Here is a 57,671-nt window from a genome sequence, read left to right as displayed (position 1 = left end):
GGCACACGAGTGAAATGTAAACGGACGAGCCGGCTTTGCTGAAAAGCCTGGCCAGCACCGCTGCCGACTTTCCGCCTGGCGCCGATACGCCGTCGTAAGCCAGCACCTCAACCGCTGGCCCGGGTTTGCCCGGTTCACCGCCCCAGCGCAGGGTGTCGGTCTTCAGGTAACCGGGAACCAGGGTGGGATCCAGGTACCGAAACAGTTCAACGGTGGAGGCCTTGTCGTCGCCGGTAACAGCCAGTGCGCCCTGATTCACGCGGACCCGGGCCGACACAACGCATCCGTCGGCTTTGACGTAGCGGTTCTCCCCTGCCACGTTCTCGCTGACCGGTTTCCAGCCCGGCGCCTCACGGAGCCCGTCCGAAAGGGCGACGCTGACACCTGGGGCCAGTGAGTCACCGGCGGTAAACGGAAGGTCCTTCGCGGCCACCGCCGCCGCATCGTGGCCCGGCGTAATGGTGGGCGTTGCCGGCGCGGGCGTGGTCTTGGCAACGCTCGGGGCCGCGGGATCCGGGACGCCCACACTGCAGCCGCCCGCGCCGGCCAGCACCACTGCCAAAGTCAGCGGCCGCGCAAGCCGCCGGATCACGCCGGTCAGCGTGTACGAGCGGTCCGCCGCGCGCCCCCTGCCCATCGTTTGCACACGGCCCCCATATCCGCTCTGCCGGCGGCGCTGTTCCGGCCGGTCCTCCGCAAGAGTTTAGACGCACCGGCCGGTACACCGTTACGGCACGGCAAGTACCCGGACGGCGCCGGGCACCACCTCGATGGTCAGTGGCAACGGGCCAAGCCGCTCGCCGTCGGCGTACGCAACAACGTTCGCGGCGGAGAGCTCAACCCGGCGCACTTGCCTGATGTGCACTGCCCGGTGGCCGGTATGGCGGCCGGAAAAGACTTTCGGGAAGACTGCCAGGAAGCGCACCCTGGACAGCGGCTTCACGATGAACAGATCGAGGAATCCGTCGTCGAGCACGGCGTCGGGGGTCACCTTCATGCCGCCCCCGATGGACTGGCCGTTCGCCACCGAAATGAGCATGGCCCCCTGCCGCCAGGTTTCACCGTCGGCTGTCACCGTGTAGTCCACGGCTTTGAATGTGGCGAGTTCACGGAGCATTGCCAGGTTGTACCTGCTCCTGCCGCGGGGCCAGCGCCACGCATTGGCGCGTTCGTTCACGGCGGCGTCGAAGCCGGCGGAAACCACTCCGGCAAACCAGCTGGTCGCACCATTCCCCGTGACGCGCCCAGCGTCAATCAGGCGCCCGCCATCGTGCAGTGCCGCCAGGATCCGTTCACAGGCGGCCGTTGCATCGTTCAACGGGAGGCCCAGGGCCCGGGCCATGTCGTTGCCCGTGCCGCTGGGAACGATACCCAGCGGCACCGTTCCGTAGGGCACGCCGAGTCCGGCGAGGGCGTTGATTCCCAGATGGACCATGCCGTCGCCGCCTACCACAACCAGCGCGTCACAGCCCGAGTCCAGCGCCTCACCCACCGCAGCGGCGAGCCGGTCATAGCTGGCCTTCCTCAGCACGATGACACGTGCCCCGGCGGCGCGGAAGAAAGCCACCACGGCGTCGCCCGTGTGCCGGGCACCGCCGAACGAAGCGCGCGGGTTAATGGCAACGGCGATGATCATGCGCTGAATTATGCCAGCGGCCGGGAACCAGAGCCTCGGGCGCGGACGTTGAGCCTGTACACGGTTAAACTGGGCGGACCGGACTGCCTGAGTGGACTGGAACCGACAAGATAAGGATCAGTGCTTGACCCAGGGCAGCAGCTCCCATTACCAGGTCCTTCGCCTTCCCGTGACGGCGACGGACAAAGAGATCAAGGTGGCTTACCGCAAGGCCGCCAGGCGGGCGCATCCCGACCACGGCGGCGATGCCGCCGTTTTCCGGCAGGTGACGCTTGCCTACGAGACGCTGATTGATCCGAAGCGGCGCGCCGCCTACGACCGCTCGTACGCACATGGAACGGGCGCGACGACGACGGACGGCGCCCATTTCGACGCCCCCGCAGCCGGGAGCCGGGCCTCCGCAACCGTGCACCGGCCCAACACGCCGCGCAACACGGCAGGCGACCCTCCGGTGTACGTCCCGCCGTTCGAGGACCCGGAGTCAGGCAGCGTTCCGCTGATCCCGGCGGAGCTTGCCGCCCGGCAGGTCCATGGCATGCCGCGGAAACGTGGCATCTTCGGCGCGGAAGCCCGCATCCAGCGCGAAATGCGGACCGTTCAGCTGATCAGCAGGCAGATCCTCCCGGCGATTCCCGCTGCGCGGCTGATCAACGGGCTGCAGTCACCGGCGGACAACAGCCACATTGACCATGCCGTGCTCTCCGGCTACCGGCTCGCGCTGATCGGATCCATGCTGTTGCCCAAGGGTGCGTATGCCTGGAACGGAAGCACGCTGACGCACGGCGGCCGGGCCATCGCTCCGCCTCAGCTGGCGCACATCGTCCGGCGCATGCAGGACATCTTCCCGGAGCTCAACGTGACGGGATGGACCGTCATCCACAGTCCCGACGGCAACCTCCATGAACCTGTGATCGACCACCACCGGCGGTCACCCCGCGGGCATGAAGCGGTACAGGTGGTCAACGGGGCCGGACTGGTCCGGGGACTCAAGGAGTTCCTGAGCTCCGGGCCCGCCCCGAACACCGTCAACGTTCCCGCCCTCGCCAGGCTGCTCCGCGGAATGCACTGACGGCCGGCCTGCAGGCAGCGGGCGGCCCGGGCGGTCGCTAGGATGGGACGGTGTTTCGCATCCTCTTCCACTCCCCCGAAATTCCCGGCAACACCGGAAATGCCATCCGGCTGGCCGCTATCACCGGCGCCGAGCTGCATTTGGTGGAGCCCCTGGGCTTCGATTTTTCCGACGCCAAGCTCCGCCGGGCCGGCTTGGATTACCACGACCTCGCCGTCGTGACGGTGCATAAGAGCCTCGACGCGGCGTGGGAGGCTTTGCAGCCCGAGCGCGTCTACGCGTTCACGTCCGACGGCGAAACCTCCTACACGGACATCAGCTACCTGCCCGGTGACGTGCTCCTCTTCGGTCAGGAATCCGTGGGGCTGCCGGAGGATGTCAAGCATGACCCGCATGTGACGTCCCGGGTGCGGCTGCCGATGCTTCCCTCCCTGCGGTCCCTGAACCTCGCCAACGCGGCGTCGATTGCGGTATTTGAAGCCTGGCGCCAGAACGGCTTCGCCGGCGCCAAGCTCTAGCCCGGCGCCCCGGGCACTGCCGCGGCGTTTGCCCGGCGGGCCTGCAACTAGTGGAGTTCCCCGGCCCATCCATCCGCCACTGCACTCCGAATAACCTGTGAAGGCCAACCCGGGCCCCCAACAGGATCGAGGAGCGGCAGGTGACTACAGTGCAGGTCCGCAGGTCCCCGGCCCGGAACAGTCGCACCGCCCACAGCGACGTTCCGAGCGCTCCCGGTGCCAAGCGTTCGCCCGAAACCGACTTATGCTTGGGGGTAATGGAAACTCCCAACGCCCCAAACCCCGAAGCCACTGCTTCCCCGGGCACTCCCGCCGAAGTGAACCGGCGGCTCGGTGATCTGCTGGCACTGATCGCCAACGGTGACCAGGGGGCCTTCGCGGAATTCTACGAACTGACTTCCCGGCGCGTCTTCGGCATGGCACGCCGGGTCCTGATTGATCCCGAGCTCAGCGAGGACACCACGCAGGAAGTTTTCCTGCAGGTCTGGCAGAACGCGGCGAAATTCAACCCGGAGGCGGGCAGTCCGCTGGCATGGCTGATGACGATCTCGCACCGGCGCGCCGTGGACAAGGTCCGTTCCTCCCAGTCGTCAACTGACAGGGAAGCCAAATATGGCGCGAGCAGCCAGGACATCGACCACGACTCCGTGTCCGATGAGGTCGGCAGCAGGCTGGAAGCCGAAGCCGTTGTCAGATGTCTGGATACCCTCACCGAGACACAGCAGCAATCCGTCCGGCTGGCCTACTACGGCGGGCTAACGTATCGCGAAGTCGCGGAGAAACTGAATGCCGCCGTACCCACCATCAAGTCCCGCATCCGCGATGGACTGATCCGCTTGAAGACCTGTCTGGGGGTGAGTTGAGATGTCCGACATGAACCAGCCGAACAGCAGCCGTCCGTCCGGGATGTTTGCCCACGACATCGCCACGGACCTGGCTTCCGGCCGTGCCGTGGAGCTCGCCGAAGTGTATGCCCTGGACGCTGTGACTCCCGCCGAGCGGGCTGCCATCGAGGAATATATCTCCGCCGCGCCGAGGCCGGAACGGGAGGCCTTCGACGAGCGCGTCCGGCAATCGCGCGAAACGCTGGCCTTCACCTTCACTGCGGAGGAGGAACCGCCCGCAGGACTGTTCGATCGCATTGTGGCCCAGCTTCCGGCCCAACCCGGCGCCGTTCCGGTTTCCACCCCTGTAATCCACGGGCATGCGCAGGAACCCGGCCAGGCGCCGGGCACTGACGAACTCGGCGCAGCCCGCCAGCGCCGTGAAGAACGACGCCGCGCGCCGGGGCTCCGTAACTGGTTCATCGGGGTGGCCGCTGCCGCGGTCATCGCGTTGGGCGGCGTGGGTGTGGGCGCCTATGTGGCCAACCAGAACGATCCGCTGAACCAGGTGCTCCAGGCACAGGATGTCCGGCAGGCCACCGTGGACGTCAGTGGCGGAGGAACGGCCACGGTCTCCATCTCGTCGTCCCGGGACGCAGTGGTGGTCAAGATGAACGGCGTGCCTGCTCCTCCGGCCGGGAAGGTCTACCAGATGTGGCTGATCCCCAAGGACGGCTCTGCTCCGGTTTCCCAGGGGCTCATGGACGCAGAGGCACTGTCGAAGCCCGCCGTGGTAAAGGGCATTCATTCGGCCGCCGCGCTGGGCATCACCGTTGAACCGGTGGGCGGCTCCGCTTCGCCCACGCTGCCGACAGTCGCCGCGGCCCCTCTCGGCGCTTAGCCGGCCACCGCCGTCGTCCTCACCGGCCTGCCGGTGCCCGCCTTCCAGCGTGCACCGGCAGGCCGCGGCACTTTAACGACAAGGCCCTTAAATGCAAGAACCGCGCAGGCCCTGCTCCCTTTCATGTCGAAGGGAGCAGGGCCTGCGCGGCGGCGCGGCTCACCTGAGCCGGGGGCCGATCAATAGCGCCGCTAAATTATCAGCGACAGCAGCATCACGAAGCCGAAGCCGACCACGGAGATCAGCGTTTCCATCACGGACCACGTCTTGAACGTCTGCCCGACGGTCAGTCCGAAGAGCTCCTTGACCAGCCAGAAGCCGGCGTCGTTGACGTGGGAGAGGAAAAGCGATCCCGCGCCGATGGCCAGTGCCAGCAATGCGGCATGGGTCGGGGTCAGTGAGCTGGCCAGCGGAGCCACGATGCCTGCTGCCGTCACCGTCGCTACCGTGGCGGAGCCGGTGGCCAGCCGCAGCGCGACGGCCACGATGAAGCCCAGCACCAGGACCGACATGTTGGTTCCTTCGGCCCACTTCTTCACGGCGTCACCGACGCCGGCCCCGATCAGGGTCTGCTTGAAGCCGCCGCCGGCACCCACGATCAGCAGAATGGCCGCGATGGGGCCCAGGCTGGCGCCGACCTTGGACGTGATGCGGCTGCCGGTGAATCCCACGGCGTAACCGAAGGTGATGATCGCCAGCAGCACGGCCAGGGTCATGGCAACCAGGGGCTGGCCAACGAAGTCAAAGAAGATCCGGACCGGCGGTGCGGTTTTGGGATCCGGCCAGATGATGTCCACCACGGCTTTGAGCAGCATCAGCACCACCGGGAAGATGATGGTCAGCAGGGTGACAAGGAACGTGGGCTGGCGCTTGACGCCTTCCATGTCCGCGCCATGCTGGGTATCGATGCCTCCGGCCACGGCGGGCGCACCCACCGGAACCCATTTTGCGGCGAGGCGCGAGAACAGCGGTCCGCAGATGATGACCGTGGGGATGGCGACGAGGATGCCCAGTGCCAGGGTGGTGCCGAGCTCTGCCTTGACCGCGCTGATCGCAATCAGGGGTCCGGGGTGCGGCGGCACCAGTCCGTGCAGCACCGAGAGCCCGGCCAGCGCGGGAATGGCGATGCGCATCAGCGGCATCCTGGAACGCTGCGTGACCAGGACGATCACCGGGAGCAGCAGCACAAGTCCGATTTCGAAGAACATCGGCAGGCCGATGATGACTGCCACCAGGGTGACGGACCAGACAACCTTGTTGCCGCTTGCCTTGTCCAGCAGGGTGTCCACCACCCGGTTGGCACCGCCGGAATCGGCCAGGAGCTTGCCCAGCATCGCGCCAAGGGCGATCAGCAGGCCCACCTCCTTCAGGACGCCGCCCACGCCGTCTTCGAAGTTGGAGATGACCTTGGCAAGTTCAACGCCGGAGGCCAGGCCCACGAATGCGGAACCGAGGACGAGCGCCAGGAAGGGGTGCAGCTTGAGTTTGGCGATCAGCACCACAATGAGCGCGATGCCGATTGCAGCGACCACCAGAAGCTGCGTGTCGTGGCCGGTCCAGCCCTCGACGGCAGCAGGCAGCTGCATTGCTATTTGAGAATTCAAAATATGGTTCCTAAGTGCGTAACGCTGGTTTATGGGGTCGCGGCGTCTGCCGCGCCCAGGTTGAGCCGCTCGATGATTTCCTGGGCTTCTTCCGACGGCGTGGCCGATACGCACAGGGAAATGTGCTCTTCGTCCGCCGTCGGCTCTTCCAGCGCATCAAACTGCGATTCGAGCAGCGCGGGGGGCATGAAGTGCCCGTGGCGCGATGCCAGGCGGTCGGAGATCTTTTCCTTGCTTCCCTGCAGGAAGACGAACACCACGCCTTCACCGCGCAGGGCGTCCCGGTAGCGCTTCTTCAGCGCGGAACAGGTGACGACGCCGGGGGTTCCGTCCTGCGTGTGCGCGCGGATCCATTCGGCGATGGATTCCAGCCACGGCCATCTGTCCTCGTCGGTCAGCGGCTCACCGGCCTGCATTTTTGCGACGTTCGACGCCGGGTGCAGGTCGTCGCCTTCCGCCAGGTCCCATCCGAGCCTGCCGGCCAAGAGGCCGGCCACAGTTGATTTACCGGATCCTGAGACACCCATGATCACCAGTACCGGTTGCTGCGCAGTCTTCGCCATCAAAGTCTGCCTTCCTGAATAAATATGATTTAAACAGAGGCCAGCATATGACACGGGTTACACCCGGGCAACCCTAGAACCCGGCGATGGTTCCGGAACCGTTGATTGTGACGACATGAAACGCCTCGGCACTGCGCCCGTCGGCCAGACCGGCCCGCGAGCCGGTATCCAGCATGAGCGCTCGGACTGTGCGGTCCATGGCCTCCAGGTCCGGGTGCTGGCTGGCATGGACATGGATCGCCGCCAGCTTCTCCTCGACGTGGGCCGTGACGTCCACAAAGTGGTTGTCCCGTTCCTCGGGCCCGGCAAACAGCCAGAGCCACGGAAGCTTGTAGGCTTCAAGGCCCGCCTCGGCCAGGTCCGGGTATGCGAAGGGGTTTTCCAGGGCCGGATAGACAGCGCGCGTTACGGCCTCCCCCACGGCGAGGTGGTCCGGGTGGCTCTTCTGAATACGGTTCCAGTTGCGTTCGGGATGCATGGAAAGCACGACGTCGGGCCGGATCTCCCGGATCAGCTTCACCACTCCCCTCATCACCTCGTGCGTCGGTTCCAGGTAGCCGTCCCGCTCGTGGAGATAGTGGATGTCGGTCACCCCGACCAGCGCAGCGGCCCGGCGTTGTTCCTCCGCCCGCATGGCCACGATCTCGTCGCGCTGCGCCGGGTCGAAGCCGCCGGCGTCGCCGTCGGTCATGATGCAGTAACTGACCTCGACTCCTGCCGCGGTCCAGGCCGCGATCGTCCCGGCGGCGCCGAAGTCGATGTCGTCCGGGTGGGCGGTAAAACAAAGGACCCGCTCAACCCGGTGGTGCTCCGGGTTGAACGGGCTCTGCGCCGTAGCGTTGATGCTCAATTCATCAGCCTTTGCGCTTCTTGATTTCTTCGGTGGCCTGCGGAAGGACCTGGAAGAGGTCGCCGATGATGCCGAAATCGGCGATCTCGAACACCGGTGATTCGGCGTCCTTGTTGACGGCAACAATGACCTTGGCGGTCTGCATGCCGGCTTTCTGCTGGATGGCGCCGGAAATGCCGGCGGAAATGTACAGCTGCGGGGACACCGTCTTGCCGGTCTGGCCCACCTGCGCGTCGTGGCCGATCCAGCCGGCATCGGTTGCCGCGCGGGACGCACCAACGGCGGCACCGAGGGCATCGGCAAGTTCCTCAACGGGACCAAAATCGCCGTCGACGCCGCGTCCGCCTGCCACCACGATCCGCGCCTCGGTGAGGTCCGGACGGCCGCTGGCCGGCTTGTCCGTGCGGCCGGTGATCCGGGCAGCGCCGGCCGAGGCGGATTCCGGGACGTCGACGGTGCGTACCTCGGGGCTTGCCGCCGCTCCCGCGGGTTCCGGCGTGACGCTGTTCGGCTTGACCGTCAGCACGGACACGGCCGTGGTTGCCCTGGCCGTGGTGGTGTAGGAGCCAGCCAGCACCGACTTGTGGGCCGTGCCGTCCGTGTCCACTCCCACGACGTCGGTGATGACGCCGGCGCCAAGCTTGATGCCAAGCCGGGCTGCGATCTCCTTGCCGTCAAACGAGTTCTCCAAGAGCACCGTCGTGGCACCCGAGGCCGCCACGGCCCCGGCCAGGAATGCGGCCTTTGGGCCGACCAGGTATGCGTCAAGGTCGTCGGACGATGGCCGGAAGATGGCGGCGGCGCCGTGGGCACCCAAGGCGGCGGCGACGTCGTCGTTCAGCGGTCCGTTGACGGCTACGGCTGTGTCACCGAGCGCACGGGCGATCGTCAGCAGTTCGAGGCCGCTCTTCTTGAGGGCCTGCCCGGGGTTGTCAATGAATACAAGTACTTTTGCCATGTCTGGAATCCTCTTAGAGCAGCTTCTGGGCGGCCAGGAACTCGACCAGCTTGATGCCGGCGTCGCCTTCGTCGGTGATGATGGTGCCGGCGGTGCGCGGCGGGCGGGGGGCTGCCGTCTGCACGGCGGTCCAGGAACCGGCTTTGCCCACCTGTGCGGGGTCGACGCCGATCTCCGCGAGCGAGAGCGTGGTGATGGTCTTGCGCTTGGCAGCGATGATTCCCTTGAAGTTCGGGAAGCGCGGCTCGTTGATCTGGTCGGTTACGGACACCACGGCAGGCAGCGGCGCCTCGATGGTGTCGTAGTGCGTGTCACTGTCGCGGCGGGCGATGACGCGGCCGCCGTCAACTTCCAGTTCGGAGGCGAACGTGACCTGCGGGAGCCCGAGCCGTTCGGCCAGTTGCGCAGGAACGAGGGAGGTCTCGCCGTCGGTGGATGCCATGCCGGTCAGGACCAGGTCAACGGGGCTGTCTGATCCCAGGTGTCGGACGGCTGCAGCCAGCGCCAGGGACGTCGCGGCGGCATCGGATCCGGCCAGCGCGTCGTCGCGGAGGTGGACGCCTTCGGTGGCGCCGATCTGGAGGGACTTCTTGATGGCATTGACGGCACCGGCGGGACCCATGCTCAGAGCGATGACCTGGTTGCCGGCCTTTGCTCCGCCGCGGGCTTCTACCAGCTGCAGCGCGGCTTCCAGAGCGTATTCGTCCAGCTCGGACAGGATGCTATCGGCGCGGTCCGTGGTGTTGTCCTCGGCGCTGAGGTGACGGTCCAATTGCGCGTCTGGTACATGCTTGACCAGAACGATGATCTTCAATGTCTCTTCCACTTTCTGTACAGCAGCCTTCCATGCTTGTGGATAGCCAGCCGGGTGAGGTTATGGCCGCGGATCTCCCCCGGGGTGCGGGTAGAACCAAGCTAACCATATAGCGGGGTGCCCGCGCCGTCCCGTTAAGGCCTGTGTCAGGCAGGCGGCGCTTACACCCGGCCGGCGCCGGACTACGGCAGCGAAGCAGCGGAGGCGGGGCCACCATGCCGGCGGCCCCGCCTCCGCTGACGGGTAGATTCGTGCTAGCCGCGCCGCCGGAGGCGGCTCCGGCAGTTACTGCTCCGCTGCCGCTCCGAGTGTCACGTCCACCTGCTGTTGCTGGCCGCCGCGCTGGAATGTGACCTTCACGGTCGCACCGGCCGGCTGCTCTCGAACCGCTGCGGTCAACTGGTTGGGATCGCTGATGACGAGGTCGTTGAATTTCGTCACGACATCGCCCACCTTCAGGCCTGCCTTGGCGGCGGCGGAGCCTGACTCCACGGTGGCCACTTCCGCGCCCACCGAGAAGGACGAGCTTGAGGACGTGGACGACTTCGGCTTCACGCTGACGCCGAACTGGCCGTGCGTGGCCTTGCCGTTATCGATGATCTCCTGCGCCACACGCTTGGCGTTGTTGATGGGAACGCTGAAGCCCACGCCGATGTTGCCGCTGGTGCTTGAGCTTGACTCGCCGCCGGCCGAGGCAATGGCCACGTTCACACCGATCACTTCACCCTTGCTGTTGACCAGGGCACCGCCGGAGTTGCCGGGGTTGATGGCGGCATCCGTCTGGATCACGTTAAGGGAGATGGATCCCTGGTTCGCGGAGTTCTGGGTCTGGCCGCCGTCCGGCGGAGCAAACTGGAAGCCGCCTTCGCCGTCGCTTTGGGAATCATCCGCGCCTTCCTTGGGCGCTGCCGATGAGGCCACGCTGATGGTCCGGTTGAGCGTGGAGACGATACCGTCGGTGACCGTTCCCGTCAGGCCAAGGGGCGAGCCGATGGCGATGGCGGTGTCACCAACGTTCAGCTTGCCGGAGTCCCCAAGGGTCGCCGGCGTCAACCCGGACGGGTTGTCCACCTTGATCACGGCAAGGTCGCTCAGGGGGTCGGTGCCAACGATTTTCGCGGTGAGCACCCGGCCGTCACTCGTCCGGATTTCGATGGTGGCGTTGGCCGTCTTGCCGTCAAGGGTCACAACGTGGGTATTGGTCAGGATGTGGCCGTCCTCGTCGAGGATGATTCCTGAACCGGTGCCGCCGTCGCTGCCGCTCGTCGCTTTGATGGTCACCACACTCGGGGACGCCTTCAACGAAGCGGCGGTAATGACGTTCACGTCATCTTTGTTGTTGACGATCACGGTGCTGGGCTGTCCGCCGGCGCTACTCACGGCTGACGTGGAGCCATTGCTGATGAAGGCGTCGCTGGCCGCCACCACTCCGCCGCCCACCAGGCCGGCGGCAAGAATGCTTGCGACCAGGGTTCCCACGCCAAAGGCCGCTTTCCGCTTCGGGGTGCTGGCCGGATCGGAGGCGTACATGCTGCCCGGGTGCTGGTGGCCGGCCTGATAGGGGCCGCTGCCCTGCGGGGCGCCGGCACCGGAGTAGTTGCTGTGACCCTGGTGGGCGTCAGGCTGGCCGGAATGCTGGGCGGACGGGCCGGCCTGCTGGCCGTAGAAGGGCTGGTGCTGCGGATAGACGGGCTGCGGTGCACCGTCTCCGTGAGGATGTGGCTGACCGTTGCGGAAGGGCGCACTTCCATCGTCGGACGGTGCACGGTCGAGCCGGACGGTCGGGTTGTCCTGGGCGCCTGGGTTCCCTTGGGCGCCTGGGGTTCCCTGGGTTCCTTGGGTATCGGGGTTTCCTTGGACTGAGTCTCCGGCCGGTTGCGCCGGATCCTGCGGCTGCAGCGCGGGCTGCTGCTGGTGCCCTGCATCCAGCGGTTGCGTGTCCGCGTGAGCAGGCTGCGCCGGCCAGCCCTCGCGGGGCTTTTCCGGACCCCTGTTCTCAGGCGATCCACCCTGTGCTGGGTTCTCAGTCATTAGACTTCCTTTCATCCTTGTCTGCTTTTAACTATGGACCCTCAGACTGGAGCTAAGGCGGACGTTGGCTGGGAGGTTGCTGAACGCCGTCGGAGTCCGTTTTTTGCGGGTCCGGCAAGTGCTTGCAGCGCTTTTCGCTGGTGGCATATTCCCCGTTGTGGACGGGCATTTTGGTGCACCATAGAATCAAATGGAATTGCCACAGCGACCTGCGGCTTTACACATGCGTGGGGGCGCTGCTGCATTCTGTGACGACTGGCTCGGCCCGAATCAGTCGCAGAAGTGCTGAAGGGTTGCACATGCGGTCTAATTTCAAACGTCTCCTCGCCGTGATCGGCCTTGCCGGGTTGCTGGCGGTTCCCGCCACCTCAGCCTGGGCCAACGACCCGGTGACCATTCCGTCCGGCACGAACATCGTGGACAACGCCAATGTTCTCGGAGGACGCAAGGCCGAAGTCCAGGAAGCAATCCAGAAGCTCCTGAAGGACCACAAGTACAACCTCTATGTGGTGACCGTGGACTCCTTCACGAACCCCGCCGACCCCGCGGCATGGGCCCAGGACGTGGCCACCAAAAAGAGCATGGGCCGGGCGGACGCCGTTCTGGCGATAGCGACGGAAGGCAAATTCAGCTTCACCCTGAACTCAGCCAGCCCAATCAAGTCCAAGCAGTCCAACATCAGCCAGAACGCCGTCACTGCAAACCTTGCCGGGGGTAAGAAGGATTACGCCCAGGCGGCCATCGACACCGCGGGGGCAATTGGCGACGCCGCCGGCGGGGGCAGCGGCAACGTCCCGTCCGGTGACGGCGCCGGCGCAGCCGTCCTGGTTGGCACTGGCGTGGTCGTGGCCGGCGGCGCGGGTGCCTACCTGTACCTCCGGAACAGGCGGAAGAAGGCTGCTGTCGCTTCGAGTGCCAGCTACGGACCGCAAGGCGCAGAGCTCGACCCATTGGCCTCCCTGAGCGTGGACGAGCTGCGCAAAAAGAGCGGTTCGCTGCTCATTGAAGCCGATAACGCCATCAACTCCAGCGAGCAGGAACTGGGCTTCGCCCAGGCACAGTACGGCGATGCCGCCGTCGGGAATTTCACGAAGGCCCTGCAGGAAGCCAAGGGTCACATGTCCGAATCGTTCAAACTGCAGCAGCAGCTGGACGACCACATCCCGGACACCGAGGAACAGCAGCGGAGCTGGCTTGGCGAAATTATTCGCCGTTCCGAGGCGGCCCTGGCCTCACTCCAGGAACAAAAGGCCGACTTTGACTCGCTCCGTGAACTTGAGAAGAACGCCCCGCAGGCCCTTGCCGCGGTGAACGCCGGGGCCCAGGAAGCTGACGCCAGGATCGCCACGGCTGAACAGACCCTGACCACCCTGCGGGCCAAGTACGCGGACAGTGCCCTTGTCCAGGTCTCGGACAACATCGGCCAGGCCAAGGAGCGGCTCGCGTTCGTGCAGAACGCGTCGTCAACGGCCCGGGACAAGCTGGCAGCCGGAGAAGGCAGCCTGGCTGCCGTGGCCGTCCGTGCCGCGGAGGAAAGCCTGCACCAGACCAAGGTACTGCTCGAAGCCATCACGAAGGTCTCCGGGAACCTGGACGAGGCCCGTAACAGCCTTGAGGCCGCTGTGGTGGACACGTCCCAGGACCTCGCTCAGGCCAAAGCGATGATCCAGTCCGGAGCCCATCCGGAACTTGCCGGGCCGGTGGCCGGAGTGGAAGCCGCCCTGGCCCAGGTCAAGGCGGAAATCCAGGGCGGCAAGATCGATCCGATCGCCACCCTGGAGCGGGTGGAAACGGCCCATCAGTCGCTGGACCAGTCCCTGACGGGCATCCGGGACCAGCAGGAACAGGCCCGCCGCGCGCAGGCGTCGCTGCAGCAGACCATCATGTCTGCCCAGGCGCAGATCAGCGCCACCTCGGACTACATCACGGCGCGCCGCGGCGGAGTGGGGACCGAAGCACGTACTCGCCTGGCAGAAGCCCAGCGGAACCTGGACTATGCCTTGTCCATCTCCCGCAATGACCCGGTCACGGCGCTTACGTACGCCCAGCAGGCCCACGCACTGGCCGCACAGGCCGCGCAGCTCGCCCAGGGCGACGTGGACAGCTTCGGCTACGCAAACCAGGGCTACGGCCGCGGAGGCATGTTCGGCGGCGGAGGCGGTGGCGGCCTTGGCGGCGCCATCCTCGGTGGCATCCTCATCAATTCCATCCTCAACGGCGGCAGCGGCGGCGGCTGGGGCGGCGGCCACAGTGACGGCGGCGGCTGGGGCGGCGGCGATTTCGGCGGCGGAGGCGGGGACTTTGGCGGCGGCGATTTCGGCGGCGGAGACTCCGGCAGCTTCTAGCCGATCCACAGACTAGGCGGCGGCCGGTTTCCCCCGGCCGCCGGATAGAAGCGGTATATCAACTGTTCACTGAAATCAGTGGCGACCACTGAGCAGGATGAAAGGCAACACCATGGTTAAGCAGTCCATTTTCGGCCGTATGGCGCAGCTGGCAAAGGCGAACATCAACTCCTTGCTGGACCAGGCCGAAGATCCGCAGAAGATGCTGGACCAGATGGTCCGGGATTACACGAACAACATTGCCGAAGCTGAATCTGCTGTGGCGCAGACCATCGGCAATCTGCGGATGCTCCAGGACGACTACAACGAGGACGTCAAGAATGCCCAGGACTGGGGCAACAAGGCCCTGGCAGCGTCCCGCAAGGCCGACGAGTACCGGAGCAGCGGCGACGCCGTGGACGCCCAGAAGTTCGACAACCTGGCCAAGGTTGCCATCCAGCGCCAGATGGCAGCCGAGAACGAGGCCAAGGCCGCAGAACCCAGCATCGCCTCGCAGACCGAGGTTGTGGACAAGCTCAAGACCGGCCTTGACCAGATGAAGAGCAAGTTGAACGAGCTGACCAGCAAGCGCAATGAGCTGGTGGCCCGCTCCAAGACCGCCGCAGCACAGTCCCAGGTCCACGACGCCCTCAAGAGCATCGATTTCATGGATCCCACCAGCGAGGTGGGCCGCTTCGAAGAGAAGATCCGCCGCGAAGAGGCGAAGGTCCGCGGACAGCAGGAGCTCGCCGCGTCCAGCCTCGACGCACAGTTCAACCAGCTCGAAGACCTTGGCGAGCAGACTGAGATCGAAGCTCGACTCGCGGCCCTGAAGTCCGGCGGCGCGAAGCCTGCCATTGGGTCGTCGGCCAATTCGTCGGCTGCCGATTCCACGGTTGAAGAGGCTGATTTCGACAAGCTCTAGTAGCTGATCCGGTTCCGGACCGGACACCGGAAAGGCCGGGGTTCCCTGACGGGAACCCCGGCCTTTCGGTTTTCGTCGACAGCGCCCGCAGCTAGCTCAAGGTCACCGCCGGTTCGCCTCCCGACGTCAGCCCGGTACCCGCCGTACAGCTCCCGGAACGGACATCGCCGCCGTTGTAGGCCTGGCGCAGGCAATTGCGCAGGGCCAACTGGCCCCAGTAGTTCGGATGCAGTGATTCCTGGATGTAGTAGTCGCTGAAGGCAGTGCTCGCCGTCCGGATCTCGTTGATCCACTCGCTGAGGTCCGCTGCGCCCGCGCTCCGCCAGTCGGCCAGCGCGGTGTTGTTCAGCTTCTTCGTCGTATCGGCGCACAGTTCATGGCCGCTGAAGAGCGCGGACACGTTGAGCGTGCGAACACCTGACACACCGGAAGCAGCGATTCCGGCTGAAATGGTGGAGTTGATGGCAGGCACGGCGGTCCCCGCCGCCCAGTCCAGGTCCGCGTTCCAGAATCCGCAGCCGTAGGTACTCTGCCGGCTGAAACCTGATTCTGAATAGGCGATGCGGGAACTCCGCGGCAGGGGCGAGACGTAGTTCTGCACCACCAGGCTGTACTCACCGGGCGCGTAGCCCGCGTTGCCCATTGCCTTGGCAACGTTGGCCAGCGACGTGCCGATCCGGGCCGCCACAGCCGCCCTGTTGGCGGCCGAGAAGTTCGTGGCCACCGTGGTGGAGTCCTTGCAGTAACTCGGCGCCCACCACGGGCTGGTCATGAACTTGGAGACACACGTGGCGATGATGCCGGCAAAACCCAGGTCATTGCCGCCGATCGAGACCACTACCATCCTGACCCGGTGGGATGATGCGAAGCGCTGAAGTTCCAGGGCCTGGCCGGTGTTCCCGGCTGCGTCGTTGTAGAAGTCGAGGCCCGGTTTGAACTCCCCTGACGAGTTCCAGGACGTGGCCGTTTTGGCGCCGGAACAGGCCAGGTTGAGCGCCTGCGCCTGGCCGATGCTGATTTCCGCTGACGAGGAGCGGTGGCAGCCGCCCGTGCGCTCGGACTGGCCGGCATCAAGGTAGGCGGCGTCGCCCAGGGCGTCCGCCTGGGCCGGGTCGCTCGAGTTGCCCGCCCAGCGGCCTGCCTCCCCCGAAATATAGGAGTCTCCGACACTCACCACCCACGCATCGCCGCCCGGGGGCGCAGCATGGGCGACGGGGGCAATCAACCCGGAAACCGAGACGGCGGCGGCCAGCCCTGCCAGGAGTGTCCGGGCGGCGGGCAGACGGCGGCTTGCTGTCCGGGCCGCTCTGGCCTCTCTTGAATCTTTGGCCGCTGCAAGGAATAGCTTCATTGGTCATCCTTTTTCCTGCGCGCGGCATCTTTGCGGCGAACAGGTGGCCGGCATCCGGCCGCCTCCAGCCGTATGCCGTTGTCAACAGGAAAAGGCCCGATCCGAACGGAACCGTCCCTGCGGAGAATGAACGCAACGGACGGCAGGAGCGAGTCTACGGCCAAGTTACCGGCCAGTAAATAGCACCGAGCGGCGTGTACCGTGGAAGCATGCCTTCCACCATTGTCTGGCTTCGTGATGACCTTCGCCTGGATGACAATCCGGCGCTGGCCGACGCGGCAGCCCTGGGCCACCCCGTAACCGTCGTCTACGTCCTGGATGAAGAATCGCCCGGGGTGCGCGCGCTCGGCGGTGCAGCCAAGTGGTGGCTGCACCATTCGCTGGCGTCCCTGGCTGCCGGGCTGGAGGCCGCCGGCTCCCGGCTTGTCCTTCGGCGAGGGAAGGCGGCGGGAACCATCCAGGAGCTGGCTGCAGAGACCGGAGCCACCCATCTGAGGTGGAACCGCAGGTACGGCGGGCCCGAACGCAGCATCGATGCCGGTGTTAAGGCCTGGGCCGGCGAGGAAGGCCTTGATGCCGCGAGCTTCCAGGCCAGCCTCATGTTCGAGCCCTGGACCATCCGCACAGGCGCCGGCGGGCCCTACAAGGTTTTCACGCCCTTCTGGCGTGCCTGCCTCGACAGCGGTGAGCCGCGGATGCCGCCCGGCGCTCCCGGCAAGCTTCCTCACCCGGCGCAGAACGACGACGGGGAGCTCCCCCACAGCGACGACCTGGACAGCTGGGGGCTGCTCCCCCGGTCACCGGACTGGAGCGCCGGACTTGCGGAGTCTTGGACGCCCGGTGAAGCGGGCGCGCACAGCCGCCTGCACGATTTCCTTGACGGCCCTGTCGAGGATTACGGAACCGGCCGCGACCGGCCGGGACTCGAGGGCACCAGCCGCCTCTCCCCCCACCTTCGTTTTGGTGAAATCAGTCCCTTCCGCGTCTGGCACGCGCTCCGTGAGCGCTTCCCGCACCAGGCACCCGCCGACGTCGGGATCTTCCGGTCCGAACTGGGCTGGCGCGAGTTCTGCTGGCAGCTGCTCTATGAGAACCCGGAGCTGGCCACCCGGAACTACCGCCCCGATTTCGACCGTTTCGAGTGGCAGACGCCGTCGGACGCTGAGCTGGAAGCGTGGCAGCAGGGCCGGACGGGCTATCCGTTGGTGGACGCCGGAATGCGGCAACTGTGGCAGACGGGCTGGATGCACAACCGCGTCCGCATGGCCGCCGCATCGTTCCTGGTGAAGAACCTGCTCGCTGACTGGCGGCTGGGCGAGGCCTGGTTCTGGGACACCCTGGTGGACGCCGACTCAGCCAGCAATCCGGCCAACTGGCAATGGGTGGCCGGATCAGGAGCGGATGCTTCCCCGTATTTCCGGATCTTCAACCCGGTGACGCAAAGCAAGAAGTTCGACGCGGCGGGCCGCTACCTGCGGGAGTTCATTCCGGAAATCGCCGGGATGGATGACAAAGCGATCCACGAACCCTGGAAGTCTCCGGAACAGGCCGCCGGGTATCCGGAGCCGGTGGTGGGCCTGCCGGAGTCACGCGAGCGGGCCCTGGAGACCTACCAGAAGCTCAAGGACAGCTGAGCCGGGCCGCCTACAGCGACCCCGGCCAGCGGCCAGCCCCGGCAGGCCGGTCAGCGGCTGCTGACCTTGCCCATCAGGGACGCAATGGGACTCAGGAAGAGCGGCCTGGCCAGGAACCACGCAGCGACCATCACGGCGACTGACGCGGCAAAGATGCCGAAGCCCACCCAGCTGACGTCATCGCTGCCGCCGTACATGTGGTTGAGGTTCCGGAGCGCACCGGTGGCGAGCACCAGGAACACGTGAACCACGATGAAAGCGGCAAAGTAAATCATCACCGGGAAGTGCACGGCCCGGGCTGCCTCGATCGGGTAGGCCTTGTTCAGCGCCTTGGCGTTCTTGGGCCAGGCCGAGGACATCCTGAGGCCCGTGATGAACGCCAGGGGCGCCGCGATAAAGACCGTGATGAAGTACGTGAGCAGCTGCAGGGCGTTGTAGTTGACCCAGCCGTTCTCCGTGGGCCAGTTCAGGGATGCGTACTGCAGCGCCGCCGAGAGCGCGTTGGGGAAAACATCCCAGCTGGTGGGCACGATGCGCGCCCACTGTCCGGTGGCGAAAATCAGGACGGCGAACACGATGCCGTTGAGGATCCACAGCGCGTCCAGGACGAGGTGGAACCACAGCGCGAGGCTGATCTTCGTCGGGGCATTCCTGGTGCGGATCATGCCCTTGTTGTTCCGGGTCCAGTAGGCCGCCGGACGTGTCTGCGTGCGCACCTGCCAGCCGGAGCGGATGATCAGCAGCAGGAAGAAGCCGTTGAGGAAGTGTTGCCACGCCAGCCAGGCCGGGAAGCCCTCAGGAGTTCCCGCAGGGAGCTCTGAGTGGCCCGGGTAGGCCGCCAGGAAGTCCTTGACACCGGCAAGTCCGGTGATCCACTTCGCGAGAAGCACCACGAGAAGAAGGGCAACGAGCGCGGCCGGCACTGCCCAGTACAGCTTGGCCCATTTGCTCTTCGCAGTTCCGGACTTCTTCTTGGTCGGTAGTGACATCGAACAGCATTCCTCTCGAGAATGATCGACTAGTGACGTAGGCGGATCCACCCCTCCCGGGTGCACCAGCGGGAGCGCCGGCCGGGTTAAGTGCGCCTTAATAGCTTGAATCATGAACAGCGGAAGAGCGAACCCTGACGGGCCGGTGGTCATCCCCCGCAACATAGGATCCGTTTCCTGGCGGCGCCGGCCTGCCAATGCGGTGATCGTCGTTGAACAGCCACTGGCACCGTAGGACGTAGCCCCCGCGAACGAGAATACTAGGAAATGCTAGTAGTTGGTGACCCGGGGACAAAGAAAAAAGGCCCTGACCGGCATATCTGCCGGTCAGGACCTCTTCCATGGTTGCGGGGACAGGATTTGAACCTGTGACCTCTGGGTTATGAGCCCAGCGAGCTACCGAACTGCTCCACCCCGCGTCGCTAGATCAACACTACCCTACTTTTACGGCCGCTCCGACCACTCCCCCGGCGCCGCCCCCGGGATCCGGGGCAAAGCAAAATGAGCCGGGCAAAGCAAAAGGCCCGGATTCCCTCTCGGGAATTCCGGGCCTTTCCTTCAGTTGCGGGGACAGGATTTGAACCTGTGACCTCTGGGTTATGAGCCCAGCGAGCTACCGAACTGCTCCACCCCGCGTCGCAAGAACAACATTACCCGCCGGTGAACTTCAGACCAAATTGAGGCGACGTGATCTGCGTCTCGGGAGCGGTCGGCCGCTGCGAACCTGCCAAAACCGGCCTCTACGGCACAGGGTGGATACGGCACAGGGTGAATACGCCACAGGGCCTGACACGGCAGAGGCCGGCTTCCCCGTCCTCGCGGAAGGGAAGCCGGCCTCTGCCGTGCCTGCAGGCTATCGGGAGCCTGCGCGGCGCCTGATCAGTTACTTGCCGAGGGCGACGGCGTCGCCGCGGCCGAGGGGGTTGCCGTGGGTGACGGGGTGGGTGAAGCACTTTCGGCACCGAGCTTCGCTTCGGCGTCGATCGCCTTCTGCAGTGCCGCGGACAGCTTCTTCTGCTGCTCTCCGTAGGCGGCGAAGTCACCCTTCGCGAGGGCTTCCTGGCCCGCCTTGATGGCAGCGTTGGCCTCGTCCAATGCAGCCTTCAGTTCCGCCTTGGCGTCGGTTCCGCCGGTGGCGGGCGGGGTGCCGCCTCCGGTGGCGGGAGGGGTCTGGCCGTTGTTGGCTGAATCACCGGCCGAGGCGCCGGAGTCTCCGCCGAACAACTGGTTCAATGCCTGGTCAAGGGTGGGGGCAAAGCCGATCTTGTCGCCGAACGCCACCAGCACGCGCTGCAGCGTTGGATAGGACGTTTCGCCCGTGGACCGCAGGTAGACAGGCTGCACGTACAGCAAGCCGCCGCCCACCGGGAGGGTGAGGAGGTTGCCGTTGAGGACGTCAGACGCGCCCTGACGGAGCAGGTTCAAGGCCTGGGACACCGTGGGATCCGAGTTGAACTTGTTCTGCGCCTGGCCGGGGCCGGGAACCTGGGCTTCCGGCGGGATCTGCAGGAGCCTGAGCTGGCCGTAGCTTTCCGCTTTCACACCCTTCTGGTTGCCGGCATCGGAGTCCGCGGCCAGGAAGCCATAGAGCACGTTTCGCGCTGTGCCGTTGACTACCTGGGGAATGAACGACGACGTGAGCTGGAAAGCGGGCTTGTCCTGGTCCGGCATCTGGAGCGACATGTAGAACGGCGGCTGCTTGACCGCATCACTGACGGTGGGATCGTTAGGGACGGACCACGCGTCGTTGTTCGTGTAGAAGTTGTCCGCCTGGGTGACGTGGTAGCGGCCCAGCAGTTCGCGCTGCACCTTGAACAGGTCCTCCGGGTAGCGGACGTGGCTCATGAGTGCCCCGGACATCTCGGAGAAGGGCTTCAGGGACGTCGGGAAGACGTTCTGCCAGGCCTTCAGCACCGGGTCCTGGTCGTCCCAGGCGTACAGCGTCACGGAGCCGTCATAGGCATCAACAGTTGCCTTGACGGAGTTCCGGATGTAGTTCACCGAACTGTTGGGCAGGGCGACGGTGCGTCCCGCCGTCGTCTGGGAATCGGCGGTGGCCGACGACAGCTGTTCCTGCTGGGAATAGGGGAAGTACTGGCTGGTGGTGTAGCCGTCCACGATCCACTTCACCCGGCCGTCCACAACAGCCGGATACGCGTTGCCGTCGACCGTGAGGTACGGGGCGACCTTTTCCACGCGGTCCCGCGGGTTGCGGTCGTAGAGGATCTGCGACTCGGCGTTCACGCCGTCGGACAGCAGGAGATCTGAGGACTGGAACTTGATGGCGTACAGGACCTTGTTGAAGAAGCTGCCGACGTTCGGGCCGCCGTTGCCGGTGAAGGTGTACTGCGTTTCGCCGTCGCCTTCCTTGCCCGCCGGACGGTCCTGCTCGCGGTTCGGCGAGCCCTTCGGGGCTCCGACGATCGAGTATTCCGGCGAGTTCTCGCCGAAGTAGATCCGGGGCTGGTAGGTCGTGTCGTTGCCGAGGACACCGGTGGACGGAATGCCGGCCTGAAGGAACTCGGGTTTGCCGTCCGCGGTGAACTTGTTGCCCTTGGCCGCGACCACGCCATAGCCGTGCGTGTAGACCACGTGCCGGTTCAGCCAGGACTGCTGGTTGGCGCTGAGCCCGTCCGGGTTGAGTTCACGGACTGCGATCACCGTGTCCTGGACCTTGCCGTCGACTTCGTACCGGTCCACGTTGAGTGCGCTCGGGAACTGGTAGTAGGGACGGTACTGCTCCAGCTGGGAAAACGCGTCCGAAATCAGGTTCGGGTCCAGGAGCCGGATATTCGCAGTCGTTTGTGCATCCGGCGCCAGGGCGCCCGTGGTGGCGGTGGTGGTGGCGTTGTACCGTTCCGCTTGGATTTTATCCAGGCCGTAGGCTGCACGGGTCATGCTGATGTTCCGTTCGATGAACGGCTTCTCAAGGGTCTGCTCGGACGGGCGCACCTGGAACTGCTGGATGACCCACGGGTAGACACCGCCGGCAAGGATGGACGTAATGACCAGCATGGCCGTGCCGATGACGGGCAGGCGCCATTTGCCGATGACGGCAGCGACGATGAACAGGATGGCCACCAGCGCGGCGGCGACAGCCAGGATGGACTTGGTGGGGATGACGGCGTTGACATCCGTATAGAGGGCGCCGGACCAGCGACCGTTGCTGTTCTGCACCGCGGAGTAGCGGTCCAGCCAGAAGTTCACTCCGAGGAGCAGCAGGAAGGCCGCGCCCGTCACGGCAAGGTGGATCTGGGCCGCGCGGCTGGTGAAGATGCCGCGTTCCATGATCCGGATGCTGCCGTAGAGATAATGCGTCAGGATTCCCGCGATGCCGGCTACCACCACCACGCTGATGAGGAAGCCCGTGACGAAGCCGAAGAACGGCAGGGTCATCAGGTAGAAGCTGATGTCGAGGTTGAACTGCGGGTCGTTCTGCCCGAACGGTTCCTGGTTCAGGAAGAGCAGCACTTTCTGCCACTGGCTGGCGGCGGCGCTTCCGGCGAACAGGCCGAAGAGTATCGGCAGGCCGACCATGACCACCCGGCGAACCGGTTCGAGCTGCGCCTGGTAGCGGTTCAGGTTGTCCCTGATCTCCGAATCCGGGGCATAGACGGGACGGGCGTGGTAGGCGATCCGGATGGCATAGAACATCGCAGCGAACATGAGCGCGAAGGCGACCAGGAAGATGATGATGCGTGCCAGGTTCTCCGTGAGGAAGACTTCAAAGAACCCAAGCTGCTGGTACCAGAGGACATCGGTCCAAACATTGGCGAAGAAGATGAATCCGACCACAACCAGTGCTACGACGATCAACGTCGGCGTCAAGGCACCTCGCCTTGGCTGGGGTCTTCCGGGCGGAGTGGAGCTGGCGGGACGGGACAAACTCGGTACCTCATAGCTGGTCGTCAGTTACTGGTTTTGTCAAAACTCAGGGTGCGTGATGCTCGGACCGCCGTCACACCCCGGACTTGGGATGAACGGCAGTCATTAGTGCCACGAGTGGCGGTGGTGCTTAGTTCCTGCAATTAGTCTAGTTGCTGGTGCACGAGGGAAGCCCGGATGTGTCGCCGCCAGAACCGATCACGGCAACGGCTTCCCTGGCCTCGGCCAGGTTCTCGACTTTGACCACCTGCAACCCGTCCGGAATGTGTCCCACCACTTCCCCGCAGTTGGCAGCCGGAGCAAGGAACACCTCCGCACCGTCCGCCCTGGCCCCGTACATCTTCTGCCCGATCCCGCCGATGGATCCCACGACGCCGTCGGGCGTGATGGTGCCCGTCCCGGCGATGTGTTTACCGCCGGTCAGGTCCCCCGGGGTGACGGTGTCGATGATGCCCAGGGCGAACATCATGCCCGCGCTGGGGCCGCCCACTTTTTCGAGGGAAATCTTGACGTCAAAAGGGAACTTGAATTCGTACTGCAGCAGCACGCCGAGGATGAATTTTCCGGCGGCGTTCTCCTTCGGGGTGATGGACTCCGTGACCTGCGACCCGTCACGGGTGACGACGACGGTGGCAGGCTTTCCCTTTCCGGCGGCGAGTTCCTCCTGCACGACGCTGAGCGACGTCACGGGTTTGCCGTTCACGGTGGAGAAGACATCGCCGGCCTGCAGCTTGCCGGCGGACGCCGACTGATCCGCAAGGTCTGCCACCCGCAGTTTCTGTTCGAACGGAATATCGAGTTCCTTCAGGGCGGAAGCCGTGGCGTTCTCCTGGGACGTGGTCATGGCCACTGCGCTCTCCTGCTGGGACTCCTCCTTCGTCACCCCGGTGGGGAAGATGAGCTCCTCCGGATAGACCGCCTTGGATTTGTCCAGCCACGCCGAAAACGCTTCGAAGACGCTGACCGGGCCGTTGGGGCCGCCGTCGACGTAGACAGTGGTGAGGTCCAGGTTCCCCTTGGCCGGAAACGTTTCGCGGCCGGTCACGCTGATGACCGGCTTGCCGTTGTCATTGGCCAGGGTGTTGAAGGTGGGCCCCGGTGATTCAACGACGTACGGCACGGGAAGGCTGGCTGCGGTGATGCCCAGCGCAAGAGCGAGCAAACCGGAAGCCACCATTGCGGGGTAGCGGTTGTCGCCTGCTTTGGCACGGCGGGACGTCGGCCGGCGGGACAGCCTGCCGCGGGTCGTCCCGCTGCCGCTTCCCGGTTCCGCAGGATCCCCTGGAACCTGGTCGCCCTGAGTGATTGTCAATGAAGGACCTCTCCGTACCTGCGCCCGCTGACGCGGCCCCGTGGCTGAACCGGCTCGCACTGACGGCAGCCTGCAAATATTCCGATGACTAACACTACGCGTTGAGCGGGCGGCGCCGCTCTTTGCCGACAGCGAACGGGGCCGGATTCGGCAGACAGCCGCCAAGGCCGCGGGGTACCGTGAAGGTGATCAACAGTCACACCGACGATCGGCGGGATCATGACCTCCAACCCACTCAATCCGTCCAATGGGGACGACGACACCCCTAAGGATCCGCTTGCGGAAATGCTACAAAACCTCATGGGTGGCAAGGGCATGGGTGACATAGACCCCGCTGAACTGGCCAAGGCTGCCGGGCTTCCGGACGATCCGAACCTCCTGGCCCAGATGTTCTCGCAGGTGCAGGCCATGATGAGCGCGCCCTCCGAAGGGCCCGTGAACTGGCAGCTCGCCCACGACAACGCGCGGCGGGTTGCCGCAAGCGGATCCGACCCTTCGGTGACGGCGCAGCAGTCCCGCGAGATCGATGAGGCACTGCGCCTGGCCGAGCTGTGGCTTGACCAGGTCACTGAGCTCCCCGCGACCGGCCTGATCGGCCGGGCATGGTCCCGCGCCGAGTGGGTCGAGGAGACGCTCGGCACCTGGAAGCGGCTCACTGAGCCGGTGGCGAACAGCATTGCGAATGCGCTGTCCACAGCCATGTCCGAGCAGATGCCCGAGGAAATGAAGTCCATGATGGGCGGAGCTTCCTCCATGCTGCAGAACATGGGCGGGGCCATCTTCGGCATGCAGCTCGGCCAGGCCATCGGTGCCCTGTCCGCGGAAGTGGTCAGTTCAACGGACATCGGGGTTCCGCTGGCCGACCTCGAAATGGCACTGCTCCCGGCCAACGTGGCAAAGTTCGGCGAAGGCCTGAGCCTGCCCGAGAACGACATCCGGCTTTTCCTTGCGGTGCGGGAAGCGGCGCATGCCCGGCTCTTCGTCCAGGTGCCCTGGCTACGCGGCCACCTCCTCGGAGCCATCGAGGCCTACGCCCGGGGCATCCACATTGACACGTCCAAGATTGAGGAACTGGCCCGGGAGATCGACCCCAGCAACCCCGAAGGCATCCAGGAGGCGCTGTCGCAGGGCGTGTTTATGCCCCAGCGGACCCCCGCCCAGGAACAGGCACTGGAGAAACTCGAAACGGCACTGGCCCTGGTCGAAGGCTGGGTGGACGAGCTGACCGCAGCAGCCACAGAGAAGTTCCTGCCCTCGGCATCGGCGCTGCGCGAGACGGTGCGCCGCCGCCGTGCCACGGGCGGCCCGGCCGAGCACGCCTTCTCGTCCCTGGTGGGACTGGAGCTGCGTCCCCGCCGTTTGCGCGAGGCTGCCGCACTCTGGGCCTCCCTCAAGGAAGAACGCGGCACCGAGGGCAGGGACGCCATCTGGCACCACCCCGACCTCCTGCCCACGGGCGAGGACCTGGATGATCCCCAGGGGTTCAGTGCACGGCGCAAGCTCGCCGAAGCGAGCGACACCGAGGTGGACGACGCGCTGCAGAAGCTGTTGAACGGCGGATTCGACGAACCAGCCGAGGACGAAAAGGCGTCCGGCGGCGAAGGCTCCGGCTCCGACTCCGACTCCGACGACGGTAGCCCCGGCCCAGGCAAGGACGACGACGGCGGGACGCCGAAGGCCTGACCCCGCCGGCTTTGGGGCAGCTAGCCGAGCACTGACGGACCGTGGGATTCGTCGGTGCTCGAGCTTTGTCCTTCGACGTCCGGCGACATTCCCCGCGACGTGGCGAACGCTACGCCTTCAAGGAACGCCTTGGCCCGCCGGGTTTCGGGGTAAGCCTCCAGGAGTCGCCAGAACGCGGCATTGTGTCCGGCGACGAGCAGATGCGCCAGTTCGTGCAGCAGCACATAGTCGATGACCCACTGCGGCATGGTCCGCAGTTTGTCCGAGAGCCTGATGGTCCCGTCGGCGGGAGTGGCGGAACCCCAGCGGGAGTTCTGGTTGCTCACCCACCGCACGGACGACGGCACGGAGCGTCCGCCAAGGTACTTCGCCGACAGTTCGGCTGCATGCGCGGCCAGGGCGGCATCCGTGGCCGGCCTGCGCCGCCCCTCACCGCGCGACCGCCGGACACCCTGCAACCGGAGCTTCTCCAGCATCCGGTGGACCCATTCGCTTTCCTGGCCTTTGGTGAAGTGCGCCGGGATGGCCACCACGGCCGTTCCGTTTTCCCAGAACGCAGCCACGGTCCGGCGACGGCGGGCGGAGCGGCGGACGACCACCGGCGCACCATCGGGGGTGGTCAGCGGAATCGCCCGGGGCGGGGCTCCGCCGGCCATCAGGCGCTGCTGCTTTCCGTGAGGACTTCGAGCACGGCTTCGCCGTACTTTTCCAGTTTCGAGGGCCCGATTCCGGCCAGCTGGGCCAATTCTTCGAGGGAGGCCGGCCGCGCCTCGGCGATGGCGGTCAGCGTCGCATCAGTGAACACCACGAAGGCTGGAACCTCGGCGGCCAGGGCCACGTCCTTCCGCCACTGGCGCAGCGCGTCGAAGGTCTGTTCCTCGTAGCTCGGCGGGCATTGGCTGCAACGGCCCACCTTGCGTTCAGCGCCGCTGGACAGCATGCTTCCGCAGACCCGGCACATCGCAGGAGCTGCCGCCTTCCGCCGCGGGGCGGGCCCCTTGCCGCGCGCCGTCGAAGTGGCCACCGAGTCCGGCCGCAGGCCGTCCAGGAAGCGGGACGGCTTCCGGTTGGCCCTTCCGCCGGGGGTCCGTGCCAGCGACCAGGAAAGGGACAGGTGCTCCCGTGCCCTGGTGATGCCCACGTAGAGCAGCCGGCGTTCCTCATCCACGTCTTCCGGGGAGTCGGCGAACGAAATCGGCATGAGGCCTTCGCAGAGACCCACAAGGAAGACCGCGTCCCACTCGAGGCCTTTGGCGGCGTGCAGCGACGCCAGGGTCACTCCTTGCACGGTCGGGGCATGCTGGGCGAGCGATCGTTCCTGCAGTTCGTTGACAAAATCCGAGAGCGTGAACTGCGGACCCCGGCTGAGCACCAGCTCATCGGCCAGCGCAACCAGCGCGGCCAGCGATTCCCAGCGTTCCCGCAGCGCTCCGCCGTTGTGCGGGGCGGACTCCGTGTATCCAAGGGATGCGACGATGTCCCGGACCAGTTGGCCCAATGGCCCGGGCTCCGCGGTTTCGGCAGCAGCACGGGTGGCGGCCCTGAGCTGGAGGATCGCGTCCCGGACTTCCTTGCGGGCGAAGAACCGCTCTCCGCCGCGCAGCTGATACCCGATTCCGGCCGATGCCAGAGCCTGTTCGTATGCCTCGGATTGCCCGTTCGTGCGGAACAGGACGGCTATCTCACTGGCCGGTGTACCGGCGTCGAGCAATTCACGGATCTTGATCGCAACGGTGGCGGCCTCGGCTTCGTCGTCCGCGCATTCGGTGAACTGCGGCGCCGGCCCGGGCTGCCGTTGAGCCACCAGTTTGAGCGGTGCCGCCCATGCGGCGTCCGCCACGGAGCCTCCGCTGCGCCGGCCCGCGAGGAGGTCGTTCGCCAGTTTGACCACCTGCGGCGTGGAGCGGTAATCTCTGATCAGCTTGACGACGTTGGCGCCCGGATACATGGCCTTGAAACCGAGCAGGTGCTTGGGAGAGGCGCCGGTGAACGAATAGATGGTCTGACTGGCGTCGCCCACAACGCACAGTTCGTCGCGTCCGCCCAGCCAGAGTTCCAGGAGCCGCTGCTGCAACGGCGAAACGTCCTGGTATTCGTCCACTACGAAGTGCCGGTACTGTTCGCGGACCGTGGCTGCCACCTTCGGGTCCTCCTGCAGTATCCCGGCAGTGATCAGCAGGACGTCCTCGAAATCGATGACGTTGCGGTCCGTCTTGATGTCCTCGTAGGACTGGAACACCCGGGCCACGGCCGTGAGGTCGAATCCGCCCGGGTTGCCGCGGCCCTGTGCGTTCTCGAGGTAGTTCGCCGGCGTCAGCATGGACACCTTGGCCCACTCGATCTCCGAAGCCAAATCCCGGATGGACGCCCGGTCCGTGCTGAGCCTCAGGCGGCGGGCGGCTTCGGCGATCATCTGCGCCTTGTGGTCCAGGAGGTTTGGCAGCGCACCGCCCACAGCCTGCGGCCAGAAGAACTGCAGCTGCCTCAGCGCGGCGGCGTGGAAAGTCCGTGCCTGGACGTTGCCGACCCCGAGGTCCCGCAGCCGGCTCCGCATCTCCGCTGCAGCGCGCGCGGTGAAGGTCACGGCCAGCAGCCTCTGCGGGCTGTAAACGCCTGAGTGCACGCCGTAGGCAATCCGGTGCGTGATGGCACGCGTCTTGCCGGTGCCGGCACCCGCGAGCACGCACAGGGGACCGTTCAGCGTGCTCGCGACTTCCCGCTGCTCGTCGTCCAGTCCGCCGAGGATACGGTCCTCCAGGGAACGGTTGTCCTGCGCTGCGGGCTCGGGGAAAGCGGTGTCGCCCTGGGCGGTGCGTTCAAAATTCTCAGTTGTCACTTGCTGCTCATGTCATTTGGTGCTGGGTCGATCGGTGATGTCTTGTGAAGGTCCGCTGTGGCCGGAGGTCATTCGTCGGCGGGACGGTCCTGGATGACGCCGCCGTACCAGTGCTCAATCAAGGACCGGGCAATGGACAGCCTGCTGGAAATGACGATTTCCCCGCTCAGCAAGGCCGCCTGAAGTTCCGCACGGCTGAACCAGCGCGCCCGGGTGACCTCCACGCCGTCGGGCATTGCCTCGGTGTCCTCCGTCCGGGCGGTGAACCCCAGCATCAGCGATGCGGGGAAGGGCCAGGACTGGGACCCCAGATACTGGGTGGCGGTGATCCGCACCCCCACTTCTTCCTGGATTTCCCGGACAACCGCCTGCTCCAGGGACTCGCCCGGCTCCACGAACCCGGCCAGGGTGGAATAGTTCTTCGCGTCGAGGGGGCCGCCGCCACCGAGCAGGAGCCGGTCATCCGGGCCGACCACCGTCACGATGATGGCCGGATCCGTCCGGGGGTAGTGCTCGGAGTTGTCGGCAGGACACCTGCGGACCCATCCCCCGGCCTCAACGAGCGTCGCGGCGCCGCACCGCGGACAGTGAACGTGCGTGGCATGCCAGTTGGCGATTGCGCTGGCTTCGATGAAGAGGGCGGTGTCGGTGGCATTCAGGCGGGCAGCCACGTCCCGGAATCCCGTCCACACGGCATCCGAGGGTATTCCGGCGATGCCGCGTTCAAACTGCTCCGCCCGGACCTCAAAAGGCTCCTCCAGGACAAAAAGGACGATTTCCGTCCCTTCGTCCAGGTGCGAGCCGGCGAGGGCGGAGCCGAGGTAGATGGTCATGGCCGGGGGCGATCCGGCCTCGCCCAGGCTCGCCGCGAGTCCGGCGGCGTCCGTCAGCAGGAGGCTGTCGCCGCAGACCAGAGCCTGGCGGTGTGAGAGGACCATGGCCAGCGCCCGGCCGGAATTGACCACCGAGTCCACCATGCCCGGCTTCATCCTGGCGCCGGATCCCCTGTCAATGAGGGCAGGACGGACCGGCAGGACAGTGTCCATAAGGTGGTTCGCCGGCAGCCGCTTCAGCGGAGGCGTACCGCCGGGGGCCGCACCCTGCGCTCCCCTTGTTGGTTCCGCCTTATTTTGGGATGCCGGTGACTCCGCAAGACTCATGTACCCACCGTACTGACTCCGGCTGACAATTGACATTTTGCTCCGGCCGCAGAGGGCCCCCGCTGCAGTGTTCCGGACACTGCTTTGGCAAGTGGATTAGTCACGATCTGAAGACTCGCCGTAGTACATCGCCATCTTGGGCGCCAGTCAATCTACCGTGGATGGGTGAGAAGAAAACCGATCGAACTGGCAGCTGTAGCAACTGCGGCAGTCCCCGGACTGACGCCCACCGCCGTGAGTTCCGCGCCCGACGATCCGGCGGACTTCGATTCGGCCCTTCTGCTGGACTCCGAGGGAAAGCAGTGGCGGGTGCGTTCACCCCGGCACGCCGAGGCCAGCACCCGCCTGGAAACCGAGTTCATGGTGCTCCGCGCCTTTGCTCCCGGAATCAGGGCCGAACTGCCCTTTCTGATGCCCACGGTGGCGGGCACCGTCCGTCAGGGTGCACTCAGCACCTTTGTGTACTCGCACCTGGCGGGCACCACCCGCAGCGTCGAAGAACTGACGGCCGGACCGGAAGCCCTGGCGAAGGAAATAGGCGCGGCACTGGCCGCCATTCACGACCTTCCGCGGACTTTGGTCAGTAATGCCGACCTGCCCAGCTATACACCCAATGAGTTCCGGCAGCGCAGGCTCAACGAACTCGACCAGGCGGCCACCACAGGGAAGATCCCTCCCGTGCTCCTGCGACGTTGGGAACATGCACTGGAAGACGTCTCGCTCTGGCGTTTCAATCCCTGCGTTGTCCATGGCGACCTGCATGAGGACAACATCCTGGTTGAGGGGAACCGGGTGACGGCTGTAACGGGCTGGACCGATTTGCGTATCGGCGACCCCGCGGACGACATGGCCTGGCTGGTGGCCTCCAACGAACAGGGCTTCGTGGACGCCGTGCTGAGCCACTATACGTCCGGCCGCCGGGATGCGCCGGATGCCCACCTGCTGCGCCGCGCCGCGCTTTCCGCCGAGTTCGCGCTGGCCCAGTACCTGGTCAAGGGCCTGGCCGCCGGAAACGAGTCCATGATCGGCGAAGCTGAAGAAATGCTGGCCTCGCTTGCCGAGGACATCGCCGAGCACGGCGGCCAGCCCATCAGCGTGGAGCCCTTGCCGCAGGCCGTCCCTGCCGTGCACGTGGAACCCGTTCCGCAGGCCGCCCCTGCCGGTGCCGGGGCTGTGCCTTCGGTCCATGTGACACCGATCCCGGCCGAACAGCCCGCCACCGCCGACGCCTCCGGTCCAGCCAAGAACGGCGAAGCCGGACAGGCTGCCAACGCCGGAGGGGAAACCACGCCCCATGACCCGCCGGCCGCGGACGACACGTCCACCGCCGCTATTACGATTGTGGACGCAAAGTCCCATTAGCCGATCCGGATGCTTTCGCCAGGGCGGTGGTTCCGCCCAGGGCAGCCGTCACGATATCCTCCAACTGCTCCGCCGTGCCGAGGTCGTGGGGGCGGACCACCTGGTTTTCCCCCACGTAGTAGAACGCGGCCCGGACATTGTCGAGCGGCACTCCCTTGAGCCGGGCCCAGGCAAGCCGGTAGACGGCCAGCTGGACGGCTTTAACCTTCAGCTGCCCGGCAGCGGGACGGCGGCCCGTCTTCCAGTCCACCAGGTCCCAGCGCCCGTCGGCGTCCCGGAACACGGCATCGATCCGGCCGCGCACCACAACGTCTCCGATGCGCGTTTCCACCGGAACCTCCACATGGGCCGGGGCGCGGTGTGCCCACTCCGAATTCCGGAACGTCTCCACCATGGAGTCCAGCCCGTACGCCTCGTCAATATGGTTGTCCGAGCCCGGCGCCTCCTCCAGTTCCAGCATGCCTGCTTTGCCGAAGTACTCTTCCACCCAGGCGTGGAAAGCCGTGCCCTTGCGGGCGGACATGCCTGGCTCCCTGGGAACGGGACGCCGCAGCCGTGCAAGGACCGATCCGGGATCATCGCCCAGGTCCACGAACGTTGACGCAGAGATGTGGCCGGGCAAGTGGACATCCTGCACTGCAGCCCTGCGGTAGCGGCGTTCCAGCAACAGGGCCGCCTCCTGCGCCCAGTTGGCCGCAACGCTCCGGAGCTGACGTGGCCCCTCCCCTGCTGCGGGTCCTTCAGCGTCCCACGCCGGGCCAACTGCCATGGCCTCGCGGACCCTTCCGGCGGCCGTTTCCATCGCCGCCCGCCGTCCCGGCACCAGCCTCAGCCGGGCCCCCGTGCGCGGATCAGCAGGCCCTTCCAGCGGGTCGTACGGCCACAGTGCCAGTTCCAGGTCCTGGGTCAGCGGGCTTTCCACCGGCAGTGACGATTCCTCCACCGACGCGGAATGCACGACGGCGGCATGTTCCGCCGCATCGTCCGCCGGACCTGCGGCGGGCTCCCGGGCCGCCCCGGCCGGGCCGCCGCTGCCTGTCACGACACCCGCCAGGGGCCCCAGCTCGGAAAGGAACGGCGACATCTCCGCCATACCGGCCCGGGAGCCCACCCAGGCCGCGCTGGATACCCACAGCACGTATTTCGCCCGGGTGTAAGCCACGTAGGCCAGCCTGCGCTCCTCGGCTTCACCGTGCGCCTGGACGTCCGCTTTGAAGTCTTTTTCTGCATCCAGCCAGCCTTTTTGATCCGGTTGGTCCAGGTCCCATTGCGGCAGGTCGGCACGGTCACCCCGCAGGGGCCAGGGCAGGGCGGCACTGCCGCTGCTCCAGCGCGAATCGCGGCTGCTGGGAAACGCTCCCGCGTTCAGTCCGGGAACGAACACGACGTCCCACTCCAGGCCCTTGGACGCATGCACCGTCAGCAGCTGGACGGCTTCATGGTTAACTTCCGGAGCGGCGACGTCCAGCCCGCCCTCCTCCGTGGCCGCGGCCTCCAGCCAGGCCAGGAACGCCAGGACATCCACCCGGTGGGAAGTGTGGAGGAATCCTGCCGCGGCATCATGGAATGCATCCAGGTTTCTCCGGGCCTGATGGATGCTGATGCCGGGACGGGCCGCTACTTCGATATCCAGGAGCATGGCCCGTTCCACCTCGCCCAGCAGGGTAGTGAGGTCGTCACCCATGAATCCCCGGAGCTGCCGGAGCTCGGCCGAGAGGGCGTGCAGCCGGTTGAGTGCCTCCGGGCTCAGCGTCCGGCCGTGGGCCGACGTCCAGCCTTCCCGCGGAAGCCAGTCCAAGGCTTCCACCAGGCTTGCCGAATCGGTGATGTCGCTTTCGATGACGGCGGCATCGGCATCATCACCTTCATCGGCACCCTGCCCCGGGTGTACCCTGCGGCGGGCAAGGAATGAAGACCAGTCCCGGAAGGCCATGAGGTCGGCCGGTCCTATCCGCCAGCGCGCTCCGGCCAGGAGGCGCATGAGCGAGTCCGAACGGCCGGGATCGGCGAGCACCCGCAGCGTGGCGACCAGGTCAACAATTTCCGGGGTGTCCAGGAGTCCGCCGAGGCCCACGATTTCGTAGGGTATGCCGCGCACTTCGAATTCACGCCGGATGCATTCCATCTGGGCGCGACGGCGGCAGAGAACGGCCATCGCCGGAGGTATCCGGTCTGTTCCATCGTTGTCTTCGAAATCCGTGACGCGATACCGCAGGACGTCCGCCGCGATGGCCTTGGCCTCGTCCTCGTCCGTTGCAAAGCGACCGATGACCACCTTTCCCTGAGCCGCCGCGGGACTGGGCTGCAGCGGCGGAACCTCCACGGAGTCCGCCGCGTCCCGCTCCCCCGCAGGCCCGGCTTGAATGGCCGCAGCGCTAAGTGGTGCCGAAATGACATTGGCGGCGGACAGGATGTTGCGTCCGTTGCGCCACGCGGTTGTCAGGTAGGAGGTGGGTGCCACCGCGAAAGATTCCCCGACCCGGACGGGGAATTCACGAACAAAATGGAACAGCTGGCCGGCAGACGCTCCCCGGAAGCCGTAGATGGACTGGTTCGGGTCACCTACCGCTGTCACGGCATGGCCGCCGCCGAAGAGCCTGGAGAACAGCACGAGCTGGGCGTGCGAGGTGTCCTGGAATTCGTCTAGCAGCACCACTTTGAACCGCTGGCGTTCCACTTCGGCGGCCAGCGGGATCTCGCTGGCCACCCGCGCGGCAAGCGCCACGAGGTCGCCGAAGTCCAGCGCGCCCCGGACCCGCTTCGCGTCCGCGTACCGTCCCACCATCTCGGCGACGCTGGCCCTGGTGCGCAGCATGGCGCCGAGTTCCCCGGCGGCCTGGGTGGGGTTTTTCTTGGCTCCGGCCACATAGGGCAGGGCTTCAAATTCGGCGACGCGCCCCATCAGCCATTCCTGCACCTCGGCGGGATCCCGCAGGTGTTCAGCGCACTCGCCAGCCAGCTGGATGACGGCTTTCACCAGAGTGGACTTGGCAGCACGGAAGTGCTCGTATTCGCCGTCGAAAGCCTCGACGACTTCGCTGGCCAACTGCCAGGCCTGTGCTCCGCCCAGCAGGACAACATCACGTTCGACACCGAGCCGGAGACCGTAGTCGGACACGATCCCGCTGGCGTACGAGTGATACGTGGAAACCTTGGGTTCCAGGGCATCCTCGCTCAGCAGGCCTGCCGGGAATATCCGGTGTTCGGTGTCCTCCGCGGCAATCCGCTGCAGGGCCGCCAGCTTGGCCCGGATCCGGCTTGCCAGCTCACCGGCCGCCTTGCGCGTGAACGTCACCCCCAGGACTTCTTCGGGCCTGACCCATCCGTTGGCAACGAGCCACACAACGCGGTCTGCCATGGTGGCGGTCTTGCCGGATCCGGCCCCTGCAATGACCAGTCGCGGCGTGAGTGGCGACGATATGATGGCGGACTGCTCCGCCGTGGGACTGTTGCGTTCGCCCAGCATGGCAGTCAGCTCTTCAGGGGAGAACCGCGGCGCCGGTACGTCAGGGGGCGTCGTCATTCAGTAACCTGCTTTCCGCGAAGGCAAAGGGGACAGACCTCAGGCAACCGGCAGCCGTGGCCGCCGTGGCCTGACTTGGCCGGATCGTGGCGGGCTTCAAAAACGCTGCCGGACATAAGCCGTGCGGCCTCGTTCACCATGTCCAGGGCCCAGTTGTTCTCGGAGCTGTCCAGCGGCTCCTGGACCTGGATGCCGGGGCCCTTGTTGCCCGTGCCAAGCTGGGCAAGCACGGCCCCGCCCGGCTGTACGCCGCCCGGCTGAAGGGCCACCGTGCCCGCTTCCACGAACCCTCCGGCCAGTACCGCAGCCTGGTAGGAACCCAGCTGCGGGTGGCGCGCGAGATCAGCTTTCGACGGCTGGCGCTTGCCGGTCTTGAGGTCCACGATCACCAGCCGCCCTTCGGCATCGATTTCCAGCCGGTCGACTTGTCCGCGGAGAACAGCGGACCTGGTCTCAGGGTCAGCGGCCGTTTCGGCCGGCTGCCCCGGCTGTCCCGGCTGTCCCGGCTGCGGAACGTCCACGATATCCGCCAGTTTCACTTCGAAGTCCCGCTCGACACCGACAAGGCTCCTGCCTTCACTGCGCATGACCAGGATGTACTGGGCCAGCTTCCGGACCATGCCCCCGGCGCGCTGGAAATCCAGCTTGCCCTCCCAGTTGTCCTTCATGCCCAGCGCGGGCCATCGCCGGACCAGCTCGGCAACGTATTCCGATCCCGACGCATCCGGCAGGTCCTGCGCGATGGCGTGGACCAGCGTGCCCAGGCTCCTGGCAAAGTCGGTGGCCGCTTCTCCGCCGGCAGCCTGAATGAACCAGTCGAGCGGCGACTTTTGGACCGTCTCCACCTTGGACGGCGAGACGAACACAGTTCCCCCCGCCGGGACAATCCGCTCCCCCGAAGACAGCGGGGCGAGCCCCCACCAGGAGTCGGGATCGGCGCCGGGCACGGATGGTTCGGCCACGGCCAGCCGCGCAAGGACCCTGGCGGCCTCGACGGATTCGGCGACGGACTTCCCGTCCAGTTGCGCGTGCTGCCGAAGTTCGGCCACAAGGGCACGGAGGGTCATGGGCCGCTCCACCGGGGTGAAGGTGCGCCTATCCTGCCCGGGACGCAGCGGGGCCACGTAGTCCAGGAAGGAGGAGGGCTGTTCGTCCTCCGACGACACAGCCGTGCAGATCAGCACTTCCCGTGCCCGGGAGACTGCCGTGGAGAAGCTGCGGAGTTCGTCGTACCGGATTTCGCGCAGCCTGCTGATGGGCCCCAGCTGCAGGGCGTGTTCCACCCCGTGCTCAACGGCGTCAGCGAACAGCGTGCTGCCCAGGAGCTCCCCGCGGAGCCTGGTGTTGGGCCACACCCCCTCCTGCAGGCCGGAAATAATGACGACGGGCCATTCACGTCCGGCAGCACTCGCCGGCGTCATGAGTTCCACCGCGTCCTCCAGCTGCGCCCGGGCCGCCAGGGTGTCCATGGGCAGCTCCTGGCTGAGCAGATACTCCAGGAACTGATCCGGGCCTGACCCTGGCAACTGGTCCACGTAGCGTTCGGCAGTGTGGAACAGCGCCATCATGGCGTCCAGGTCGCGGTCAGCCCTGGCCCCTGCTGCGCCGCCGGTCAATGCCGCGTCGGTCCAGCGTGCGGCAAGTCCGGTGGAGTTCCAGAGCGCCCAGAGCACTGTTTCCGCGTTTCCGCCCGGCGCTGCCGCCGCCACCCGACCGGCCTCGATCATGCGCGCGACACGGCGGGCAGAGCGGCCTTCGATACCCGTAGTGGCCAGCGCGCCCGGTTCCAGCAGCGACTCGACGAGCAGTGCATCACTGGTGCGGCCGCCGCCGCCGAGGATCTCCTCGCGGCGCAGGGACTGGCGCAGGCGGCGCAATTCGATGGAGGTCGCTCCGCCGATCCGGGACGTCAGCAGCGCCACAGCCGACTCCGGGGTCAGCGCGGCAGGATCCAGCGCCACGGCGTAGGCATCAAGCAGCGGCCGCACTGCCACTTCATCCCGGACCGCGGATTCGGCCACGGGAACCCGCACTGGAATGCCGTGGCCGGCCAGGTGGCGCTGCAGTTGGTTCAGCTGCCCGCCGTTCCGCACAATCACCGCGATGTCGCCAAGCTCCCGGCCCTGGCTAAGGTGCGCATCGAGGATGCGCTGCGCCACATAGCGCAGCTCCTGGACCGGAGAAGGGAGGACGTGTCCCTCCACATCACCACGGACAGGGGCACCATTCTGCTGGCCCTGCTGCCGCTGGCCGCCGGCGGGTTCGGCGCTTTCCAGCCTGCGGGCCGAGCGGCCACCCGCACGTTGTGAGATGCGTGCCGCCACCTCAAGCCAGGCCCGGGCGACGGCGGGAGCGTGGCGGTGCGTCACCCGGAGCGGGCGTTCCAGGACTGTGTCAGCGGCCGAAGGTTCCCGGAGGCCCTCGCCGGGTGCGCCGGCGGGAGCCAGCAGGTGCGGCAATTCTGCCGTGAGGTCGGGCCTGGCGCCGCGGAATCCCTGGACAACGGTGTCCGGGGACGACGTCACATAGACATCCTTGCCTGCCGCGATATCGGCCAGCAGCTCGAACACTGCCGGGTTGGCTTCCTGGATGTCGTCCACCAGAATCAGCTGCAGGCGTTCCCGCTCGGCGGCCAGGAATTCGGGCGAGTCCTGGAAGATCTGGCGTGCCGCCGTGATGATTCCCGCGGGGTCGAAGGCCTCCGGCATGCGCAGGTCCAGGACGTCGCGGTACTCCGCATACAGCGCCGCCGCAGCGATCCAGTCCGGACGGTTGCACTGTCCGGCCAGCTCCACCAGGTCGTCGGGCGTCCGGCCGGACTCAATGATCCGGTCAAAGAGCTGGCGTACCTCGTGGCGGAAGCCACGGGTTTCCAGTGCGGCGCCCAGGTCTTCCGGCCAGGGCAGTTCAAGGCCAGGAAGGGCGTGGCCTTCAAGCAATTCCTTGATGATGAGGTCCTGCTCGGGCCCTGAAAGCAGCCGCGGCGGTCGCGGCAGCGGAAGGATGCCTTCCGCTTTGGCACGCCGGATCAGATCGAAGGCATACGATGCCCAGGTGCGTGCCGGCGTCGTACTGAGGCTGCGGTTGAGCCGGGCCGTAAAGCGGTCCCTGAGGGAGTCGGCTGCGAGGCGGCTCGGCGCCAGCACCAGCATTCTTTCGGGATCCACGCCGTCGCGCTCGGCCCGGCGCACGGCCACTTCAATGAGGACGGTGGATTTTCCGGTGCCCGGGGCACCCGGTACCAGAACCGGACCGGACCCCTGCGGGACATCCACGGCCGCCTGCTGGTCCGGTGACAAGACCGGAACGACGTTGAGGACCTGCCTGGGTGGAAGGAGCCTCAGTCCGGCTGCCGTTCCAGCGGGCCTGCCGACCGTTATCCGGCCTGTTGATCCGTCTGCCCGCCCGGACTGGATCCCCTGTCCCGACTGAATCCGCTGTCCCGACTGAATTTCAGGGGAGTCGTTGGTAAGTGTCACACAGTCATTTCATCATTGGGGGCTGACATTTTATGGAGCCGCCGCTCCAGCCGCTCTGCAATCAGGTCAATGAGGTCGAAGTCACTGTCCAAGGGCGCCCAGCGCGCTTCCGCAAGGTCAACGCGCCACCGCCCTTCGCCGGTCCGGACGAAATCCAGGTAGCGGCCCAGGAGCGGGGTGCCTTCCCGGAGATAGTAGGTCAGGGCCTCGGCTTCAAGTCCCTGCGGTGCTTCGCCGCTCGCCCTCAGGACCCGCCACCAGGGGACGGCGCTGCCGTGGTGGCTCATCACCGCGCCCACCTGCCGCGCACCGCCGGAACCAAGGAGCTCGGCAACGTCGCCATATGCCACAGCTGATCCCGTGGGAACCAGTTGAACCACGGACAGTACCGCCTCGACATACTCCGTGCGCATGAATCCAGCGTAGCGGTTCCCCGGCATCCGCGAGGCGGCACGTGTGGGAGGCCACCCGGGAAGCGGCCACCCGCGGGGCAACCGGACCGCCGGCGGGCGGCACGCCCACGGCCTGGCGCAAAAGTGTCAGAGGCAGCGGGTAGTTTTGAACTATGAGCACCAGGAACACCAGCATCAGCATCACCACTGGCAGCGGCACCACCAGCGGCACATGGGACACACGGCCCCGGGCCGCCTTCGACCTGGAGACCACCGGCCGCAACTCGCGTGCCGCCAGGATCGTTACGGCGTCGGTCACCGTGGTGGATGCCGATGGAAGCGTCATCAAGGAGCATGAATGGCTCGCGGATCCCGGAATCGAGATCCCCGCCGAAGCCAGCGAGGTGCACGGTGTAACCACCGAACGGGCCCGCCAGGAGGGCCGCCCGGCCGCGGAAGTGACCCGTGAGCTCGCCTCGGTGCTGCAGGGATTGTTCGACGACGGTGTTCCGGTTATTGCGTTCAACGCAAGCTATGACTTCACGGTGCTGGCGGCCGAGTCGGCCCGCTACGGCATTCCGCAACTGGACCGCTTCCCGGTCCTGGATCCGTACATCATGAACAAGCAGGTGGACCGGTACCGCAAGGGCAAGAGGACACTGACCGCACTCTGCGAAGAGTACGACGTCAATCTCGACAACGCCCACACGTCGGCAGCGGACGCCCTCGCGACGCTTCGAATGCTGGACGCGATGGCCGGCAAGTTCCCGAAGCTCCGCATGGCCGCCGGTCAGCTCCACCAGCTGCAGGTGGGATGGGCGGCCAGCCAGGCCGCGGACTTCCAGACGTATCTCCGCAAGACCAAGCCCGCCGCCGTGATCGAGGGCGAATGGCCGGTCCTGCCGCCCGAAGACGCCAGCGGGGGCGACTTCTAGGCGCAGTACCAACCCGGTCACCCCGGGAAAAGGACACGGTCTGGGACGAGGATCACAGTGCCCGGCAAGGTTACCGGCCGACTCAGGTAGCCGGTGCAATTTTGCCTGTCACAGTACGGCCGCACGGGCAGCGCGGCAATCGCTTCGAATCGGAACTTAATGCGGCGGCCAGATCATTACACCGAACATACTGCGGAAGTGACTCGCCAAGGGCTCCGCTGACATAATTAAGTTCAAAAGCGTGCTTGTGCTATGCCCTGCCCGAGGCCAACCTCCTGAGGATAAATGATCACAGTTACTGACCTGCGAAAGGTCTACCGCCAGGGGAAAAAGGAAGTGGTTGCCCTCGACGGCGTCACCCTTTCCGTTCCCAAAGGTTCCATTCACGGAATCATTGGCCATTCAGGCGCCGGGAAATCAACCCTGGTGCGTTGCCTGACGCTGCTGGATCGTCCGACGTCGGGGTCCGTCAGTATTGACGGCACGGAACTCAGCTCCGTCAGGGACTCCGAAATCCGTGCGGCCCGGCGCCGCATCGGCATGGTGTTCCAGCACGCGAACCTCATGGACTCCCGCACTGCGGCCGGCAACGTGGCGCACCCCCTGGAGCTGGTCAAGACGCCGAAGGACAAGATCCGCGCCAAGGTTGCGGACCTGCTGTCCCTCGTGGGCCTGGAAGGGTTCGAGAATGCCTACCCCTCCCAGCTGTCCGGCGGGCAGCGCCAGCGGGTGGGCATCGCCCGGGCACTTGCCGCCGAGCCCGACGTCCTGTTGTGCGATGAGCCCACCTCTGCCCTGGACCCTGCGACCACGGACGAGATCCTCGACCTGATCCAGGACCTCACGAAGCGTTTGCAGCTCACGGTCCTGATCATCACTCACGAAATGAACGTCGTGAAGCGTGTCTGCGACTCGGTATCCCTCCTGTCCAAGGGCCGCATCATCGAGCACGGGGCGCTCAAGGACGTGGCCGGGGATCTCGAGAGCAAGCTGGCCAAGGCACTCCTGCCGCTCCCGGCCTCGGAGCCCCTGAAGGGTGCACTGCAGGGCGGCCCGGTCCTGGAAATCCTGTTCGCCGGCGACAACGCCAAAGAACCTGTCCTCACCGGCGTTGCACGGCACTTCGACATTGACCTCAATGTCCTAGCCGGAAGCGTCGAGACGCTGGGCGGCCAGCAGTTCGGGCACCTCCGTGTCCAGCTGGCCGAGAATGCGGATTACGACGCCGTCCTCGCCTACCTCCACCAGCGCGGAATAGGCGCCAAGCTGGCAGGGACCAAAACAACAGCCAGCGACACCGTGGATCTGGACGCCGTGGACTTGGACGAGACTGATTTGGACCGGGCTGGTTTGGACAAGACTGGGCTTGGCGACGCGGCGGGAAGGAACTCATGAACGACATCTTCAGCAACCCCGTCCTGGCGAAGGCACTGCCCGAAGCCATCGTTGAAACACTGCAGATGGTCGGAATTTCGGCCTTCTTTACTGTGCTGGTGGGCCTGCCCCTGGGCGTCTTCCTGCACGTCACGGCGCCGGGCGGATTGCGTCCGATGCCCGTCACCAACCGGATCATGAGCGACGTCATCGTCAACATCACCCGGTCCATCCCGTTCGCCATCCTGATGGTGGCGCTCATTCCGCTGGCCCGCCTGCTGACCGGCACGAGCCTTGGGCCCATCGCAGCGTCAGTCTCGCTGTCCATTGGGACCATCCCCTTCTTCGCCCGCCTGGTGGAGACGTGCCTCCGGGACGTCCACCATGGCAAGATCGATGCCGCCCAGGTCATGGGGTCCACCAAAATGCAGGTCATCAACAAGGTGATGCTGCGTGAATCGCTCCCGGCCCTCGTAGCCGCCACAACCACCACCGTGGTCACGCTGGTTGGATACTCGGCCATGGCCGGCCTGGTGGGCGGCGGCGGACTCGGGAAGCTGGCATACAACTACGGCTTCCAGCGATTCGATGTCACGGTCATGATCGTCACCATCGTCCTGATCATCGTCCTCGTTCAGGTCATCCAGCTGGTCGGCGAGCAGATCGCCCGCAGCCTCGACCACCGCTAGGCCAACGCCACCGCCAGGCCAACGCCACGAACCAGCCGTCGTCCAACGGGCACGGCAATCTTCACCGCAGCAGGTAGCCGCCCGCTGCATCTGTGCCGGAGACAGCGCCGGGCGCACGCCCGCCGTCGGCCTCCCAGCAATTCGAAAGGAACGCACCCGATGCGTAAATCACTCTCCCTCCTGGCCACCGGTATTGTCACCGCCCTGGCCCTGACGGCCTGCGGCGGTTCCTCCAGCCCCAGCGCCCAAACCACCACCCTTGACCCGGCCAAGCCCGCCACCCTGACCGTCGGTGCAAGCCCGGTCCCGCAGGCCAAGATCCTGGAATTCCTCAACGAGGACCTTGCGCCCAAGGCCGGCCTGAAGCTGGACATCAAGGAGATCGAGGACTACCAGACTCCGAACACCGCCCTGAGCGACGGTTCGCTGGACGCCAACTACTACCAGCACCTCCCCTGGTACGAAGACCAGGTCAAGACCAAGGGCTACAAGTTCGGCCACGGCGAAGGCGTCCACATCGAGCCTTACGCTGCCTTCTCCGAGAAGGTCAAGGACATCAAGGACATCAAGGAAGGCGCCAAGGTCGCCATCACGAACGACCCCTCGAACCAGGTCCGGGCGCTCAAGGTCCTCCAGGTTGCCGGGCTCGTCAAGGACATCAAGGACGATTCCTCGGTGCTGACCCTCACCGACGAGCAGAACCCCAAGAAGCTGAAGTTCTCGGAGAACCAGCCCGAACTGCTGATCAACGACCTCAAGGACCCGTCCGTGGACCTGGCCCTGATCAACGGCAACTTCATCCTGAAGGCCGGCCTGAGCACCAAGGACGCCCTCGCAGTGGAGTCCGTGGAGAACAACCCCTACGCCAACTTCCTGGCCTGGCGTGAAGACTCCAAGGATGACGTCCGGATCAAGAAGCTGGACGAGCTCCTCCACTCCCCCGAGGTCAAGGCCTTCATCGAGAAGGAATGGCCCAACGGTGACGTGACGGTGGCCTTCTAAGGCTTCCGCGCCACAGCATTAGCAAGAAATCCCCGCCTCCCGGACGTTTCCCCTCGCTTTTAGCGGGGATTCGTCCGGGAGGCGGGGATTTCTGTTGTGGGCCGTTACAGCCCGGCAGGCACCTCTGCAGCCGCCGCAGCCCGCGCTGCGGCGGGGAGCGCCTCGAAGATCCGGTTCATGGCGGCGTCGTCGTGGGCCGCGGAAAGGAACCACGCTTCGAAGACCGACGGCGGCAGGTAAATGCCGGAGTCCAGCATCGAGTGGAAGAAGGGCGCGTAGCGGAACACTTCCTGGCCCTGGGCGTCGTCATAGTTGTGCACGCCCCGCGCCGAGGTGCCGAAGGCCACCGAGAAGAGGTTTCCGGCCCGCTGGATGGAGTGGTCCACCCCGGCGGCATCCAGTGCCGAGGACAGTGCCCCGGAAAGCTCCAGCGAGCGTGCATCGATAAACGAGTAGACCTCGGGGGTGGCGTGCGTCAGGGTGGCGACACCGGCGGCCATGGCCACCGGGTTTCCGGACAGCGTTCCCGCCTGGTACACGGGCCCGAGCGGCGCCAGGTAGTCCATGATGTCCGCCCGGCCGCCGAGGGCCGCCGTGGGCATGCCGCCGCCGATGACCTTGCCGAAGGTGAGCAGGTCCGGGCTCCACGGCTCTGCTGCATCTGCCGCGCCGCCGGTGAGGCCCCAGTAGCCCGAGTACCCAGTGCGGAAGCCTGTCAGGACTTCGTCCACGATGAGCAGGGCGCCGTGTTCACGGGTGATCCGCGAAAGTCCGGCGTTGAACCCGTCGCCGGGCGTGACCACTCCCATGTTGGCCGGAGCCGCCTCCGTGATGACGGCGGCGATGTTGCTGCCGTGCGCGGCAAACGCGGCCTCGACGGCGGCGAGGTCGTTGTACGGCAGCACCAGGGTTTCGGCGGCGGTGGCGGCCGTGACCCCGGCGGATCCGGGCAGGGCCAGGGTGGCCACGCCGGATCCGGCCGCGGCGAGGAGTCCGTCGAGGTGGCCGTGGTAGCAGCCGGCAAACTTGATGATCAGGTCGCGGCCGGTGAAGCCGCGGGCCAGGCGGACGGCGGTCATGGTGGCTTCGGTGCCGGTGGAAACCATCCGGACGCGTTCGGCGGCGGGGACGCGTTCCTTCACGATCGCGGCAAGGTTGGCTTCGTCCGGGGTGGAGGCACCGAACGAGAGTCCGCGGTCCACGGCGGCGTGGACTGCTTCGAGCACGGCGGGGTGGGCGTGTCCCAGAAGCGCGGGACCCCAGGAGCACACCAGGTCCACGTACTCGGCGCCGTCGGCATCCGTCAGGTACGGGCCCTTGGCGGACACCATGAACCGTGGAGTACCGCCTACGGAACCGAAGGCACGGACGGGAGAGTTGACGCCGCCCGGCATGAGCTGGCGTGCACGGTCGAAGAGTTCCTCGTTGCGAGGAGAGCTGGAAGTCATGGTTCCTATTCTTTCAGTTTGCGGGTGCATGCCCGGACAGGAGCGTGGCCACACGGGGCGCCACCTCGGTGCCCAGCAGCTCGATGGACCGCATCATGGCCTTGTGCGGCAGGGAGCCGCTGCTGTACTTGAGGTCGAAACGGTCCACCCCCAGGTTCTGCTTGAGCAGGACGATCTTCCGCGCCACCGTTTCCGGCGATCCCACGTAGAGCGCGCCTTCGGGGGTGCACATGGCATCGAATTCCCGCCGGCTTCCCGGTCCCCAGCCGCGTTCGGCTCCGATCCTGTTCCGCAGGTCCAGCCAGTGCGGGAAGAACTCCTCGCGGGCTTCCTCGTCCGTTTCGGCTACATGCCCGGGCGAGTGCGTGGCCACCTGCTGCATCGGATGCCCGTACTTGGCCATGGCCTCGCGGTACAGGTTGGCCAGCGGGGCGAAAGAACGCGGTTCGCCGCCGATGATCGCGAAAATGATGGGGTAGCCGTATTCCGCGCAGCGCAGCACGGACTCCGGGGTTCCGCCCACGCCGATCCAGGCGGGCAGCAGGTGGTGTTCCAGCGGCGGATAGACGCTCAGCCCGTTGATGGCCGGACGGGTGCGCCCTTCCCAGTGAACGGGCTTCTGCGCACGGACCTTGTCAAAGAGTTCCAGCTTTTCTTCGAACAGCACGTCGTAGTCGGCGAGGTCCAGGCCGAACAGCGGAAACGATTCGATGAAGGACCCGCGGCCCAGCATGACTTCGGCGCGGCCGTTGGAGATGGCATCCACCGTGGAGAAACGCTGGAAGACGCGGATGGGGTCATCCGAACTCAGCACGGTCACCGCGGATCCCAGCCGGATGTGCTTGGTGCGCGCCGCGGCGGCGGCGAGGAAGACCTCGGGGGCGGAGACGGCGTAGTCCCGGCGGTGGTGCTCCCCCACGCCAAAGGCGTGGAGTCCGACGTCGTCCGCCAGCTCCGCCTGTTCCAGCAGCTGGCGCAGCACTTGCGCGTGCGGCACCGGGTGCCCGTCGGGGTAGGACCCGACGTCGCCGAACGTGTTCAGCCCGAGCAGGACCTTCCCCGGGCCGACAGGGGCCGTGGGGCTGTCGCTCATTTCGACTCCTTCAGCCAGCCGGCCAGCTCGGACGCCCAGTAGGTCAGGACCATGTTGGCGCCGGCCCGCTTGATGCCGAGGACCGATTCGGTGATGGCAGCGCGGCGGTCGATCCAGCCGTTGGCGGCGGCAGCCTCGATCATGGAGTACTCCCCCGAGATCTGGTACGCGGCCACGGGCACGGTGCTCATGGCGGCCACGTCGGCGAGGATGTCGAGGTAGCTCATGGCGGGCTTGACCATCACCAGGTCGGCGCCTTCGGCGAGGTCCAGCTCCACTTCAAGGATGGCTTCGCGGCGGTTGGCGGCATCCATCTGGTACGTGCGCCGGTCCCCCTTGAGCTGCGAATCCACAGCTTCCCGGAAGGGGCCGTAGAACGCAGAGGCGTATTTTGCGGCGTATGCCACCACAGCCGTGTTCGTGTGTCCGGCGTCCTCCAGTGCCTGCCGGATGACGCCGATCTGCCCGTCCATCATTCCCGACGGGCCCAGCATGTGCGCTCCGGCGTCGGCCTGCGCCACAGCCATCGCCGCGTAGATTTCCAGCGTTGCGTCGTTGTCCACGTACCCGTCGGCGTCGAGGACGCCGCAGTGGCCGTGGTCGGTAAATTCGTCCAGGCAGACGTCACTCATGACCACCAGGTCATCGCCCACCTCCGCGCGGACGTCCCGGATCGCCTTGTTGAGCACGCCGTCGGGGTCCAGGGATGCGGTGCCGCGCGCATCGCGTTCGGCCGGAATGCCGAAGAGCATGATGCCGCCGACGCCCAGCTCCACGGCCTCGGCGGCAGCCCTCTTCAGGGAATCGGTGGTGTGCTGCACCACGCCAGGCATGGACGCTATCGGGTTGGGTTCCGTGAGCCCCTCCCGGATGAACGCGGGAAGGATCAGCTCGGGCGCCGCCAGCCGGTGTTCGGCCGTCATCCGGCGCATGGCCGGGGTGGTGCGGAGCCGGCGGGGGCGATGGGTCGGGAAGCTCATGTTCTGTCCTTCACGTGGGTCTCAGGGGCGGGCGGTGGTGTGGAATGTCCTGGTGCCAGCGCCTGGACGACGGCGGACACCAGGCCGGACGCTGTTGGTTCCTCGGCGACGGCGGCCACCGGCAGCCCCAGCGATGCGGCCTCAGCCGCCGTCGAACGCCCGATCGCCACGAACCGGCAGTCCCCCAGCGGCGACAGTCCGGCATGGATGCGGCGGGCAGCGCTGGGCGAAGCGGCGACGACGGCGTGCAGCCGCCCGGCGGCAAGCTCGGCTTTCGCTTCGGCGGGAGTCAGCACTTCAGCTCCGGGCTGCGTCACGGCGGCGGGCTCCTCCGGCGTGAAACTGCGGGCCGGATCCGCCGGATAATCCACCGTGTGGTAGGCAGTCACGGCCTGGACGCTGGCACCGAGTGCTTCCAAGCCGTCGGCGAGCCTGCCGTCCGCAATGTCCGCCTGCGGAAGGAAGACGCTGCCCGGGCCCTGCGGCCAGATGTCGAGGAGCCCGACGCCGGACTGAAGCCGGGCGGGGGCAAGGTCCACGGCGACCCCGCGGGACTCGAGTTCGTGCCGTGTGGCAGGCCCGATGGTGGCCACCTGGACGGAGCCGGGCAGCCACTGGCTCAGCGTGCTGCCCCGTTCCCGGGCGAGTTCCTCGAGCGCCTGCACGGTGGTGACACTGCTGATCACCACCCAGCTGTAGGCACCCGCGCCCAAGGCATCGAAGGCGACTTCCAGGGAATGCAGGTCCCTGGCCCGTTCGAAATCGATCAGCGGCAGCAGCAACAGTTCGGCGCCGGTTTCCCGCAGGGCCGCGAGGAGCGCCGCTGCCCGGTCGGGGCTGCGGGTGACCAGGACCCGGGCACCCTCCAGCACCCGCGGCCCCGGGTCGCCCTCAGCGCGGCGGGCGCTGCGCCGTCCCATCATGGCCGTCCCATCATGTGGCGGGCTCCGCCGGTTCAGGAAGCGGCAAGGTCCGCGATATCGGCTGCGCCGGCCGCCAGCAGCACCTCGGCAAGTTCAATGCCCAGAAGCGTGGCGCCCACCTCGGTGAGCCCGTCTGTTGCCCGCTTGTCGCGGACGGAGGCTTTCCCGTCGACCGCGCAGACCGCGGCCTCCAGGTACAGCATGCTTCCCTTGCGGAACGCGTAGGCGCCCACCGGGGCCGCGCAACCCGCCTCCAGCCGGGCCAGGAGTGCCCGCTCAGCCGTAACCGCCAGCCTGGTGTCCGTGTCATCGAGCGCTGCCAGCGCCTGCGCCAGCGGCCCCTGGGAGCCCTCGGTGGACCCGGGTTTCCGCGGCGCATCAGCGGTGCGGCACTCGATGGCCAGTGAGCCCTGGCCGGCGGCCGGAAGCATCACGTCCGTTTCGAGGTATTCGCTGATGGTGTCCAGCCGGCCGATGCGCTCAAGGCCGGCAGCCGCCAGCACAACGGCGTCGAGGTCGCAGGATTTTCCGTCCACCACGGCGTCGGTAAGGTTGCCCGGCAGGCCGGGGACACGGCCCAGGCGGGTGTCCACGTTGCCGCGGATGTCCACGACGTCCAGGTCGGGACGGGCTGCGCGGAGCTGCGCCGCCCGGCGCGGGGATCCGGTACCCACCCGGGCGCCCTGCGGCAGGTCGGCCAGCTTGAAACCGTCGCGGGCACAGAGCACGTCGCGGACGTCCACGCGCTTTGGCGTCGCAGCAAGGGTCAGCCCCGGAGCGGCTCCGGTGGGCAGGTCCTTGAGCGAGTGCACGGCAACGTCGCACTGGTCCCGCAGCAGCGCATCGCGCAAGGCCGCAACGAACACACCCGTGCCGCCCATCTGCGAGAGCGAGCCGGTCAGGACGTCTCCGTCGGTCCTGATGTGCACGAGTTCCACCGGGAAACCGCCGATGGCGGCAAGCTGGTCCGCGGTCTGTTGGGTCTGGGTGAGCGCCAGCTTGCTGGCGCGCGTCCCGATACGCACTGTCACAGCGATTCCTGTCCCGCCGCCCGGGCAGCCGGCGCGGCAGCAGGGTCCGAGGGGTAGGGGTCGTGGCCCGTACCGACGGTGGTGTCCGCTCCCGCGATGGTGGGCTTCTCGCCCCGGAAATTGGCGCAGCAGCCGGGGCGGCAGACGTCGTACCAGGGGCCGAGGTCGGTCAGGTGGGGCCGGTCGGCAATGTTGTTCGCGGCAGTGCGCTCACAGATCAGGTCCACGATGCCGCCCACGAACTTGCGGTGGGTGCCGGGGGTGGGCACCCGGGTTGCGGCGAGGCCGTGGTTCCGGCAGGTCTCCAGCGCTTCGGTGTCCAGGTCCCAGACAACCTCCATGTGGTCGCTGACGAAGCCCAGGGGAACGATCACGATTCCCTTGACGCCCTGGCCGGCGAGTTCCTCGATGGCGTCGTTGATGTCCGGCTCGAGCCACGGAACGTGCGGGGCTCCGGAGCGGGACTGGTAAACGAGCGACCACGGGGCCGTGTCACCGGTTTCCTCCTCGACCCGGCGGATGACCTCGGCGCCGGATGCCAGGTGCTGGGCCACATAGGCCGAGCCTTCGGCGAACTGGCGCGGCTCGTCCTCCGAACGTCCGGCGGCTTCGGCGTCCCGCGTGGGAATGGAGTGGGTGGCGAAGAGAATGTGGACGGGTGCGTCCGGGGTGCCGGCGGCGGCCAGCTGGGCGCGGACGTCGGCCAGGCCGGCGGCTGTGCCTTCGATGAACGGTTCCACGAAGCCCGGGTGGTCGAAGTACTGGCGGACCTTGTCCACTTCCAGCTTTCCGTCCAGGCCGGTCGAGGTCAGTGCGAGGCCGATGTCTTCGCGGTACTGGCGGCAGCTGGAGTAGCACGAGTAGGCACTCGTGGTGACCATCAGGACCTTGCGGTGGCCGGCGTCGTACACGTCCTGCAGGGTCTGCGGGATGTAAGGATCCCAGTTCCGGTTTCCCCAGAAGACGGGGAGGTCGATGCCGCGGGCGGAAAGTTCGGCTTCGATACCGGCCTTGAGCGCCCGGTTCTGCTGGTTGATCGGGCTGATGCCGCCGTTGGCGCGGTAGTGGTGCGAGACCTCTTCGAGCCGTTCGTCCGGGATCCCGCGGCCGCGGGTGACGTTGCGCAGGAACGGGATGACGTCGTCCTGGCCTTCGGGGCCGCCGAAGGAGGCGAGGAGGACGGCGTCGTACTCTTTTGGCGCCATCCGGCCGGCTTCGGTGACCGGGTTAACGGCGGTGCCGGCGGCAGGCGGGCCCTGCGCTTCGAGCGGGCTCATGCGAGGACCTCGGCGATTTCCCCGGCGGTGACCCGGCGGCCGGTGTAGAACGGGATTTCTTCACGGACGTGGTGCCGGGCCTCGGTGGCGCGCAGGTGGCGCATCAGGTCCACGAGGTCCACCAGTTCGGGGGCCTCGAGGCCGAGGATCCATTCCCAGTCGCCCAGGGCGAACGACGAAACGGTGTTGGAGATGACCTGCGGGAAGTCGCGGCCCAGCAGTCCGTGGTCGCGCAGCATGGCGCCGCGCTCGGCCTCCGGCAGGAGGTACCACTCGTAGGAGCGGACGAACGGGTACACGCAGAGCCACTCGGCGGGTTCCACGCCGCGGGAGAACGCGGGGGTGTGGTTCTTGGCGAATTCGGCCTCGCGGTGCACACCCATGGCCGACCAGACGATCTCAGTGCCTGCGAAAAGGCTGCTGCGGCGGATGTCGCGGACGGCCTGCTGCAGCGCCTCGGGCTTGGGGCCGTGGAGCCACACCATGATGTCCGCATCTGCACGCATGCCCGAAACGTCGTAGCTGCCGCGGTGGACAACCCCCGCGTCCGCAAGGCGGCCCAGCAGGGCTTCGAATTCGACGGCAGCGTCGGCGCTGCGCTGGACGTCCGAGGAGCGCTTGAAAACCGTCCAGAGGGTGAAGAACTGCTCTGTTTCTTCGGCTGCTGATTTTCCGGCTACTGATTCGGTTTTACTGACAGATTCGGCAGAAGTGTGGCTCATAGTTACCAGTCTGCCCTCCGGTGCCGCCTAAGTCGAAACCGAACTCTTCTACAACGCGTAGAAGTGCTTAATTTCACAGCCCCTTCAGCCCGCAGCGGGCTCAGATCCGGCGCATCCGCACGTAGGCCACCCCGGCGGCGCAGGCCAGCGCTACCAGCCCGGCACCCCACCAGACCTGGGGAGACATTTCGCCCATCGGCGAGACGCTCACGGCGGACCTCATGACCGGTGCGCTCGAGACGCCGTAGCCGGGTCCGGACAGCGGCAGGACGCCTGCCGAGGTCAACATGGCCATGTTGGCAGGACCGTACCTGTTCGTGGTGGTCCACGCCGACGCGGTAGCGGTGGCCGCCGGCCCTGCAGCCCGGCTGCCGGTCGCCGGCGACGCCGCGCCGGTGGCCGGTATCTTGGCGGAGGTGCCGGGAGCGGTTCCTGCCGTTCCCGGAGCGGCCGGTGCGGCAGTTCCGGGCAGCGACGGGCTTGGCGCCCCGGGAGTGCCGGCCGGGGCCGCGCCGGTGGCGGGAACAGGCGCGGCCGGCGCCTGGGCGGGACCGGTGGACGGCCCTGCGGCTCCGCCTGCGGGAGCCGGTGCCGGTGCCGGTGCCGGCGTGCCCGACGGCGCGCTGCTTTCGGAGGGAGACGGCGACGGCGACGGCGTCTCCGGGTCAGGCGACGGTGAAGGCGTCACCGGGTCGGTCGTCGGAGACGGTGACGGTGTGGGCTGCGTCCGTTGTCCGGGCGGCGTCTGCTTGCCGGAGCCCGGTGCGGACGGGCGGGTGGGATCACCCTTGGGTCCCAGGACCACGGAGGCCCAGATATCCAGCGAGGGAACACCGGCTTCCACGGACGTCGTCGTGGCGGCGTCAGCGCCATCTGTGGTGTCCGGAGCCGGAACGAGGGACACAGCGTTGGATGCAGGAACACCTGCGGAAAGGACTAGTACCGCTCCGAGCGCCGCTGCTGCCGTGCCGCGCCGAAGACCCCCATGGAAACCAGTCAGCGTTCGAGTTTCTTCGGACTTCTGAATGACCATAGTCATCGACCCTAGCCAGAAAAACGTGCCATTAGAAACTTGCAAAGTAGCCCTGCAGGCGGTACTCGCGGGCTAGTGGAGGCTGTCCGCGATCTGTTTTTTGGTGTCGGCGACGACGGCCGCCAGGCCGTTGCCCGCCAGCCACCCGCCCACCATGACGAGCCTTCCGTCAGCAGCGCACACCCGGCGGACTTCCGCCACCCGCTGTCGATGGCCCACGGCTGCGAACGGCAGCACTCCGCCCCAGCTGACCACGTCCCAGTCGAGCACGTCATCGGCTGTGACAGGCACTGTCAGCAGGGCCGACGCATCCCGTAAGGCCGCATCAAGCAGGGCATGGCCACCCGCGCGGGAGCCGGCGCCGACCGGAGCGGCGGGACCGTCTTCAGGGAGCTGCTCACCCCGGCCGTATGACAGCCGGACGACGTGGGTGCCCGGCCCCGCTGCGGCCGCCAGCCAGTCCCACTTGGCGGTGGCGTGGGTCAATGCCTTGGCCTCGATGCCGGGTGTCTGCGGGGCCACCAGGATGCCCGTTCCCCGTGGCCGGCGGTCGAGTTCCGGGAGGTCAACAACTAGTGTCACAAGCTTTACGTCCGGACCGGCAGCCGGGCGGTGGCCGCCAAGGTCCGGCACGGCGTCCTGCAGCAGTCCCACGGCGGACGGGCCGTCAAGGGCCACCACCAGCAGGCCGGCCTCGTACGTTTGGTCCCCGGCCGAAACCCGCCAACCGTCAGCCGTCCTGGCCACCGCCCCTGCCGGGGTTCCGGTCAGGAGCGTGACGCCGCGCCGGCGCAGCTCCGCCACGAGGGCGCTGATCATTGTGTGCATGCCGCCGTGGAGGCCGGCGACGGCGGATCCCGCTTTGCTGCCCTGCGCCGGGGTGCCCCGGCGCTGGGCGGCGACGGCGGCAGCCAGGGAACCGTGGGCCCTGATTCCGTCGCGGAGTCCGGGCGCCACCATGTCCACGTCGAGGAGCGCGGGATCAGCGGAATGTACGCCGCCCACCACGGGCTCGACGAGCCGCTCCAGGACGCGGCGGCCCATCCGCTGCCGGACCAGGGCCGAGACGCTCATGATGCCCGCGCGGGTGCCCGCGGAAGCCGGCAGGAACCTGTCCAGTGAAGCCCGGAGGGAGCCGGCCAGTCCCAGCGTCCGTCGCACTTCGGGATCCCACGGGCTGGCCGGAATGCCCAGGACGCCGGTTTTGGGAAGTTCACGCGCGCCTTCGGGGAGCTGGACCCAGGCGCCGCCAGGATGGGGTGCCACGATACTGCCGGCGATGCCCAGTTCCGCCGCGAGGTCCGCTACGGCGCTTGAACGGGTGGCGAAGGACTCCGCTCCGCTGTCCAGCGTCAGGCCGCCCACCACATGGCTGCCCACGCAGCCGCCCCAGGCTTCAGTGGCTTCCAGGACGGTGACGTGCCTGCCGGTTTTGGCTAGCTCAAGGGCGGCGAGCAGGCCTGAAACGCCGCCTCCCACCACCACCGCCGTAGGAACGGACGCTTCCGGCGTGGCTGCGCTCACCATTTACTCCGGGGAAATCGAGTGAATAAGTTCGACGACTCGCGTCAGGACGTCAGGGTCGGTCTCCGGCGGCACGCCGTGGCCCAGGTTCAGGACGTGGCCGGGGGCGGCAGACCCGGCCCGGATGACCTCCCGGACGTGCGCTTCGAGGACTGACCACGGAGCTGACAGCAGGGCGGGGTCGATGTTGCCCTGCAGCGGGACGGTCCCGCCCAGCCGGCGGTTCGCTTCGTCCAGCGGCAGCCGGTAGTCAACGCCCACCACGTCGACGCCGACGTCGCGCATGGCCACCAGGAGCTCGGAGGTTCCGGTGCCGAAGTGGATCAGCGGCGCACCGAGGTGGCGGACGTGGTCCAGCGCACGGGCAGAGGCCGGGGCCACGAAGCGTTCGTAGTCGGCCAGCCCCAGCGAGCCCGCCCAGGAGTCGAACAACTGGCCTGCGGAAGCACCGGCTTCCAGCTGGGCGCGCAGGAACATGCCCGAGGCGTCGGCAGCCCAGTTGGCCAGGGCGGTCCAGGTTTCGGGGTCGGCGTGCATCATGGTGCGCGGGCCGAGGTGGTCGCGGGAGGGCTTGCCTTCAACCATGTACGCGGCGAGGGTGAAGGGCGCACCTGCGAAACCGATCAGCGGCGTTTTGCCGAGCTGGGCAACGGTAAGGCGGACGGCTTCCCGGATCGGCTCCAGCGCTTCCCAGGTCAGCTTCGGGAGCGCCGCGACGTCCGCGGCAGTGCGGACCGGCTTGTCCAGGACCGGACCAACGCCCGGAACGATGTCCACGCCCACGCCGGCCAGTTTCAACGGAATCACGATGTCCGAGAAGAAGATGGCGGCGTCGACGTCGTGCCGGCGCACGGGCTGCAGCGTGATCTCGGAGGCCAGCTCGGGGCGCAGGCAGGAATCCAGCATGGCCACGCCTTCGCGCACCTTCAGGTATTCCGGCAGGGAACGGCCGGCCTGCCGCATGAACCAGACGGGCCGACGGCTCGGCTTACCGCCGCGGTAGGCGGTGATGAGCGGCGAATCAGCCGTGCGGCCGTCCATCAGCGGGTGTCCTGCATCCAGGGTGGCATCGGTGAACGGGGCGTCGGAGACCGTTCCGTTGGACGTTGCAGCGCTTGAAGTCATGACTCCGATTGTCCCTAAAGTCGCGCGGAAAAGATAACGACAGGCTGTCATCCGGTCCCGGCCGGCGCCTTCCGTGGCAGGAATCACAGGCCGCCGTGGGGTTCGCCACTGCGCTTTGTTGTTCTACGCCGTGACGTAAAAGCTATGATTGTGATGCTGTGGTTCTTTTTTCATTGGTGGCTACACACGCCGACATCGACCTCGAGACCGTTGCTCAACTGAGCACCGGTGCTTCCGAGCTTGCTACATCCGCACTCTCCGGGTCGCCGGCAGTGACGGGTGCGGTGGTGCTTGCCACCTGCAACCGCTTCGAAATTTATGGTGAAGCGCCTCATCCGGATGACGTGGAAGCGGCACGCGCCGCCCTAGTTGCCCAGATCAGTGAACGCACCGGACTCAACGAGCAACTGGTCTCCCGCTCATTCAACACGCGCACCGGCGGCGAAGTCAGCCAGCACCTTTTCGCCGTGAGCTCCGGCCTGGACTCGGCTGTGGTCGGCGAACGCGAAATCGCCGGGCAGGTTCGCCGGGCACTCATCACCGCCCAGCATGAAGGCACTGCCAGTTCAGGCCTCGTCCGGCTCTTCCAGGCAGCATCCAAGACCGCCAAGGACGTCGGTGCGCAGACGGCCCTGGGATCCCGCGGACTGTCCATCGTCTCGGTGGCCCTGGATCTCGCCACCGACCTTTCCGAGGACCCCGACTGGTCCGCCAAGAAAGCCGTGGTCTTCGGGACCGGCGCCTACGCGGGCGCCACCATGTCGTTGCTCCGTGAACGCGGGTGCACGGACATTTCCGTCTTTTCCTCCTCCGGACGCGCCGAAGCCTTCGTCGCCACGCGCGGCGGCAAGGCCCTCGACTCCGATTCGCTTCCCACCGCGGTGGCCGCGGCGGACGTCATGATCGGGTGCAGCGGCTCCGATACCCGCGTGGAAGCGGACGAACTCGCCCGTGTCCGCGCCGGCTCACCCCAGACTCTGATCGCCATCGACCTGGCGCTCACCCATGATTTCGACCCCGCAGTGGGAGAGCTCGACGGCGTGGAGCTGCTGACGCTCGAATCCGTGCGGCTCGCTGCTCCCCAGGAGCAGGCCGAATCCCTGGCGCAGGCCAGCGGCATCGTCACCGGCGCGGCCGCAGCGTTCGAGCAGGAGCGCGAGGCCAGGTCCGTGGACTCGGCGATCGTCGCGCTGCGCCGCCACACCATGAACGTCCTCGACGCCGAAATGGAAAAGGTCCGGGCACGCCATGGCTGCACGGCCGCCGCCGAGGAAGTCGAGTTCGCCCTGCGCCGGATGGTCAAGCAGCTGCTGCACGTCCCCACGGTCCGGGCGCGGGAGCTTGCCTCCAACGGCCAGCAGGAACAATACATCGCGGCCCTTGATGCGCTGTACGGCATCACCGTTGAGCAGCCCGCCGCTGCCCCGGCAGCCGAATGCCCCGTGGACCACGGCCAGGCCGGCCCCGCGTCCGCCGACATCCGGCGCGAAACCGCCTAGCCCAAGGCTTCCGGCCGCCCCGGCGTCAGCCGAAGGCGTTTATCCCCGTCATCTCCGCCGAGAGCGTCCACAGGCGTGCAGCATCCGACGGATCCACCGCGTGCGCATCCACTCCCCTGATCCGGGCTTCAGGGCTTCCCGTCCGGGTGGGTTCGGCGATGTCGCAGTCCTCGCAGTAGACCCCGCCCATGCCCTCCAGCGCCGGGGACGTGGCGGCCCACACTGACGTTGCGGCGCCCTGTGCCGGGGTCTTGAACCGGGCATCGACGTTGCCGTCCTGGTCCATCCAGCCGGCGGCCACCATTTCCTCGCGTGGCAGGTGGCGCTGCAGTTCCGTCATGATGCCGCCGGGATGCACGGCGAAGGCCCGAACCCCGGCATCCCGTCCGAGGAAGTCCAGGTGTACGGCGAAGAGGGAGTTGGCCGTCTTGGCCTGGCCGTAGGCCTTCCATTTGTCGTAGCCGGTGTCGAAATTGATGTCGTCGAAACGGATGGGCGAGAGCTTATGCCCGGTGGACGAGAGTGAGATGACGCGCGCGCCCCGTCCGGCGGCCAGCGCGGGCCACAGCAGGTTGGTCAGGGCAAAGTGGCCCAGATGGTTGGTGGCGAACTGCGACTCCCAGCCCGGGCCCACCCGGTGCTCGGGGCTGGCCATGATGGCGGCGTTGTTGATGAGGATGTCCAGGCCGGCGCCTGATTCCCCGGACGCGGACAGGAAGTTGTCCGCAAAGCTTGTCACGCTCGCCAGGTCCGCCAGGTCCAGCGCGCCGACACTTACGGTTCCGCCTTCCGCCCCGGCTGGCAGTGCGAAGTGTATTCCGGCCCCTTCCAGGATTTCCCGCGCATGGCCGGGCCTCCGGGCGCCCACCAGCACCTGGGCGCCGGCGGACACCAGTGCCCGGACCGTCTCCAGCCCCAGTCCGGAGTACCCGCCCGTGACGATGGCAGTCCTGCCGGTGAGGTCGATGCCGGCAATGACTTCAGCGGCGGTCGACTCCTTGCCGAATCCGGAGCCGGTCTTGTGTTGCGGGGTCCTGTTTGTGTCCTGGTTCATTGCTGGGCCTTCCTCGGTGTGCGGTGGCGCGGCTGGTCAGAAGCGTGTTCAGGCTTGGTCAGAAGCGTGTTCAGAGTCCGGTCAGTACACCGGCTTGGAAGGCTCCACTTCCCGGACCCAGGCAAGGATGCCGCCGTCGAGGTGGCTGACCCGCTGGTAGCCTGCCTTGCGCGCGGCTGCCAGGACAGCTGCTGAGCGCGTCCCGGCTTTGCAGTGGAACACGATGTCCTTGTCCTGGGGCAGCTGGGCCCACGCCTCCCCCGCCAGGATCGTGCCCTGCGGGATAAGGACGGAGCCATCGATGCTGACGATGTCATGCTCGCCGGGCTCGCGGACGTCCACGAGTTCGAAATCCTTCAGGCCGGCTTTGCGCGAGGCCAGCATGGTGGCCAACTGCGGGGCCGTCACAGTGTCTTCCTTGGCAGTCTCAGCCTCCGGAACTATTCCGCAGAAGGCCTCGTAGTCGGTGAGTTCCGTGATGCGCTCGGCGGCCGGGTCGCGTGCCACCCTGATCTCCCGCCAGCTTCCGCCGAGGGCGTCGAACAGCGCAACGCGCCCCAGCATGGAGCGCCCGACGCCGGTGATCAGCTTGACTGCCTCGGTGACCATGAGCGAGCCGACGGCGGCGCACAGCATCCCGAACACGCCGCCCTCGCCGCAGGAAGGCACCGAGCCGGCCGGCGGCGCCTCCGGGTAGAGGTCGCGGTAGGTGGGGCCGTACTTCTCCCAGAACACGCTGACCTGGCCGTCGAAGCGGAAAATCGAGCCCCAGACGTAGGGTTTGCCGAGGATGGCGGCGGCGTCATTGACCAGGTAGCGGGTGGCGAAATTGTCGGCGCCGTCCAGGATGAGGTCGTAGCCGGCGAACAGCTCCAGCGCGTTCGAGGCGTCCAGCCTGACATTGTGGAGCTGAACCTCCACCAGGGGGTTCAGAGCGGCAATGGAGTCGCGGGCTGACTCGATCTTGGGCTTTCCCACATCCGCAACCCCGTGGATGACCTGGCGCTGCAGGTTGCTCAGGTCCACGGCGTCGTCGTCGATGATTCCCAAGGTTCCCACGCCCGCAGCGGCAAGATAAAGCAAGGCCGGCGAGCCCAGGCCGCCGGCACCGATAACCAGGACCTTGGCGTTCTTGAGCCTGCGTTGGCCCAGCGTGCCGATTTCGGGAATGATGAGGTGGCGGGAGTAGCGCTCCACCTCTTCGGCGGTCAGGGCATCCGCCGGTTCCACGAGGGGATCCAGGGTTGCAGGGACAGGAGTTGCGGTGAACGTGGAAGCCATACTTCAATGTATGCCCGAAGATGCCGCCAGGTCATATTACCCGCGCGTAAAGTGTAGG

General features: G+C 66.7%; 44 protein-coding genes and 2 tRNA genes (1 of these 46 running past the window's edge). 14 read left to right on the top strand and 32 right to left on the bottom strand.

What is annotated here, in order from left to right:
- Positions 1-637, bottom strand: partial view of a hypothetical protein gene (locus PV761_RS06865; protein ID WP_347895478.1) — the 5' portion only. 74 nt of this gene lie to the left of the window's left edge; the window shows 637 of its 711 coding nt (coding positions 1-637); the start codon lies at positions 635-637; its stop codon lies beyond the left edge, outside the window.
- A gap of 90 nt (positions 638-727) precedes the next feature.
- Complete coding sequence (locus tag PV761_RS06860) at positions 728-1,636, bottom strand: YegS/Rv2252/BmrU family lipid kinase (RefSeq protein WP_347895400.1); 909 nt, start codon at positions 1,634-1,636, stop codon at positions 728-730.
- A gap of 124 nt (positions 1,637-1,760) precedes the next feature.
- Here PV761_RS06860 and PV761_RS06855 point away from each other — a divergent pair, with 124 nt between their 5' ends.
- The 4 genes from PV761_RS06855 to PV761_RS06840 all read left to right on the top strand — a co-directional run bounded on the left by PV761_RS06855 (position 1,761) and on the right by PV761_RS06840 (position 4,948).
- The gene (locus PV761_RS06855) at positions 1,761-2,705 is read left to right on the top strand and encodes a J domain-containing protein (protein ID WP_028270211.1); all 945 of its coding nucleotides are present in this window, start codon (positions 1,761-1,763) and stop codon (positions 2,703-2,705) included.
- A gap of 50 nt (positions 2,706-2,755) precedes the next feature.
- Positions 2,756-3,223, top strand: coding sequence for a tRNA (cytidine(34)-2'-O)-methyltransferase (locus tag PV761_RS06850; RefSeq protein WP_028270212.1), 468 nt, complete (start codon positions 2,756-2,758; stop codon positions 3,221-3,223).
- Positions 3,224-3,480: 257 nt separating this feature from the next.
- Positions 3,481-4,086, top strand: a complete 606-nt coding sequence (locus PV761_RS06845; protein WP_028270213.1) for a sigma-70 family RNA polymerase sigma factor — start codon at positions 3,481-3,483, stop codon at positions 4,084-4,086.
- A gap of 1 nt (position 4,087) precedes the next feature.
- Positions 4,088-4,948 carry an anti-sigma factor gene (locus PV761_RS06840; protein ID WP_347895397.1) on the top strand — a complete coding sequence of 287 codons (861 nt, stop codon included), beginning with the start codon at positions 4,088-4,090 and terminating at the stop codon, positions 4,946-4,948.
- A gap of 191 nt (positions 4,949-5,139) precedes the next feature.
- On the opposite strand, the gene PV761_RS06835 is transcribed toward PV761_RS06840, so the two are convergent.
- The 6 genes from PV761_RS06835 to PV761_RS06810 all read right to left on the bottom strand — a co-directional run bounded on the left by PV761_RS06835 (position 5,140) and on the right by PV761_RS06810 (position 11,768).
- A complete protein-coding gene (locus PV761_RS06835; RefSeq protein WP_347895476.1) occupies positions 5,140-6,534 on the bottom strand; it encodes a gluconate:H+ symporter in 1,395 nt (464 codons plus the stop codon).
- Positions 6,535-6,581: 47 nt separating this feature from the next.
- Entirely contained in the window at positions 6,582-7,115 is a 534-nt protein-coding gene (locus tag PV761_RS06830; RefSeq protein WP_028270216.1) for a gluconokinase, read from the bottom strand.
- Positions 7,116-7,188: 73 nt separating this feature from the next.
- Entirely contained in the window at positions 7,189-7,965 is a 777-nt protein-coding gene (locus PV761_RS06825; protein ID WP_347895394.1) for a PIG-L deacetylase family protein, read from the bottom strand.
- 4 nt (positions 7,966-7,969) lie between these two features.
- Positions 7,970-8,923 carry an electron transfer flavoprotein subunit alpha/FixB family protein gene (locus tag PV761_RS06820; protein WP_347895392.1) on the bottom strand — a complete coding sequence of 318 codons (954 nt, stop codon included), beginning with the start codon at positions 8,921-8,923 and terminating at the stop codon, positions 7,970-7,972.
- 13 nt (positions 8,924-8,936) lie between these two features.
- Entirely contained in the window at positions 8,937-9,737 is an 801-nt protein-coding gene (locus PV761_RS06815; RefSeq protein WP_028270219.1) for an electron transfer flavoprotein subunit beta/FixA family protein, read from the bottom strand.
- A 285-nt stretch (positions 9,738-10,022) separates the two neighbouring features.
- Complete coding sequence (locus PV761_RS06810) at positions 10,023-11,768, bottom strand: trypsin-like peptidase domain-containing protein (protein ID WP_347895390.1); 1,746 nt, start codon at positions 11,766-11,768, stop codon at positions 10,023-10,025.
- Positions 11,769-12,067: 299 nt separating this feature from the next.
- Here PV761_RS06810 and PV761_RS06805 point away from each other — a divergent pair, with 299 nt between their 5' ends.
- Both PV761_RS06805 and PV761_RS06800 read left to right on the top strand, forming a co-directional pair.
- Positions 12,068-14,113, top strand: a complete 2,046-nt coding sequence (locus PV761_RS06805; RefSeq protein ID WP_347895388.1) for a TPM domain-containing protein — start codon at positions 12,068-12,070, stop codon at positions 14,111-14,113.
- A 112-nt stretch (positions 14,114-14,225) separates the two neighbouring features.
- Entirely contained in the window at positions 14,226-15,017 is a 792-nt protein-coding gene (locus PV761_RS06800; RefSeq protein WP_028270221.1) for a PspA/IM30 family protein, read from the top strand.
- A 91-nt stretch (positions 15,018-15,108) separates the two neighbouring features.
- On the opposite strand, the gene PV761_RS06795 is transcribed toward PV761_RS06800, so the two are convergent.
- Positions 15,109-16,368 (bottom strand): hypothetical protein, encoded by a 1,260-nt coding sequence (locus PV761_RS06795; RefSeq protein ID WP_347895386.1) that lies wholly within the window; start codon positions 16,366-16,368, stop codon positions 15,109-15,111.
- Positions 16,369-16,577: 209 nt separating this feature from the next.
- Here PV761_RS06795 and PV761_RS06790 point away from each other — a divergent pair, with 209 nt between their 5' ends.
- Positions 16,578-18,002 carry a deoxyribodipyrimidine photo-lyase gene (locus PV761_RS06790; protein ID WP_347895384.1) on the top strand — a complete coding sequence of 475 codons (1,425 nt, stop codon included), beginning with the start codon at positions 16,578-16,580 and terminating at the stop codon, positions 18,000-18,002.
- 50 nt (positions 18,003-18,052) lie between these two features.
- Here PV761_RS06790 and PV761_RS06785 read toward each other — a convergent pair whose 3' ends face one another.
- The 5 genes from PV761_RS06785 to PV761_RS06765 all read right to left on the bottom strand — a co-directional run bounded on the left by PV761_RS06785 (position 18,053) and on the right by PV761_RS06765 (position 24,188).
- Complete coding sequence (locus tag PV761_RS06785) at positions 18,053-18,991, bottom strand: cytochrome b/b6 domain-containing protein (protein WP_028270225.1); 939 nt, start codon at positions 18,989-18,991, stop codon at positions 18,053-18,055.
- Positions 18,992-19,333: 342 nt separating this feature from the next.
- Positions 19,334-19,410 (bottom strand) — tRNA-Met (locus tag PV761_RS06780).
- Positions 19,411-19,553: 143 nt separating this feature from the next.
- Positions 19,554-19,627, bottom strand: a tRNA-Met gene (locus PV761_RS06775).
- Between the two features lie 243 nt (positions 19,628-19,870).
- Entirely contained in the window at positions 19,871-22,876 is a 3,006-nt protein-coding gene (locus PV761_RS06770; RefSeq protein ID WP_347895382.1) for a UPF0182 family protein, read from the bottom strand.
- Positions 22,877-23,024: 148 nt separating this feature from the next.
- The gene (locus tag PV761_RS06765; RefSeq protein WP_347895380.1) at positions 23,025-24,188 is read right to left on the bottom strand and encodes a S16 family serine protease; all 1,164 of its coding nucleotides are present in this window, start codon (positions 24,186-24,188) and stop codon (positions 23,025-23,027) included.
- Positions 24,189-24,407: 219 nt separating this feature from the next.
- Between PV761_RS06765 and PV761_RS06760 the strand changes: the two genes are divergently transcribed.
- A complete protein-coding gene (locus PV761_RS06760; protein ID WP_347895378.1) occupies positions 24,408-25,871 on the top strand; it encodes a zinc-dependent metalloprotease in 1,464 nt (487 codons plus the stop codon).
- 20 nt (positions 25,872-25,891) lie between these two features.
- On the opposite strand, the gene PV761_RS06755 is transcribed toward PV761_RS06760, so the two are convergent.
- The 3 genes from PV761_RS06755 to nudC form a co-directional block, all read right to left on the bottom strand.
- The gene (locus PV761_RS06755; protein WP_347895376.1) at positions 25,892-26,527 is read right to left on the bottom strand and encodes a M48 family metallopeptidase; all 636 of its coding nucleotides are present in this window, start codon (positions 26,525-26,527) and stop codon (positions 25,892-25,894) included.
- Positions 26,527-28,629 (bottom strand): ATP-dependent DNA helicase UvrD2, encoded by a 2,103-nt coding sequence (locus PV761_RS06750; protein ID WP_347895474.1) that lies wholly within the window; start codon positions 28,627-28,629, stop codon positions 26,527-26,529. The genes PV761_RS06755 and PV761_RS06750 overlap by 1 nt, the downstream gene beginning before the upstream one ends.
- Positions 28,630-28,775: 146 nt before the next feature.
- Positions 28,776-29,753, bottom strand: a complete 978-nt coding sequence (gene nudC / locus PV761_RS06745) for an NAD(+) diphosphatase (RefSeq protein WP_347895374.1) — start codon at positions 29,751-29,753, stop codon at positions 28,776-28,778.
- 279 nt (positions 29,754-30,032) lie between these two features.
- On the opposite strand from nudC, the gene PV761_RS06740 reads away from it, so the two are divergent.
- Complete coding sequence (locus PV761_RS06740; RefSeq protein WP_347895372.1) at positions 30,033-31,229, top strand: macrolide 2'-phosphotransferase; 1,197 nt, start codon at positions 30,033-30,035, stop codon at positions 31,227-31,229.
- On the opposite strand, the gene PV761_RS06735 is transcribed toward PV761_RS06740, so the two are convergent.
- The 3 genes from PV761_RS06735 to PV761_RS06725 all read right to left on the bottom strand — a co-directional run bounded on the left by PV761_RS06735 (position 31,201) and on the right by PV761_RS06725 (position 38,644).
- Positions 31,201-34,752 (bottom strand): ATP-dependent DNA helicase, encoded by a 3,552-nt coding sequence (locus PV761_RS06735; RefSeq protein ID WP_347895370.1) that lies wholly within the window; start codon positions 34,750-34,752, stop codon positions 31,201-31,203. The genes PV761_RS06740 and PV761_RS06735 overlap by 29 nt on opposite strands.
- The gene (locus tag PV761_RS06730; protein WP_347895472.1) at positions 34,749-38,096 is read right to left on the bottom strand and encodes an ATP-dependent DNA helicase; all 3,348 of its coding nucleotides are present in this window, start codon (positions 38,094-38,096) and stop codon (positions 34,749-34,751) included. Before PV761_RS06730 ends, PV761_RS06735 begins: the two co-directional genes overlap by 4 nt.
- A 131-nt stretch (positions 38,097-38,227) precedes the next feature.
- Positions 38,228-38,644: an MGMT family protein gene (locus tag PV761_RS06725; protein ID WP_028272599.1), complete on the bottom strand. Its 417-nt coding sequence runs from the start codon at positions 38,642-38,644 to the stop codon at positions 38,228-38,230.
- 152 nt (positions 38,645-38,796) lie between these two features.
- Here PV761_RS06725 and PV761_RS06720 point away from each other — a divergent pair, with 152 nt between their 5' ends.
- From PV761_RS06720 to PV761_RS06705, 4 genes are all read left to right on the top strand, one after another.
- Positions 38,797-39,558, top strand: a complete 762-nt coding sequence (locus PV761_RS06720; RefSeq protein ID WP_051629069.1) for a 3'-5' exonuclease — start codon at positions 38,797-38,799, stop codon at positions 39,556-39,558.
- Between the two features lie 285 nt (positions 39,559-39,843).
- On the top strand, positions 39,844-40,953 hold the full coding sequence (locus tag PV761_RS06715; RefSeq protein ID WP_347895367.1) for an ATP-binding cassette domain-containing protein: 1,110 nt from the start codon (positions 39,844-39,846) through the stop codon (positions 40,951-40,953).
- On the top strand, positions 40,950-41,621 hold the full coding sequence (locus PV761_RS06710; protein WP_028272597.1) for a methionine ABC transporter permease: 672 nt from the start codon (positions 40,950-40,952) through the stop codon (positions 41,619-41,621). Before PV761_RS06715 ends, PV761_RS06710 begins: the two co-directional genes overlap by 4 nt.
- Positions 41,622-41,780: 159 nt before the next feature.
- A complete protein-coding gene (locus PV761_RS06705) occupies positions 41,781-42,623 on the top strand; it encodes a MetQ/NlpA family ABC transporter substrate-binding protein (RefSeq protein WP_028272596.1) in 843 nt (280 codons plus the stop codon).
- A 104-nt stretch (positions 42,624-42,727) separates the two neighbouring features.
- Here the strand turns inward: PV761_RS06705 and hemL are convergent, their stop codons facing one another.
- The 10 genes from hemL to hemE form a co-directional block, all read right to left on the bottom strand.
- On the bottom strand, positions 42,728-44,071 hold the full coding sequence (hemL, locus tag PV761_RS06700) for a glutamate-1-semialdehyde 2,1-aminomutase (RefSeq protein WP_028272595.1): 1,344 nt from the start codon (positions 44,069-44,071) through the stop codon (positions 42,728-42,730).
- A gap of 13 nt (positions 44,072-44,084) precedes the next feature.
- Positions 44,085-45,164: an LLM class flavin-dependent oxidoreductase gene (locus PV761_RS06695; RefSeq protein ID WP_347895364.1), complete on the bottom strand. Its 1,080-nt coding sequence runs from the start codon at positions 45,162-45,164 to the stop codon at positions 44,085-44,087.
- Complete coding sequence (gene hemB, locus PV761_RS06690; protein WP_028272593.1) at positions 45,161-46,144, bottom strand: porphobilinogen synthase; 984 nt, start codon at positions 46,142-46,144, stop codon at positions 45,161-45,163. Before hemB ends, PV761_RS06695 begins: the two co-directional genes overlap by 4 nt.
- A complete protein-coding gene (locus PV761_RS06685) occupies positions 46,141-47,067 on the bottom strand; it encodes a uroporphyrinogen-III synthase (protein WP_347895361.1) in 927 nt (308 codons plus the stop codon). Before PV761_RS06685 ends, hemB begins: the two co-directional genes overlap by 4 nt.
- Before the next feature lie 32 nt (positions 47,068-47,099).
- Complete coding sequence (hemC, locus tag PV761_RS06680; protein ID WP_028272591.1) at positions 47,100-48,098, bottom strand: hydroxymethylbilane synthase; 999 nt, start codon at positions 48,096-48,098, stop codon at positions 47,100-47,102.
- Positions 48,095-49,375, bottom strand: a complete 1,281-nt coding sequence (locus PV761_RS06675) for a ferrochelatase (RefSeq protein ID WP_347895359.1) — start codon at positions 49,373-49,375, stop codon at positions 48,095-48,097. The genes hemC and PV761_RS06675 overlap by 4 nt, the downstream gene beginning before the upstream one ends.
- A complete protein-coding gene (hemQ, locus tag PV761_RS06670; RefSeq protein WP_028272589.1) occupies positions 49,372-50,097 on the bottom strand; it encodes a hydrogen peroxide-dependent heme synthase in 726 nt (241 codons plus the stop codon). The genes PV761_RS06675 and hemQ overlap by 4 nt, the downstream gene beginning before the upstream one ends.
- Before the next feature lie 100 nt (positions 50,098-50,197).
- Positions 50,198-51,136, bottom strand: a complete 939-nt coding sequence (locus PV761_RS06665; protein ID WP_347895357.1) for a hypothetical protein — start codon at positions 51,134-51,136, stop codon at positions 50,198-50,200.
- Between the two features lie 66 nt (positions 51,137-51,202).
- Positions 51,203-52,654 carry a protoporphyrinogen oxidase gene (gene hemG / locus PV761_RS06660; protein ID WP_347895355.1) on the bottom strand — a complete coding sequence of 484 codons (1,452 nt, stop codon included), beginning with the start codon at positions 52,652-52,654 and terminating at the stop codon, positions 51,203-51,205.
- Positions 52,655-52,657: 3 nt separating this feature from the next.
- Positions 52,658-53,779 carry a uroporphyrinogen decarboxylase gene (gene hemE / locus PV761_RS06655; RefSeq protein WP_347895353.1) on the bottom strand — a complete coding sequence of 374 codons (1,122 nt, stop codon included), beginning with the start codon at positions 53,777-53,779 and terminating at the stop codon, positions 52,658-52,660.
- Between the two features lie 158 nt (positions 53,780-53,937).
- Here hemE and PV761_RS06650 point away from each other — a divergent pair, with 158 nt between their 5' ends.
- Positions 53,938-55,278, top strand: a complete 1,341-nt coding sequence (locus tag PV761_RS06650; protein WP_347895351.1) for a glutamyl-tRNA reductase — start codon at positions 53,938-53,940, stop codon at positions 55,276-55,278.
- A 25-nt stretch (positions 55,279-55,303) separates the two neighbouring features.
- On the opposite strand, the gene PV761_RS06645 is transcribed toward PV761_RS06650, so the two are convergent.
- Entirely contained in the window at positions 55,304-56,332 is a 1,029-nt protein-coding gene (locus PV761_RS06645; protein ID WP_347895349.1) for an SDR family NAD(P)-dependent oxidoreductase, read from the bottom strand.
- Positions 56,333-56,413: 81 nt separating this feature from the next.
- Complete coding sequence (moeB, locus tag PV761_RS06640; RefSeq protein WP_347895347.1) at positions 56,414-57,613, bottom strand: molybdopterin-synthase adenylyltransferase MoeB; 1,200 nt, start codon at positions 57,611-57,613, stop codon at positions 56,414-56,416.
- Positions 57,614-57,671: the final 58 nt, after the last annotated feature.

Origin of the sequence: Arthrobacter sp. CC3 (genome assembly GCF_039907775.1) — a bacterium.
Classification (GTDB): Bacteria; Actinomycetota; Actinomycetes; order Actinomycetales; family Micrococcaceae; genus Arthrobacter.
The sequence above is the reverse complement of the archived record's forward strand: the minus strand, read 5'-3'. Positions and strand labels throughout refer to the sequence as shown.

What these genes read in the sequence shown, in the direction of transcription:
- PV761_RS06860 (WP_347895400.1), bottom strand. Translation starts at nt 1,636, where the DNA reads ATGATCATCGCCGTTGCCATTAACCCGCGCGCTTCGTTCGGCGGTGCC.
- PV761_RS06845 (WP_028270213.1), top strand. Translation starts at nt 3,481, where the DNA reads ATGGAAACTCCCAACGCCCCAAACCCCGAAGCCACTGCTTCCCCGGGC.
- PV761_RS06840 (WP_347895397.1), top strand. Translation starts at nt 4,088, where the DNA reads ATGTCCGACATGAACCAGCCGAACAGCAGCCGTCCGTCCGGGATGTTT.
- PV761_RS06835 (WP_347895476.1), bottom strand. Translation starts at nt 6,534, where the DNA reads ATGCAGCTGCCTGCTGCCGTCGAGGGCTGGACCGGCCACGACACGCAG.
- PV761_RS06830 (WP_028270216.1), bottom strand. Translation starts at nt 7,115, where the DNA reads ATGGCGAAGACTGCGCAGCAACCGGTACTGGTGATCATGGGTGTCTCA.
- PV761_RS06820 (WP_347895392.1), bottom strand. Translation starts at nt 8,923, where the DNA reads ATGGCAAAAGTACTTGTATTCATTGACAACCCCGGGCAGGCCCTCAAG.
- PV761_RS06810 (WP_347895390.1), bottom strand. Translation starts at nt 11,768, where the DNA reads ATGACTGAGAACCCAGCACAGGGTGGATCGCCTGAGAACAGGGGTCCG.
- PV761_RS06805 (WP_347895388.1), top strand. Translation starts at nt 12,068, where the DNA reads ATGCGGTCTAATTTCAAACGTCTCCTCGCCGTGATCGGCCTTGCCGGG.
- PV761_RS06800 (WP_028270221.1), top strand. Translation starts at nt 14,226, where the DNA reads ATGGTTAAGCAGTCCATTTTCGGCCGTATGGCGCAGCTGGCAAAGGCG.
- PV761_RS06795 (WP_347895386.1), bottom strand. Translation starts at nt 16,368, where the DNA reads ATGAAGCTATTCCTTGCAGCGGCCAAAGATTCAAGAGAGGCCAGAGCG.
- PV761_RS06790 (WP_347895384.1), top strand. Translation starts at nt 16,578, where the DNA reads ATGCCTTCCACCATTGTCTGGCTTCGTGATGACCTTCGCCTGGATGAC.
- PV761_RS06785 (WP_028270225.1), bottom strand. Translation starts at nt 18,991, where the DNA reads ATGTCACTACCGACCAAGAAGAAGTCCGGAACTGCGAAGAGCAAATGG.
- PV761_RS06760 (WP_347895378.1), top strand. Translation starts at nt 24,408, where the DNA reads ATGACCTCCAACCCACTCAATCCGTCCAATGGGGACGACGACACCCCT.
- PV761_RS06755 (WP_347895376.1), bottom strand. Translation starts at nt 26,527, where the DNA reads ATGGCCGGCGGAGCCCCGCCCCGGGCGATTCCGCTGACCACCCCCGAT.
- nudC (WP_347895374.1), bottom strand. Translation starts at nt 29,753, where the DNA reads ATGGACACTGTCCTGCCGGTCCGTCCTGCCCTCATTGACAGGGGATCC.
- PV761_RS06735 (WP_347895370.1), bottom strand. Translation starts at nt 34,752, where the DNA reads ATGACGACGCCCCCTGACGTACCGGCGCCGCGGTTCTCCCCTGAAGAG.
- PV761_RS06725 (WP_028272599.1), bottom strand. Translation starts at nt 38,644, where the DNA reads ATGCGCACGGAGTATGTCGAGGCGGTACTGTCCGTGGTTCAACTGGTT.
- PV761_RS06720 (WP_051629069.1), top strand. Translation starts at nt 38,797, where the DNA reads ATGAGCACCAGGAACACCAGCATCAGCATCACCACTGGCAGCGGCACC.
- PV761_RS06715 (WP_347895367.1), top strand. Translation starts at nt 39,844, where the DNA reads ATGATCACAGTTACTGACCTGCGAAAGGTCTACCGCCAGGGGAAAAAG.
- PV761_RS06710 (WP_028272597.1), top strand. Translation starts at nt 40,950, where the DNA reads ATGAACGACATCTTCAGCAACCCCGTCCTGGCGAAGGCACTGCCCGAA.
- PV761_RS06705 (WP_028272596.1), top strand. Translation starts at nt 41,781, where the DNA reads ATGCGTAAATCACTCTCCCTCCTGGCCACCGGTATTGTCACCGCCCTG.
- hemL (WP_028272595.1), bottom strand. Translation starts at nt 44,071, where the DNA reads ATGACTTCCAGCTCTCCTCGCAACGAGGAACTCTTCGACCGTGCACGC.
- PV761_RS06695 (WP_347895364.1), bottom strand. Translation starts at nt 45,164, where the DNA reads ATGAGCGACAGCCCCACGGCCCCTGTCGGCCCGGGGAAGGTCCTGCTC.
- hemB (WP_028272593.1), bottom strand. Translation starts at nt 46,144, where the DNA reads ATGAGCTTCCCGACCCATCGCCCCCGCCGGCTCCGCACCACCCCGGCC.
- PV761_RS06685 (WP_347895361.1), bottom strand. Translation starts at nt 47,067, where the DNA reads ATGATGGGACGGCGCAGCGCCCGCCGCGCTGAGGGCGACCCGGGGCCG.
- PV761_RS06675 (WP_347895359.1), bottom strand. Translation starts at nt 49,375, where the DNA reads ATGAGCCCGCTCGAAGCGCAGGGCCCGCCTGCCGCCGGCACCGCCGTT.
- hemQ (WP_028272589.1), bottom strand. Translation starts at nt 50,097, where the DNA reads ATGAGCCACACTTCTGCCGAATCTGTCAGTAAAACCGAATCAGTAGCC.
- PV761_RS06665 (WP_347895357.1), bottom strand. Translation starts at nt 51,136, where the DNA reads ATGACTATGGTCATTCAGAAGTCCGAAGAAACTCGAACGCTGACTGGT.
- hemE (WP_347895353.1), bottom strand. Translation starts at nt 53,779, where the DNA reads ATGACTTCAAGCGCTGCAACGTCCAACGGAACGGTCTCCGACGCCCCG.
- PV761_RS06645 (WP_347895349.1), bottom strand. Translation starts at nt 56,332, where the DNA reads ATGAACCAGGACACAAACAGGACCCCGCAACACAAGACCGGCTCCGGA.
- moeB (WP_347895347.1), bottom strand. Translation starts at nt 57,613, where the DNA reads ATGGCTTCCACGTTCACCGCAACTCCTGTCCCTGCAACCCTGGATCCC.